This is a genomic window from Cytophagia bacterium CHB2 (assembly GCA_030263535.1).
Taxonomy (GTDB): domain Bacteria; phylum Zhuqueibacterota; class Zhuqueibacteria; order Zhuqueibacterales; family Zhuqueibacteraceae; genus Coneutiohabitans.
In genome coordinates this window covers 1-50055 of sequence record SZPB01000052.1, presented here as the reverse complement: position 1 = coordinate 50055, position 50055 = coordinate 1, and the positions used below count along the sequence as shown (strand labels likewise).

Annotated in this window: 43 protein-coding genes and 1 pseudogene; 13 read left to right on the top strand and 31 right to left on the bottom strand. The window is 52.6% G+C overall.

What is annotated here, in order from left to right:
* Window positions 1–148 precede the first annotated feature (148 nt).
* The gene (locus tag FBQ85_07585; GenBank protein MDL1875020.1) at window positions 149–1714 is read left to right on the top strand and encodes a methylmalonyl-CoA mutase; all 1566 of its coding nucleotides are present in this window, start codon (window positions 149–151) and stop codon (window positions 1712–1714) included.
* A gap of 31 nt (window positions 1715–1745) precedes the next feature.
* Entirely contained in the window at window positions 1746–1994 is a 249-nt protein-coding gene (locus FBQ85_07580; protein ID MDL1875019.1) for a hypothetical protein, read from the top strand.
* A 38-nt stretch (window positions 1995–2032) separates the two neighbouring features.
* Here the strand turns inward: FBQ85_07580 and FBQ85_07575 are convergent, their stop codons facing one another.
* Together FBQ85_07575 and FBQ85_07570 are read right to left on the bottom strand one after the other, a co-directional pair.
* On the bottom strand, window positions 2033–2446 hold the full coding sequence (locus FBQ85_07575; protein ID MDL1875018.1) for a hypothetical protein: 414 nt from the start codon (window positions 2444–2446) through the stop codon (window positions 2033–2035).
* Window positions 2443–2727 carry a hypothetical protein gene (locus tag FBQ85_07570; GenBank protein MDL1875017.1) on the bottom strand — a complete coding sequence of 95 codons (285 nt, stop codon included), beginning with the start codon at window positions 2725–2727 and terminating at the stop codon, window positions 2443–2445. Before FBQ85_07570 ends, FBQ85_07575 begins: the two co-directional genes overlap by 4 nt.
* Before the next feature lie 154 nt (window positions 2728–2881).
* Between FBQ85_07570 and FBQ85_07565 the strand changes: the two genes are divergently transcribed.
* Entirely contained in the window at window positions 2882–3094 is a 213-nt protein-coding gene (locus FBQ85_07565; GenBank protein MDL1875016.1) for a hypothetical protein, read from the top strand.
* 109 nt (window positions 3095–3203) lie between these two features.
* On the opposite strand, the gene FBQ85_07560 is transcribed toward FBQ85_07565, so the two are convergent.
* The 3 genes from FBQ85_07560 to FBQ85_07550 all read right to left on the bottom strand — a co-directional run bounded on the left by FBQ85_07560 (window position 3204) and on the right by FBQ85_07550 (window position 6195).
* Window positions 3204–4349, bottom strand: coding sequence for an aminotransferase class V-fold PLP-dependent enzyme (locus FBQ85_07560; GenBank protein MDL1875015.1), 1146 nt, complete (start codon window positions 4347–4349; stop codon window positions 3204–3206).
* 216 nt (window positions 4350–4565) lie between these two features.
* Entirely contained in the window at window positions 4566–5318 is a 753-nt protein-coding gene (locus FBQ85_07555; GenBank protein MDL1875014.1) for a class I SAM-dependent methyltransferase, read from the bottom strand.
* A gap of 166 nt (window positions 5319–5484) precedes the next feature.
* Window positions 5485–6195, bottom strand: coding sequence for an N-acetylmuramoyl-L-alanine amidase (locus tag FBQ85_07550; protein MDL1875013.1), 711 nt, complete (start codon window positions 6193–6195; stop codon window positions 5485–5487).
* 610 nt (window positions 6196–6805) lie between these two features.
* On the opposite strand from FBQ85_07550, the gene FBQ85_07545 reads away from it, so the two are divergent.
* A complete protein-coding gene (locus FBQ85_07545) occupies window positions 6806–7069 on the top strand; it encodes a hypothetical protein (protein ID MDL1875012.1) in 264 nt (87 codons plus the stop codon).
* 28 nt (window positions 7070–7097) lie between these two features.
* On the opposite strand, the gene FBQ85_07540 is transcribed toward FBQ85_07545, so the two are convergent.
* The 11 genes and pseudogenes from FBQ85_07540 to FBQ85_07490 all read right to left on the bottom strand — a co-directional run bounded on the left by FBQ85_07540 (window position 7098) and on the right by FBQ85_07490 (window position 17116).
* Window positions 7098–7343 (bottom strand): hypothetical protein, encoded by a 246-nt coding sequence (locus tag FBQ85_07540; GenBank protein MDL1875011.1) that lies wholly within the window; start codon window positions 7341–7343, stop codon window positions 7098–7100.
* 100 nt (window positions 7344–7443) lie between these two features.
* The gene (locus FBQ85_07535; GenBank protein ID MDL1875010.1) at window positions 7444–8535 is read right to left on the bottom strand and encodes an acyl-CoA desaturase; all 1092 of its coding nucleotides are present in this window, start codon (window positions 8533–8535) and stop codon (window positions 7444–7446) included.
* 519 nt (window positions 8536–9054) lie between these two features.
* Window positions 9055–9675: a hypothetical protein gene (locus FBQ85_07530; GenBank protein MDL1875009.1), complete on the bottom strand. Its 621-nt coding sequence runs from the start codon at window positions 9673–9675 to the stop codon at window positions 9055–9057.
* A 109-nt stretch (window positions 9676–9784) separates the two neighbouring features.
* Window positions 9785–11200: a UDP-N-acetylmuramate:L-alanyl-gamma-D-glutamyl-meso-diaminopimelate ligase gene (gene mpl, locus FBQ85_07525; GenBank protein ID MDL1875008.1), complete on the bottom strand. Its 1416-nt coding sequence runs from the start codon at window positions 11198–11200 to the stop codon at window positions 9785–9787.
* Between the two features lie 123 nt (window positions 11201–11323).
* Window positions 11324–12229 (bottom strand): DUF4115 domain-containing protein, encoded by a 906-nt coding sequence (locus FBQ85_07520; protein ID MDL1875007.1) that lies wholly within the window; start codon window positions 12227–12229, stop codon window positions 11324–11326.
* A gap of 21 nt (window positions 12230–12250) precedes the next feature.
* A complete protein-coding gene (locus tag FBQ85_07515; GenBank protein MDL1875006.1) occupies window positions 12251–12841 on the bottom strand; it encodes a septum formation inhibitor Maf in 591 nt (196 codons plus the stop codon).
* 63 nt (window positions 12842–12904) lie between these two features.
* Window positions 12905–13387, bottom strand: coding sequence for a D-tyrosyl-tRNA(Tyr) deacylase (locus FBQ85_07510; GenBank protein ID MDL1875005.1), 483 nt, complete (start codon window positions 13385–13387; stop codon window positions 12905–12907).
* 121 nt (window positions 13388–13508) lie between these two features.
* Window positions 13509–14042, bottom strand: coding sequence for a hypothetical protein (locus FBQ85_07505; GenBank protein MDL1875004.1), 534 nt, complete (start codon window positions 14040–14042; stop codon window positions 13509–13511).
* Between the two features lie 282 nt (window positions 14043–14324).
* A complete protein-coding gene (locus FBQ85_07500) occupies window positions 14325–14570 on the bottom strand; it encodes a DUF104 domain-containing protein (protein MDL1875003.1) in 246 nt (81 codons plus the stop codon).
* A 266-nt stretch (window positions 14571–14836) separates the two neighbouring features.
* Complete coding sequence (locus tag FBQ85_07495; protein MDL1875002.1) at window positions 14837–15715, bottom strand: hypothetical protein; 879 nt, start codon at window positions 15713–15715, stop codon at window positions 14837–14839.
* A 29-nt stretch (window positions 15716–15744) separates the two neighbouring features.
* Window positions 15745–17116 (bottom strand): annotated as a pseudogene (locus tag FBQ85_07490) (aldehyde dehydrogenase family protein).
* A 601-nt stretch (window positions 17117–17717) separates the two neighbouring features.
* On the opposite strand from FBQ85_07490, the gene FBQ85_07485 reads away from it, so the two are divergent.
* From FBQ85_07485 to FBQ85_07475, 3 genes are all read left to right on the top strand, one after another.
* The gene (locus FBQ85_07485; GenBank protein ID MDL1875001.1) at window positions 17718–19919 is read left to right on the top strand and encodes a DUF4331 domain-containing protein; all 2202 of its coding nucleotides are present in this window, start codon (window positions 17718–17720) and stop codon (window positions 19917–19919) included.
* A 110-nt stretch (window positions 19920–20029) separates the two neighbouring features.
* On the top strand, window positions 20030–21382 hold the full coding sequence (locus tag FBQ85_07480) for a tetratricopeptide repeat protein (GenBank protein ID MDL1875000.1): 1353 nt from the start codon (window positions 20030–20032) through the stop codon (window positions 21380–21382).
* A gap of 111 nt (window positions 21383–21493) precedes the next feature.
* Window positions 21494–21874, top strand: a complete 381-nt coding sequence (locus FBQ85_07475) for a DUF2255 family protein (GenBank protein MDL1874999.1) — start codon at window positions 21494–21496, stop codon at window positions 21872–21874.
* 24 nt (window positions 21875–21898) lie between these two features.
* On the opposite strand, the gene FBQ85_07470 is transcribed toward FBQ85_07475, so the two are convergent.
* The 7 genes from FBQ85_07470 to FBQ85_07440 form a co-directional block, all read right to left on the bottom strand.
* A complete protein-coding gene (locus tag FBQ85_07470) occupies window positions 21899–23815 on the bottom strand; it encodes a beta-lactamase family protein (protein MDL1874998.1) in 1917 nt (638 codons plus the stop codon).
* A gap of 38 nt (window positions 23816–23853) precedes the next feature.
* Complete coding sequence (gene dacB, locus FBQ85_07465; GenBank protein MDL1874997.1) at window positions 23854–25347, bottom strand: D-alanyl-D-alanine carboxypeptidase/D-alanyl-D-alanine-endopeptidase; 1494 nt, start codon at window positions 25345–25347, stop codon at window positions 23854–23856.
* Between the two features lie 261 nt (window positions 25348–25608).
* Window positions 25609–26310 carry a hypothetical protein gene (locus FBQ85_07460; protein MDL1874996.1) on the bottom strand — a complete coding sequence of 234 codons (702 nt, stop codon included), beginning with the start codon at window positions 26308–26310 and terminating at the stop codon, window positions 25609–25611.
* Window positions 26311–26431: 121 nt separating this feature from the next.
* Entirely contained in the window at window positions 26432–26635 is a 204-nt protein-coding gene (locus FBQ85_07455) for a hypothetical protein (GenBank protein ID MDL1874995.1), read from the bottom strand.
* Between the two features lie 39 nt (window positions 26636–26674).
* Window positions 26675–27421 (bottom strand): phosphate propanoyltransferase, encoded by a 747-nt coding sequence (gene pduL, locus FBQ85_07450; protein ID MDL1874994.1) that lies wholly within the window; start codon window positions 27419–27421, stop codon window positions 26675–26677.
* Between the two features lie 507 nt (window positions 27422–27928).
* Window positions 27929–29158, bottom strand: a complete 1230-nt coding sequence (locus tag FBQ85_07445; GenBank protein ID MDL1874993.1) for a DNA polymerase — start codon at window positions 29156–29158, stop codon at window positions 27929–27931.
* A gap of 117 nt (window positions 29159–29275) precedes the next feature.
* Entirely contained in the window at window positions 29276–30625 is a 1350-nt protein-coding gene (locus tag FBQ85_07440; GenBank protein MDL1874992.1) for an adenylate/guanylate cyclase domain-containing protein, read from the bottom strand.
* Window positions 30626–31011: 386 nt separating this feature from the next.
* Here FBQ85_07440 and modA point away from each other — a divergent pair, with 386 nt between their 5' ends.
* From modA to FBQ85_07425, 3 genes are all read left to right on the top strand, one after another.
* Window positions 31012–31776, top strand: a complete 765-nt coding sequence (gene modA / locus FBQ85_07435) for a molybdate ABC transporter substrate-binding protein (GenBank protein MDL1874991.1) — start codon at window positions 31012–31014, stop codon at window positions 31774–31776.
* Between the two features lie 87 nt (window positions 31777–31863).
* Window positions 31864–32481 (top strand): molybdate ABC transporter permease subunit, encoded by a 618-nt coding sequence (modB, locus tag FBQ85_07430; GenBank protein MDL1874990.1) that lies wholly within the window; start codon window positions 31864–31866, stop codon window positions 32479–32481.
* A 30-nt stretch (window positions 32482–32511) separates the two neighbouring features.
* Window positions 32512–33087 carry an SRPBCC domain-containing protein gene (locus FBQ85_07425; protein MDL1874989.1) on the top strand — a complete coding sequence of 192 codons (576 nt, stop codon included), beginning with the start codon at window positions 32512–32514 and terminating at the stop codon, window positions 33085–33087.
* A gap of 205 nt (window positions 33088–33292) precedes the next feature.
* Here the strand turns inward: FBQ85_07425 and FBQ85_07420 are convergent, their stop codons facing one another.
* Complete coding sequence (locus FBQ85_07420) at window positions 33293–33511, bottom strand: hypothetical protein (protein MDL1874988.1); 219 nt, start codon at window positions 33509–33511, stop codon at window positions 33293–33295.
* Window positions 33512–33586: 75 nt separating this feature from the next.
* The gene (locus FBQ85_07415; protein MDL1874987.1) at window positions 33587–33868 is read right to left on the bottom strand and encodes a hypothetical protein; all 282 of its coding nucleotides are present in this window, start codon (window positions 33866–33868) and stop codon (window positions 33587–33589) included.
* A gap of 141 nt (window positions 33869–34009) precedes the next feature.
* On the opposite strand from FBQ85_07415, the gene FBQ85_07410 reads away from it, so the two are divergent.
* The gene (locus FBQ85_07410; protein MDL1874986.1) at window positions 34010–35518 is read left to right on the top strand and encodes a sodium:solute symporter family protein; all 1509 of its coding nucleotides are present in this window, start codon (window positions 34010–34012) and stop codon (window positions 35516–35518) included.
* A gap of 175 nt (window positions 35519–35693) precedes the next feature.
* On the opposite strand, the gene FBQ85_07405 is transcribed toward FBQ85_07410, so the two are convergent.
* From FBQ85_07405 to FBQ85_07380, 6 genes are all read right to left on the bottom strand, one after another.
* A complete protein-coding gene (locus FBQ85_07405; GenBank protein MDL1874985.1) occupies window positions 35694–37154 on the bottom strand; it encodes a nitrate reductase in 1461 nt (486 codons plus the stop codon).
* Window positions 37155–37812: 658 nt separating this feature from the next.
* Entirely contained in the window at window positions 37813–41487 is a 3675-nt protein-coding gene (locus FBQ85_07400; protein MDL1874984.1) for a hypothetical protein, read from the bottom strand.
* A 248-nt stretch (window positions 41488–41735) separates the two neighbouring features.
* Entirely contained in the window at window positions 41736–42209 is a 474-nt protein-coding gene (locus tag FBQ85_07395) for a universal stress protein (GenBank protein ID MDL1874983.1), read from the bottom strand.
* 61 nt (window positions 42210–42270) lie between these two features.
* Entirely contained in the window at window positions 42271–44625 is a 2355-nt protein-coding gene (locus FBQ85_07390; protein ID MDL1874982.1) for a glucosamine-6-phosphate deaminase, read from the bottom strand.
* Between the two features lie 421 nt (window positions 44626–45046).
* A complete protein-coding gene (locus FBQ85_07385) occupies window positions 45047–46234 on the bottom strand; it encodes a hypothetical protein (GenBank protein ID MDL1874981.1) in 1188 nt (395 codons plus the stop codon).
* Window position 46235: 1 nt separating this feature from the next.
* On the bottom strand, window positions 46236–47036 hold the full coding sequence (locus FBQ85_07380; protein ID MDL1874980.1) for a hypothetical protein: 801 nt from the start codon (window positions 47034–47036) through the stop codon (window positions 46236–46238).
* A gap of 575 nt (window positions 47037–47611) precedes the next feature.
* Here FBQ85_07380 and FBQ85_07375 point away from each other — a divergent pair.
* Together FBQ85_07375 and FBQ85_07370 are read left to right on the top strand one after the other, a co-directional pair.
* Complete coding sequence (locus FBQ85_07375) at window positions 47612–48343, top strand: hypothetical protein (GenBank protein MDL1874979.1); 732 nt, start codon at window positions 47612–47614, stop codon at window positions 48341–48343.
* Window positions 48344–49276: 933 nt separating this feature from the next.
* The coding region (locus FBQ85_07370) for a hypothetical protein (GenBank protein ID MDL1874978.1) at window positions 49277–50055 on the top strand (779 nt) is incomplete at its 3' end.

Here is a 50055-nt window from a genome sequence, read left to right as displayed (position 1 = left end):
TGGGCGGCTGTTGAAGCCATGAAATTCGCGGTTGCAACAATGCCCCACAAGGGGGCAGGGCTACGAATCCTGTACACGCATTTAAAAAACGCTGTAAACGCGACATCATGCAACGTGTAAGGTGTAAAGTTTTCGTTCATCCGATCACATGAAAAAAAACATGAAAACCGACGCCGACCTCCCTCTCAAAAATTTATACACGGCTGATGATGTGCCTGTCGCGCCGGAAAATGCCGGCGAGTATCCCTTCACGCGCGGCCTCTTTGCGGAAATGTATCGCACAAAACTGTGGACCATGCGCCAATACAGCGGCTATGCCACTGCCGAAGACACCAATGCGCGCTTTCATTATCTGCTCTCACAAGGCCAAACCGGACTTTCGACCGCATTTGATTTGCCCACGCAAATGGGTTATGATTCCGATCACAAACTCGCTGACGGCGAAGTCGGCAAGGTGGGCGTGGCGATTTCGAGCCTCGAGGATATGGAACGGCTGTTTGCGGGCATTCGCCTGGAAGAAGTCACCACCTCGATGACGATCAATGCCACGGCCTCGATTCTGCTCGCGCTTTATATCGCCGTCGCGAAAAAACAGAATGCGGACTTGAAGGCGATCAGCGGAACGGTGCAGAACGACATTCTAAAAGAATACATTGCGCGTGCCACTTACATTTTTCCTCCTACGCCCTCGTTGCGTCTCGTCACCGACATGTTCGAGTTTTGTTCACAGCATACGCCCAAATGGAATCCGATTTCCATCAGCGGCTATCACATTCGCGAGGCCGGCTCGGACGCGGTGCAGGAAATGGCGTTTACCTTTGCCAATGCCATCGAGTACGTTCGGCATGCCGTCAATCGCGGCCTCGAGGTGAATGTCATCGGTCCGCGGCTTTCGTTTTTTTTAAACAGTCACAAAAATTTCTTCGAAGGGATTGCAAAATTTCGTGCGGCGCGGCGCTTGTGGGCGCGCATTATGAAAGAGAGATTCGGCGCAACCAATCCCAAGGCGATGATGCTGCGTTTTCACACGCAAACGGCGGGCGCTACCTTGACCGCGCAACAGCCGGATAATAACATCGTGCGGGTAACATTGCAGGCGTTGGCAGCAGTGCTGGGCGGCACGCAATCACTGCATACCAACTCGCGCGATGAAGCGCTGGCGTTGCCGACGGAAGAATCCGTGATGATCGCATTACGCACTCAGCAAATTATTGCCTATGAAAGCGGCGTGCCGGCGGTGACAGATCCTCTCGGCGGCAGCTATTTCGTCGAAAGCTTGACCAATGAAATCGAAAAGCGCGCCGAAGAGTATATTGAAAAGATCGAAAGCCTCGGCGGCGCGGTGAAGGCCATTGAAGCTGATTTTTTTCAAGAAGAGATTGCCCGGCGATCGTGGGAATATCAGCAGGCCATTGAACGCGGCGAGAAGATCATCGTGGGCGTGAACAAATTTCAAGTCGACGATGAAAAGAAAATCGATTTACTGCGCGTCGATCCCAAAATTCAGGAGCAGCAAATCCGCCGCTTGCGCGAGCTGCGCCGCCGCCGCGACAACGCCAAAGCCAGCGAATTACGGCAAAAATTAGAATCCGCGGCAAAGGGCAAAGAAAATCTCATGCCGCATATCATCGCCTGTGTCGAGGGTTATGTAACGCTTGGCGAGATTTCAGATTCGTTGCGGGAGGTGTTTGGGAAATATCCGGTGAAGGGGTGAAATTGTGAATGATTAAGAAGTTGGAAAGATATTGAACGCACTTCCTTACAAACTCAAGAAGCGCCAAAATATCGGTTTCAATGAAATCAAAGCTTGGCTGCAGCGTGAGCAAAAACTTGCAAAAAGGTGTGGGCTTCTTGCATTGAGCCTTGGCATTTTATCTTTGCTCGCTTTTATTGCATATGGGCTCGCGGACTTGGATTTCTTAGTTTTATTGGCCGTATCAGCATTTTTTTTATTTCACGAAGAGACAAAAATCCTTGGAGAGCATATCAGATGATCAAATAAAAAATTATGTTTTGAGTATGGCAACATTGGTTAATGTTGCAACGTCAACGCCTCAGCTTCTTGGATCAATACTAGCAAGTTCGGATGTTCAAAGCTCAGATGAGGCGCTGGAACACGATGATGCTTGATGTCGGGCGGAATATGCTTGTGGTGTGGGAAGGTCGCAGTTAGCGTAGGATCATCGGGATGCGGCCAGCAATCATACCAACAGAGTTTTTCATCCCCTTGATAAATCTCGTAACTGTAATCTTCGATGCACCGTTCAACAAAGTCTATTGTTTCAAAAATACGCAATTTCATCTCACGATTAAAATATAATGTCCCGACAACTTGCGCCGAACCCGCACTGGTACGCTTAACCACTAGGGTTGAGGTTTCAATACTAGAAAATCGGGCTTGCAACGAATAAACGAATTGTTCATACTCAGACAAAACGGGAATCATGCCGCGACGCCTTCTGCCTTAAAAAAGTCGTCTTCAATAGGCTGCACGAGCTTTAGAATCGCGGACGGCGACTTGAGCAGATCGAGATATTTCTCTCGCCGTTTGAGCCAAATCTTATAAAGCCCCAACCACTCATGCAGCTCGAAGGTTTCTTCGACCTTGCCGGCCAGCACTAATTTATAGAATTCGGCGGACTTGATGCTATACTTCCATTCGAACTTCTGCATTTGTTGTTCGAGCTCGTTCATTTCTCGAACAATTTCGTCCAGGGTCATTTCCATAACGTGCCTCTTATAGAAAAAATCGCTTTGCCTTCCAAAGCTATAAGTTTTTCTCAAACTGGCAACGAAAATCTTGTCTTCACAATTAACTGCAAATCGTCGGTGAAAATCATGTCCGAAAGCAACCGCATTCTCGATCAGCTCAAACGCGCGCGTGAAGGTGAGGCTTGGCAAAGGCCTGCGGCGAAGGAGACACTGGCGTGCGTCACCACTGCTAACCTGCGGCGAGGCCGGTGCTCAACGTTCCGAAGCGCAACCGAAAGACGTCGTTCCCGGCCAGCGCTACTCCTTGTTATTCATGCTGCACGACGCGATCCAGCATGACTTGTATCATGCCGGGCAAATCGTTTTGCTGAAAAATGCTTGAAATCGCGCTCGACCATTAACTCAAACAAAGGCTCTTTCAAAAAAAGAGGGCTCGGCAGGCGGCAAACTTTCAAACCCGCAGTAGCGAATTATTATCACTGAAAATTCAATCACCCCTGCCGCAATTTGCCAACACCCTGCGCTATCACTTTTACCGCGCGGTCGATCTCTTCCTCCGTTGTAAATTTTCCCACGGAAAGCCGCAACGTTCCCATGGCATAATCCCGCGGCACGTTCATGGCCTGCAACACATGCGACACCGCAATCTCTCCGCTGGAGTGGCAGGCAGCCCCGGCGGAGGCGGCGATCTCGTGGCTGATTTCAGCCAGCAGGGCATTCGCCTGCACGCCGCGAAAACTCACGCTGAGAGTGTTGGGCAAACCATCTTCCGCATGGCCGTTGAATCTAATCTCCTCGATTTGTTTACTCAGGCTTGTGCGTAAACGGCCGCGCAGCATTTTCATGTGTGTCATATTTTTTTCCAGATCTCTTGCGGCAATGTCGCAGGCCTTGCCAAGTCCCACGATGCCGGCGACATTTTCGGTGCCGGCGCGGCGTTGTTGTTCCTGCTTGGCGCCATGAATCAGGCGTTCCAGTTGCAGGCCGCGCCGCACGATGAGCGCGCCCACGCCCAACGGCGCATAAAGCGTATGCCCCGCCACTGAAAGCATATCCACCTCCATCTGTTTCATATTCACGGGTACTTTGCCGGCGGATTGCGCCGCATCGCAATGTACGGCAATGTTGTGGGCATGCGCCAGCGCAGTGATCTCACGAACCGGCTGCATCGTGCCCACTTCGTTGTTGGCGTGCATCACGCTAATCAGCGCGGTGCGCGCAGAAATTGCCTGCTGCAGCGCTTCCAGTTGCACCCGTCCCAATTCATCCACCGGCGCAAAAAAAACGCGATAGCCGCGCACGCGTTCCATGTATTTGCAGGCTTCGCTGGTGGCCGGATGCTCAATAGCCGGCGTGATAATTTCATTGCCGGCGTCAGGATGGGCATCGAGATAGCCTTTGATGGCAAAATTATTGGCTTCACTGCCGCCGCTGGTGAAGATGACTTCATCCGGCTCACAATTCAGTAACGCTGCAACTTGCGCGCGCGCGTTCATGATCGCCTGGCGCCCCTGCTGGCCGTACGCATGCGCGCTGCTGGCATTGCCAAAATGACTGGTGAGATACGGCAGCATGGCCTCGAGAACTTCCGGAGCAATGGGTGTTGAGGCGTTGTAATCAAGATAAATGGGAGACATGACGTTTTCCGTTTGTTTGAGTTGTGCGGCCAAAACTGATGAACGATTGAAGCCGTGAATTCCTATGAATACCATTCCGTCAATGGCCATGCCCGGTGCGTCACAAAAGCCTTTCAAGCAACGCGAGACGTGAAGCCACAAAGGCCCGCAATAGGAACTATCCGCTTGCGCTGTCAGAGCTGATTTTTGTGCATCGCAAGCGCAAAACGAATTTGCTCAAATGCGAGGCGCCCTGCCGATTCTCACATACAGCGGCCAGCATATTTTTTTAGTTTTTTGGCCCTCGCCCCACAATTGCGCAAGCTTGGGAGCAATTTGCGCGACGGGATCGGCGCGATGTTGTGCAAGATAAGCCTGAGTAGACGACCAGGTGCCGAGATAACCCAGCAAATCGCCCAACCGCCAGCGCGCTTCCATCTGAAACGTTGGAGCCTTTTGTTCGAGAAATGGAAACGGCAGATCGGCATAATGATTTCCAACCCAATACCGTTCCGGCGGCCAGCACGGCCCAATGATGTTCTCGTTGAAATCATGCAGCACGGCATCAATCTCGGGAGAGATGCGTAACAAATCATAACACCAGACGGCAAGCGCGCCTTCCGGCTTGAGCACGCGCTTCACCTCGGCGTAAAACAGATCGAGGTTAAACCAATGCAGCGCCTGCGCCGCCGTAATGAGATCAATCGTATGGGAAGCGATCGGCGCCTGCTCACCTGGCGCAACGACATACGTTATCTGTTTATGCGGCTTTGCCTGCATGATTTGTCTTGCACTTGCGTCCGTTGCAATGACGCGGTTAAAATGCCGGGGTAGCGTTAATGCCGCCTGGCCATTGCCTGTGGCGCAATCCCAGGCATAATCATGAACAGGAACTTGCGCTGCAAGATAGGCGAACAACTCCGCGGGATAATGCGGCCGGTATTTCGCGTAGCCGCCCGCTAGTTTGGAAAAATGATCTTTGAAAGCCATGTGGTGTGAAATTACAGCGCTGCTCGAGCTGTTTGTTTATGCGTTACCTCTCACGGTTTTTGCTTGTTCATTGATGCTTGTTGGAGTTTTATTGATGGACTGCAACAAACTTGACACCATAGCCTTGAATATACAGACTAACATGACTCAAGTTGATTCATGATTGTCAGGAGTTCGACCTTTCCGCTCGAATTTCATGCACACCTTTTAATTTGAGATCAGAGATTTTGGCGCGCACGGCGTTCATGAATCGTTCGCCCGGATCGGTTTTTTCGGTGCGATAGCCCGCATCGCGCTCGCGCCACAACGCGTGGCCTTCGAATTCTTTGTATTCATGATGCCCGATGAGATAGCGGATGGTGGCGTATTTCCGCGCCAAGTAACGCACCAAGCGGGCATTTGCCTCAACCTGCTGCTCGGTGAGATCGTCAACTCCGTTTTGTCCGCCCACATTTTCGACGCCGATCGACTCATAATTCAAACCGATGCAATGGCGCGCCATGTGATTTTCCGGCATCAATCGATAAATTTTGCCATCACGATCGACGAGGAATTGAATCGAAACATTAACCTCGCCGGCGCTCTGCAGTTCGGGCCGTGAGGCGGGCAGCTTCTCTGGATGAAATGCGGCAAACGATTGTTCGAACCCGGCTATCGCCGTCCAGTGCAATACGATGATGCGCGGCGTAATCACAATATCCGGGGTTGAAATGCCATAATGCGCGTGGATATAGTCGCGCGTAAGTTGCACGCGTTCAGCAGAAAACGAAATCGGCTTGTCGATGATTTGAATGCTCGAGCCGCATCCCAATATGAAATGGAGCAGCGCCAGAATGAGAAAATGCCGGGGCACGTGCAGCAATTGTTTTGCTTTCATGGCATTCCGTTATGCTTGTGGTGAATTCAACTCAGGTGGATTGACATGGGCGGCCAGCGAGACACCCGAAATATTGTAATCTAACCCGAACGAACCGGAACTCAAAAAAGTGCATGCAAAGTCACCGAGACGCGCAAAGGCCTGTGAGTACTCTGCGGCGATTTTGGGTGAATAATTTTACGTGAGAATTTCAAATGTCGGCGACGTCCAAAAATCTTATATCACCCTGATGAATATTGGATCAAATGTAACTTCTCTGAAAGATCTTTGCTTTGATGGTACTGCATTTGTCTTGATTGAGACGAAAAGCTCTCAAGTTTTTTGCATGTTTTGCAGCAACGTTTGAATGGGTCTGCGTCGAGTTGAAAAATTGTGGAGAAGAAGATGTTAAGAAAATTTACCGCTTTCAAGGAAAAATCCTGATGATCAGAATGGTTTGCGGGGGAATAGCTTAAGTTATTGATGCCTAATCGTGGCGTTTCAAATGGAGAAGCAGGCGGGTATTGTTATCGTATCGCGCAAAAAACTCGTTCCATTTTCACTTCAGATCCCATGCAACCTCGTTCTGGTTTGTTCGTAGAAATTTTCACCTAACGACGAGGAGAATGTCATGTTTGAATTATTCGCCCTCTTTGCGCTGGTTATTATTGCCGCTCTGGCTTTCAAAGGTTTGTTTTGGGTGCTCAAAGCCGGTTTATGGACATTGACTTTGCCGCTGCAATTGCTTGCCGGTGTGCTCGTGTTCGCCATCGCTATTCCGTTGGGATTAATTGCCGGCATATTGGGCCTGATTGTTCTGCCGGTGGCTTTGCTGTCTGCCGCATTACCGTTGCTTCTCCTGGGTGCGGGCATTTATCTGCTCATGCGGCAATGAGAAGTAGCGCGTGAAAGCGTCTTGACCTTCACATGGTTTGTTCTTCCGGTTTGCCCGCCAATCCACAATAACCCATTTGCACCGTTTCAAATTCCTTCATGAGGTTGACGGCGCGCCACATCATACAGTCGCTCGCCAGGCATAAGCAATCCGGATCGGGCTTGCCGCTGCCGATTTTGCGATTGATGGTGAGCGAGGTGTCCGTATGCCGCCGGAATCCCGACCGCGCCATCGGGCACCATTTCGTTTTGGCATCTTTTTCGGATAGAAGCATACGTTCGAGCCAACGCAAAAACAAAAATTTTCCCGTCACACGCCTGCACCTTGCCTCACGCAAGGTGCAGGCGCGACGGTTGCCAATAATTGGAGGAATATTACGCCAAAGCCGCTTTCGGCATTTCCTCGTACCGCCCGAGATCTCTCAATAAACGATAGTGCGCTGCAATGGCTCCGCGCACCGTGGGGTAGGACACATAACTAATGCCGAAGTCGGCGCATGCTTTTTCGACAATGCCGCTGATCTCCGGATAGTGGATGTGGCAAATGCGCGGGAAAAGATGGTGTTCGATCTGAAAATTCAGGCCGCCAAGATACCAGCACGCCAATTTGTTCTTGGGCGCGAAATTCGCCGTGGTTTCCACTTCGTGGATGGCCCATTCATTCTCGATCGTGGCCGAGGCGGGATCAGGCTCCGGGAAGGTGTTGCCCTCGACGACATGCGCGAGCTGAAACGTGAGCGCCAGCGTGAAGCCGAGCACCAGATGCACGAGCACGAAAAAGCCGATGACATGCAAAACCGGATGAAAGAACATCGGCAACACCAGCATATATCCGAAATAGAAGACTTTCGTCAAGAAGAACACAACCGTTTCAGATTTCGAAAGCTTGGGAAGCTCATATTCCCCGATGCGGCCGGAAAAGAATTTGCGAAAATCACCAATGGTGACCCACAGCAGCGTCATCAAGCCGTAGGCGGGAAAGGCATAAATCTGCTGAAAACGATGCCAGCGGCGGTGCGGCTGTGCTGGACTGAACCGCATGATGCCCTGCATTTGAATGTCATCGTCCAATTCGTTGATATTCGTGTAGGTGTGATGCAGGATATTGTGTTTGTACTTCCAGAAGAAATAACTGCCGCCAATCAAATTGAGCATGAATCCCATAATCCAGTTGACGACTCCGTTGCCTGAGTAGCTGCCATGATTGCCGTCGTGCTGAATATTGAATCCCACCAACGCAAAGCCCTGCGCCACCGCGACGGCAGTAATAACGGCCATTACCAATGACGAGGTCGCGAATACAAGCAAAATGTATGAGGTCGCGAGCCACAGCAGAATGATCACAGTTTTCAAATACATCCGCCAGTCTGCATGGGGCGAAATTTGTTTCTCTTCAAAATAACGGTTGACGCGTTGTCTCACTTCGTCATAAAATCCCAGACGTGAGGTGAAGCTGATTTTTTGCATGCGTTTTCTCCAGTTGTGGTGAAAATCGAAAATAAACCATTGACGGCTGACCGTGGCAATGCGCTAGTTGTTTGCCCGGGAGGCGCGATTGAACAAAAAATGGAAGCGGCAACCTAAAACATTTCCGGAAGAAAAACAAGGAGGAAAAAACAACAGGATAGGGAGCAGAATTCCTGGTGGAGATGTGATGGGCTGAAACCGTATCCCCGATTTTCCATAACCGTAACCTCTTGCCAAAGCGAAGCCGCCCAAAAATAAAAAATAAGCGCCTCTTTGACGGTTCTCTTTTCGGCTATAAACGCCCGGAATTTCGCTTTAGGGCGATTCGTTTTTCAAACATAGAACAAAATTCTGAAAGGTTCTTACTCACAAAACTGAAATCCCACCAAAAAGCTTTTTTCTTGGTGGGATTTCCACTTTTACAGGCAGAGTTTAAGGCCGCTCCAAGAACTACAGGTGTCAACTTGTTTAAAAATTGGTGCAGGCGATTTGCTTTTCAAGCAGGGAGACAATCATGCCTCAAAACAGCTTGATCTTCTTCACGATCTTTTTCAAACCCCTGCCAAATTTTTTAGGATGAATCTCGATGTGACGCTCCTCGCCCTCGCCCACCGAAGTCGTCTCGATATTGCCGAGATCCTTCAAGACATTGTGAACGATAAAACGCTCGTAGTTGCTCATCGGCGGCAGGGCCACGTCTTCACCGCTGTCCAGCGCTTCCTGCGCCTTGGTCTCCACGAATTTTTTCAGATTTGCCACCGGGAAAATCCATAAAACGTGATCTTCACCGTCGCGATAGGTTTTGGTTTCAAACAGTGCCTTGTTGCGTTCGAAATGGCGATGCACTTGCTTGCGCTCAAAGGGATTCAATTGCGCGATTTGCACCGGTGCATGCGAACTGCTCAGCTTTTCTTCCAGTTCGCTGATCAGTTGGGTGATTTTGGGATCGGGCGGTTCTTCGTCACGCTCATGGAAACGCCCGCCGCCGCCGAACCCTCTGCCGCCGCGACGGTCTCGCCCGCGCGGGCCGCCGCGTCCCCCTCCGCCGGGACGTGGCCGGCGCTCGCGGTCATGAGATGATCTTCTGCGTTCCGTTCGTTCGTGCTGTTCCGGCGATGCCGCCTCGTCATTCGTATGCATGTTTGCTGAATCTTGCTCATGTTGTTCACTCATGGTTCTCCTCGTACCAATAATGGTGAAATGTCCGGGCGACACGCCCAACAACTTCGGCCAAACGACTGCCCAAGCCTCAAGCGTTTCTTTTGCCGGCCTCGGACATGAGTATGCTCGCCAGCAAGCCGGGTGTTCCTCCGAAATCGCCGTTGCTCATGAACAAAACAACGTCGCCCGGCGCAAGCTGGCGCGCGATGAAATTAGCCATTTCATTCCCGGCCGGCACAATGTCGACCGGCTTGCCCATGGCGCGCACGCCTGCAACGACGGCCTCCAGGGACAAGCGCTCCGCTTCCGGCACCTTGTCAATGCGGTGCATCGGCGCGAATACGACGTGATCCGCGTTTTGAAATGCCTCGAGAAACTGCTGCTCAAAAACCTTGCGCTTCGTGGTCGCCGTGCGCGGCTCGAACACCGCCCACAACCGGCGCTGTGGGAAACGCTGGCGCAAACCGTGCAAGGTCGCTTTTACCTCCGTGGGGTGATGCGCAAAATCGTCGAAGACTTTCACTTCGCCATCGAATTTCAATTGCAGCCGGCGGCGCACGCCTTTAAATGCTTGTAACGCCTCCAGCCTTTGTTCGAACGGCACGCCTAAAATCTCCCCCGCCGCCAGCACCGCCAGCGCATTTTTGACATTGTGCTCGCCGGCCAGGGAGAGAAACGCTTGCGACAAGCGCTTGCCGTTGTGGATCACGGAAAATTCCACGCCGTTTTCCGCCGGGTGAATGTCTTTTGCCGACCACTCCGTCGGTTCTTGCGCGCCAAACGTAATAACCTTGCAAAAGGCGCGCGGTATCAGCGCGCGCACAATGGGATCGTCGGTACACGCAATCAAATGGCCGTTGCCGGGAATAATATTGATCAAGCGTTGAAACGCAAGTTGTATCTCATCAATGTTTTTGTAAATGTCGGCGTGATCGAATTCAATATTGTTGAGAATGACGAGATTGGGCAGGTAATGCAAAAATTTGGCGCGCTTGTCAAAAAATGCCGTGTCGTATTCATCCCCTTCCAGCACAAAATGCTTGCCACTGCCCAGTTGATAACCCTGGCCGAAATTTTCCGGAATGCCGCCGATAAAAAAGCTGGGCGCGAGTCCGGCGTGTTGCAGCGTCCACGCGAGCAGGCTGCTCGTCGTGGTTTTGCCGTGCGTTCCGGCAACCACACACGAATACTTGCCGCGAATGAAATACTCGCGCAGCATCTCGGAAAGCGAGGCGTAGCGGATCTGCTCGTTGAGCACATATTCGACTTCGGGATTGCCGCGCGACATGGCGTTGCCAACCACGACAAGATCAGGCGCGGGTTGCAGATTTTTTGCGTCAAACGGGGAAACAACCGGAATGCCTTTACTCTCTAAAAACGTGCTCATCGGCGGGTAAACATTTTCATCAGAGCCGGTGACATGATACCCGCGTTCTTTGAGCATGCCGGCCAGTGCGGCCATTCCTGTGCCGCAAATCGCAATCAAATGAATCCTTTGTGACATCGTCGTCCTTCGGTTGTGCGTAAGGCGGCATTCAAGCCGCAATCAGATCTTTTTAAAACTAATGTTCCAGATCAATTGACCATTCGCAATTAACCATTCAAAATTCCAAATTTGAAAGCGCAGTTAATGATTGTTCAGCCGCGTGCGCACCGGCGGAATCTCCGGCGTTTTTTGGCGCTGCGGCTGCCGCAAGCGTTTTTCCATGACGCCGGCCGGCGTAATGACAACATCCGCCACCTGCCCGACGAGGCCGATCTTCTCCAGTTCTTTCCCGTTAAGCAGCAGTGTCACGGCGCCCGCATTGCCCATGCTGAGACGAAAATTTTTCTTCGCGCGCCAGGTTTCCGCCATGCCCGCGCGATAAATGGAATCCGTCTTCAACGAATCATCGATGGTGATGGCAAGCCAAACGCGATCCTTGAATCGGGCTTCCAGCGTCACCTCCACCTGTTTGACGGCAACGGTGGAATCGGTTTTGGGTTGTTGCGCCGGATTAGCTGCCATTTGCGCAATCGAAATTTCTTGCACCGGCCCGCTTGCCACGGGCGGGGGCGCGCTTTCGTTCTGCGCTGGAACGCTTTCCATTTGCGGCTCTTCCTGGGGAGAACGCGCCACAAAATAAAACAACAACGCCATCACCAGCAATGTGCCAAGGCCCAGGACGATTTCCTTCAAATAAGGAAATCCCGGGCGAACACTTTTCAGATCATCCTGACTGAGAACCGGCGCGGGACTAACCGCGGTGGCTGCGGCTGTGGCTTGCTTGCGCATCTCCGCTGCCGGCGCAGCAAAGTCAATGGGCAGCTCCGGCGGCTGCAGTTGCATTGCCAATTCATTGCCATCCAGCCCGACTTCTTTCGCAAAGGTTTTGAGAAAACCCATGACGATTGGTTTAGGCAGAAAATCGAATTTGCCTTCCTCCATATTGCGCAAATAAGCCAGATTGATGCGCGTCCGGCCGGCAATATCTTCGAGCGCAACGCCTTTCACGGCGCGTGCCGCCTTTAATTTTTCACCAATTTCAAACATGCATCCACCTGAGATAAAACTTCACAAAAATTCCTGTAATTTCCTGTAGAAGTGCGTGAGCGGAAAGCCCACGACATTATAAAAACATCCCTCGATGCGTTCGACGAAAACCGCGCTGAAATCTTGAATGCCGTAAGCGCCGGCCTTGTCCATGGCATTGCCGCTGGCAACGTAGGCCGCGATTTCGTCGCGCTGAAGCTGCCGGAACGTGACCGCCGTTTTCTCCACGCCCTGCACGCTGCGGCCGCCGGGCTGATCGATCAATACAAATCCGGTGTAAACCTCATGGGTATGCCCGGCAAGCTGCGCCAGCATCTCGCAAGCTTCTGCCGCCGTCGCGGGTTTGCCTAAAATTTTATTGTTGAGCACGACGGTGGTGTCCGCGCCAATGATCAACGCCGATTTGTAATGCGCGGCAACGGCCCGCGCCTTGCGCCGCGCCAATTCCGTCACCATCTCCGCCGGCGGCAGATGATAAACGCCGTCTTCTTCGTCCACATGACTCGGATGAATTTCAAAGACCAATCCGATTTTTTGCAACAGCTCCGCGCGCCGCGGCGAGGACGACGCGAGAATGATCGGTTTGTTGGGCAAGGGCAACGGGAAACTCATTTTGTAAATATTCAAAAACAAATGATGCAGTTTTTTGAAACCGCTAATTCACGCGAATGTGCGCTAATTTTTATTCGCGTTTATTCGCGTCAATTCGCGGTTGCTAGATTTCGATTCCAACATGAACGTCACCGGGCCGTCGTTATAAATCTCCACCAGCATCATGGCGCCGAATACGCCTTCGGCGACTTTGATCGCGTGCTGCTTCAATTGATCGATAAAGACGCGATACAGCGGTTCTGCCGCTTCCGGGCGCGCGGCCTCGTCAAAGCCGGGCCGCCGGCCCTTGCGCGTGTCGCCATAAAGCGTGAATTGTGAGATCACCAACACGCTGCCGCCCGCTTCGAGCAGCGAGTGATTGAAGTGGCTGTTCTCATCTTCAAAAACTCTCAAGTTCACGCATTTATCGGCAAGATAAACGGCATCTTCGGCGGTGTCGTGCTTCGCAATGCCGAGCAGGATCACCAAACCCTGATCGATCGCGCCCACGAGTTCGCCGTTGACCTTCACTGAGCCTTTTTGCACGCGTTGGAGAAGTGCTCGCATTTTTTATAAGCAAATGAAAATTTTTTAGATAGTTCAATTTAACGGAGGATCGTTTATCCAAAAGTTGGTAGATTAAATTTGCTTTGCAAAGCGCCTACTTTTCAAACGAGTTGATTTTGAATCAAAAGACTATTTGTCTGATTCCGACAACTCCTAAGACAATAATAGCAAACGCAAATAAAAATAGACTTGCTATCAAAGCACGCTCTGCACATTTAGTATTTGTTCTGATCGGACCGATCGTCTCTCTATGCCAATCTCGAACTCTATTTTCAAATTCATTTGGTTCGCTAATTATTAGTGGAATAATTTCTTGTAATTGTGGCCAATTTTCCAAGAATCTGATGGACGTTGATCTTGCTTGCCGAGAGCACCAAAGACTTACAAGTGCCACAACAATTGACAGCAAAAATAAAACCCATGATGCACAGATGATATATTTCCATGTAACACATTCAGAAGGATTGGCCATAGAACCTGAAAATGCTACAGTGAACGCCACGATTACCGACGCGACTGAAATAGTGGTTTTGGCAATGTCGTCGTTGCTGTCCCAAGCTGATGTATGCAATGATTCTAATTTAGCTATTGCATCTCGAAGCGGTTCACGAAATTGTTCAGATATTTCTTGTAAATCTGGTTTCTTATCATCCATAGCTGTTATTTTGGCCTGTCAATGTCTTCTTAAAATTACGAACTTTGCGATCGAGTTTTACACTCTGATACCCAGATTTATGCAAGCTAAAAGCTGAAATCTTTCGAGCGCACAACTGCATTTTTACAATACTTTTGTTTAGCCAGTGTGTTTTCGATCTCCAACAAAACAGCCCGAGTTATGATCAACCGCGTGACATCGCGCTCCAGTTGTTCCGCTAGCTGCAACGCGCGCTCGTGATATTGATCATTGGGAGCAGAAAGCGCAATTGCATAGGCCGAATCAAGAAACACTTCTTTCATCATGTTTCTTCTCTGCGGCGTAAAGATAATCTTCGAATCTCGCAGACCAGTCCGGCGGGCCCTGGAGATTCAGTGACTGCGCGGTGCGAAGAAAAGAGCGCTTTTTCTTTACAAGCGGCTTCGCGATTTCGATGGTTATGCGCACGCGTGTATTCGGCTCGAGCGTGAGCGGCTCCTCCGGATGCAGAGCTGCGCCATCATAGGTTGCGTGCAGTACGGTAGTCATAGTAAAATTCCACGTCAGAGGACCCAATCCGAACAAGCCGGAATCAATGAAAAAAATTTCCAACGGATAAAAGCTGCCAGCGGATGATTGAAAAAATCAGTTGGCAGCTTTTATCCGTTGATGAAATCTTTGCTTCATTTGCACGAATTCAACATCTACTTGACGTCATTGCTATGCCTGCTCATGGCCGAACATGACTGTGAGCACGCGCTTTGGCCAACCGCACGATGTGTTCGATTTGCGAGTAGCGATCCAATTCCGTTTTTTCACCAACTCCCCGCATAGATCGCCAGCAACCCCACCAGCATATCTGCCTTGAGCAGGTCGCTGGTCAGTCGCATGCGCGCGGCATCAGGATTTTTCCAGAGTTGAAACATTGCGAAGCCGATCACCGGGTAGACGCCGAGCAGGATGAGCCACAGGTAAGGGGCATGATAGACGCCGAGGACGTGGGGAAGCAAGACAACACCGGCCAGGATAATGAACGCCATCGACGCGACGATCTGCGCCGCACGCATGCCCCACGCCAGAGGCAGGGTCTGCGCGCCAACTGCTCGATCTCCCGCTTGGTCTTCGATATCCTTGACAACTTCCCGGCCAAAGTGAAAGAGGAAGGAAAACACGGCAGGAAAAATTCCCGGCCGCCAATCGCCGAACGGGAGCTCCGTCTGTTGCAAAGCCTTTGCCCCCTCCGCGGCGGCAAGCGCGCCAAAGATGAACGACAACGCCGTCGCCAGACTCACCGCCAGGTTGCCGGTGAGCGGCTGGCGCTTGAGCCAGAGGCTATAAGCGATGAGCAGCACGCTGGTGGCGCATGCGATAACCGCCCCGTCAAGGCTGGCAAATATACTAAAAATTACACCGCTTGCAAATAAAAATATCGCATAGCGCCGCGCCGAGGCAATATCCATGCGCCCCGACGGCAGCATGCGCCCCGGTTTGTTGATGCGATCGATGGCAACATCATAAACATCGTTGATCACATTGGCGCCGGCGGTGATGAGCATGCCGGCGAAGAGGGCGCACACGACATTGGCGCTGAAAACGAACGGCCGCACCAGGCCCGCAGCCAGTAAAATCGAGATCCCGGCGATGAGAACATTGAGAGGACGGGTGATGAGAAAATAGGCGGAGAGATTTTTCATGCTCAAGCAGAGATTTCACCTTGAGGAGACTAAAGCTTATCCGCGTTGCCCGCTGGCTTCCGAAAATGATAACTCTTCAACTTCGTCACTTCTTCGAAACCATGCCGGGAAAGCGAGCAGCCCAGGCCGCTCTCTTTGTAACCGGTCCAGGGCAAAGCAGGATCGAGATAATCGCAGCGATTGAGATAAACGGTGCCGGCTTCGATATGCGGCGCGAGACGTGAGGCTGCTTCTTCATCCTGCGACCAGATGCTCGCGGTGAGGCCGAAGCGGCTGTTGTTCATCAAGCGCAGCGCTTCTTCGTCGCCGGAGACCGGCATGATGCCGATGATCGGGCCGAAGCTTTCCTCCTGCATCACTTTCATGTCGTTCGTCACATTAACCAGCACCGTCGCTTCAAAATAATTGCCCTTGCCATTGACAGTTGCCGGGTTTCCGCCCGACATAATTTTTGCACCGTGCGATACCGCTTCGGCGATTTGTTCCTGCAAAACGTTGATTTGCTTTTTTTGCGCCAGCGGGCCGAGATAGGTATCATCCGCTAACGGATCGCCGAGTTTATAGGAATTCATTTCTGCAAGAAAAGCTTCGAGAAACGCGTCATAAATGCGGCGATCAACATAAATGCGTTCGACTGCGCAACAACTTTGGCCGCAATTATAGAATGCGCCATCAGCGACATTGGGCGCGGTGAAGGCGAGATCCGCATCCGCGCGCACATAAGCTGGATCTTTGCCGCCCAGCTCCAATCCCGCACGTTTCAAACCGGCGGCGGCGTTGCGATAAACTTCATAACCGCCGGCCACGGAACCGGTAAAAAACACGGCGTCGACTTGCGGCGATTTGACCAAAAGGTCGCCGAGTGTGCGATCAGCGACCACGGCCTGCATAACGCCCTGCGGCAGGCCCGCGGCGCGATAGGCTTCTTCCATGCGCAACGCGCACAGCGGCGTAAGCGCCGAATGCTTCAACAGAACCGTGTTGCCGGCCAGCAGGGCTGCCGCAACAATGTTGATGGCGATGAGCAGCGGATAATTCCACGCCGCAATGTCAACCACGACGCCCAACGGTTCATGCGCGATCTTGCGGAAAAATCCCGGTTTTTCCGGCAAGATTTCATCGGCGAGCGCTTCCGCTGCAATGGCTGCAAGATGGCGGGCGCGTTCGGCCATGGTGTCGACTTCCGCACGCGCTTGCTTGAGCGGTTTGCCCATTTGCTGCGTAATTTCCCGCGCGATTTCTTCGCGGTGTTTTAGCATCTCCTCCACGAAGCGTTGTGTGATCGCGGCGCGCTCGGCCAGCGGCGTCCAGCGCCAGGTGATGGGCCTCGGGCATGGTGAGCGATGCAAAAATTTCATTGGTCGCGGGATTCTCGAGTTTGAGCAGAGAAGAAGCCGGCATGGAGAAAACCTTTGCAATTTGAACTTTTTGCGGTTAGCTTTTCAATCGCAAAAAAAAGGGGGCTGTTTCAGCCGTTCAAAGCGACTAGGTCAAGACAGGAGCGTGACTCTTGAACTCGTGCGAAGATACATCGTCTCATGAGTAAAGTCAAGCTACGCAGCACTTCGAATCGACATTAAAAGCAAAACCGTGTTGTGCGCGTATTTTTGTTCCCTTAAAGTGAAATCGTTGCCTTAATAGCAAAAAATCTTTCCACCGGATTGAGGCAACCCAGCGGATATTTTTTAATCTGTTGGGTTGTTGCAATCCGTTGGCGATTTCCTTTGTATTGCGGTTTATCCGCGTTGGGTTTCTCTAAATCTTTTCAGCATGTTCCGATTTTGTTATGCCTTTTGGCTTTACTCGATCAAACAGAAGAATCGCCAAATCACAACGGCACTAAATCCGTTTCGAGAAAAGATTCGTATTGCTACTGCGTGTTTAAAGATTAGCGCTATCTGCCACGCTAAATTAGACGGTTTTTGAGAGGTGAACAATCTGCTTGATGCGCATCATCAATTCATTCTTCATTTTTACCCATCAACTTTAAGGAGATGTGTGTATGCGGAAGTTCTTCATTGCGTTATTCACGTTGGCCGGAGCGCTGGCGTTGTTGTTGCACTACTACGCGCCTAGCATCGAAGCCTCCAGCCACCGCGAAGCGCCGCTCATCGCTCAGGATCCGCTTGCCGATAATACGGATTTGTGGGTTTTTCGCTCGCCGGATGATCCCAATACGGTAACCATCGTGGCCGGCTACATCGGCCTGGAGTTGCCGGAGGGCGGCCCGAACTGGACGACGTTTGCCGAAGGCGTGCGTTATGAGATTCACATCAAGAATAAAACCTCGGTCGGCGCATTGGGCACAGCGCAAGATGACATCACGTATCGCTTCACTTTTACGCAGACGAATGAAGATCCCACGACATTTTTTAACATTCGTCTCGGCAAGCAAAATTTGAAGACGACCTACACGATGGAAAAAAGCGTGAACGGCGGCGCGTTCACCACTGTGATCACCAACGGCATCGTACCGCCCAACAATATCGGCCCGCGCTCGATCAATGATGCCACGGTCGGCCTGGGACAAACGTATGATGCATTGGTGGCGGCGGCGATCAATACCACATCGCCCGACGGCGAAAAAGTGTTATGCGGGCCGCGCGATGATGTGTTCTTTGTCGATCTCGGCGGCGTCTTCGACCTGGGCCAAACGCGCAGTTCGTATGGCACCAGCGTCTCTGATCCGCTCAATGCGCGCGACGCCGTCGCCGGCTACAACGTGCATTGCATCATCATGAATATTCCAATCAACAAACTGCAAAAAGACGGCAAATCCGTGAGCGAAGCCGCCAATATTCTCGACGGCGATTTCGTGATCGGCGTGTGGGCCTCTGCCAGCCGCCAAAAAGTGACGACGCTGCAGCCCACCGGCCCGGGTTCGAAGCCTCTGGGCAGCGGCGAGTGGGTGCAGGTTTCCCGTCTCGGCATGCCGCTGACCAACGAAGCGGTTATTCCGTTGGGTCAAAAAGATTACTGGAATGCGGTGACGCCCTACAGCGTTGATGAACAAAATTTTGCGCAATATTTCTACAACCCGGAGCTGGCATTGTACATGGATGACAGCCAGTTCGGCGGCGCGGTGCCGGCATTGTCGGCTTTGCGTGTGCAAGCGCAATCCTATCCCGCCCTCGGCGTTATTCCCGGTTACAGCACACCCGGTTTTGATTTCCGCAATGGCAAAGACGGCGCGTTTGCCGCGGCCAGCATTCCGGGAATTGATTTCACCGGAACCGCGCTCGCCGTGCCCACCGGTCCGAAGAATGCCGCCGTGCCGTTGCAAACAGCTCTGGTTGCGCCCGGTGAACCGCGACGCGCGGATATTTTTCCGGTGTTCTATTTTGGCGTGCCGAATCTGATCCCTTATCACCTCGCCACCGGCAAAACCGGCGGCCCGCTCAGCGCCGGCAAGCCGTTCATCAACAACTTTCTGCCGATCACCAACGACAACGGCGTATACTATGGCGGCGATATGCTGCGCTTGAACATGGCCGTGCCCATAACCGATCGCAATTCCACGGAATATAACGTGAATGCGCGTTTCGGCTTGTTGCGCGCGGCCGCGCTGGGACTGACGGCAGCGCCGTATAACACCAATGCCAATCTCGAACCGATTCCGCACATGGACGGATTTCCGAACGGCCGGCGTTTGGAAGATGACGTCACCTCCATTGAATTGCAGGCAGTTGGCGGCTTAGTCCTGGCGGCAGTTGGTTTCCCCTTCGATGATGCCGTGCAAGGCAATTATTCTGATCTCGCTTCGGCCAAGCTGTTGGGCGAATTGCTGTACAATGCGGGTCCGACCAAGAATGACCTGGCAATTTCCACCGCCTTTCCGTATCTGCCCAATCCGCATCGCGGCTATGATTATGTGAAAAAACTCGTCAGCGATACGCCCAATTTGGTGCAGGGCCGCGGCATAGGCATCGGCGTGCCGAACGGTTTTATTCTCGAACAGAATTATCCCAACCCCTTCAATCCCGCCACGCAAATTCAGTATCATGTCGCGAAGACGAATAATGTGAGAGTGAAAATTTTCAACTCGCTCGGGCAGGAGGTTGCGACCCTGGTGGACAAAGCGCATCAACCCGGCACGTACACGGTGAGTTGGGATGCCAAGGGCTTTGCGAGTGGAACGTATTACTATCGCCTGGAAGTTGGCAATGAAGTGGTGTCAGCGAAGCGGGCCGTATTAGTGAAATAGTAGCCCGGAGTAGAAAGCCTATTTGTTACCTTACACTTTACACCTTTCACGTTTTGCCAAAGTGTAAAGTGTAAGGTTTAAAGTGAAAATTTAGTTTGATCGAGGCTAGCATGCGTCAGCGCAGTACTTCTCAAAAAGTTCTTATCGTGATAGCCGGTTTTATGGCGGTCTGGTTGGGCGCTTATTTTCTGTATCAAAAACCTCACGCCGAAAAAACGTTGCCGGGTTTGAGGGCGCGTCTCGGCGGAGGCGGCGCTTCGGCGGAATTTTTGAACGCCAAAAAAGCGGCGGAATATTATCAATATGAGATTCGGCGCAACCCCAAGGTGGCGGAGAATTACGTCCAGCTCGCGCACATCTTTTTGCAGGAAGCGCGCGTCACTGGCCGTCATCATGAGTATTTTCCTCAAGCGCAAGAGATGCTCGAGGATGCCTTGCGCTTGCGTCCGAATCATTTTGAAGCCCTGGCCACGAAAGCCGCGATGTTGTTGACGCTGCACCATTTCGAAGAAGCAAAACAACTCGCCGAACAGGCGCAAACGCGCGCGCCTCAAACGGCATTTGTGTACGGCGTGTTGTGTGATGCGTTGCTGGAGTTGGGCGACTACGAAGGCGCGGTCAAGGCGTGCGATGAAATGCTCAGCCTCAAACCGGATTTGCGCGCGTATGCGCGCGCGGCGTATCTGCGTGAGTTGCACGGCGATCGCGAAGGCGCCGTGCATGTCATGCGCATGGCATGCGACGCCGGCGTCTTCGGCCAGGAGAATCGCGCGTGGGCATTATATCAATTGGGCAAGCTGTATTTCAATCTAGGCCGGCCGGACACTGCGGCTTATATTTATCGCGGCATTCTGGAGGAACGCCCCAATTATGCCTATGCCCTGGCAGGGTTGGCGCAAATCAGCAGCGCGCGCGGAAACGCCGAAGAGGCCATCGACCTGTTCAAGCAAGCGTATCGCGTGCTGCCGGATCATGGTTTTCTCGAATCGCTGGCCGGACTTTATCGCAGCAACGGCCAAACCGAAAAAGCCGATGAGATGATCAAACTGGTGCTGGAAAACTTCGCGCAGCATGAAGAGCAGGGCTGGAACATCGATCTCGAGTATGCGCGCTTTTGCGGCGACCACGATCTCAATCTCGATGAAGCCTTGCGCCGCAGCAAGCGCGATCATGCTCGACGCCCGAACAACATTGATGCGCTCAGCGTGCATGGCTGGCTTTTGCACAAAAATGGCAAAACGGCTGAGGCGCTGCCGCTGATGGAGCAGGCGATGCGCCTGCGCACGCCTCGATCCGAAATCTATGCGCGCGCCGGTCTGATGGCGCAGGCTTTGGGACAAAATCAAAAAGCGATCAACTATCTCGAACAAGCGCTGGCGCTCAATGCGCATTTCTCCACGGCGGAGATTCGAGTGGCAGAACAAGCGCTGGCGGAGTTGCGGCGTGGGAACAAAGTCAGTTGAGTGCCGGCGACTCTAAAATCGAGGTGAAGCTTCAGTGAATAATTACACCTCAGTGCGATAATCCGTTTTCATAAACATAAAGTGGCTGATCAAGATGAAGGCGTGACACGCATGAAAACGAAACGCTGTTTTCCAGATGACGTTCTCGCGGCCATACACAAAGCTTTGGTGATCGGCATTCGCGCCGGCAGCAAGCCGCACCGTTTTATCGCGGTTTGGGCGGTGGTGGTCGAAAAGCGCGTTTTTGTGCGCTCGTGGAGCCACAAACCGAACAGTTGGCATCGAGTGTTCCTCGAAGAGCCGCGCGGTGTGATGCAAGTCGGCAATCAAGAGTTCGCCATAAGAACCGTGCAAACGAGAAGCGATCGCCTGAAAGATGCTGTCAATCGCGCCTATCTCGAGAAATACAAGACACCCGGTTCCATCAAGTATGCGCGGGATCTTTGCCGCGCCAAGTCGCGAGCGACAACCACGGAGTTGATCCTGCGCTAGGGTGTCGCCGAATAACTCAAGCCTTCAATATCTTTCCAAATCCAACAATTCGTATCCGGCCTTGCTGCGCTCCATTATTTTTTTATAGAGCGAGCAATAATCATGATTGCGATTGAGATAATAACCCTCCTCGCCGGCTAGCCACACGCCTGACCATAACGGCTCGTCACCATCTTGATAAACGTCGACCTCCGCGAGTCGCATGCCTTGCGCCGCCATTTCCTCCCATTTTTTATGAAACCCCTCGGAGTCGAAATTTTGCCCGAGCGCGTATTTGCCGCTGCCTTCACGGAACACCCCGGCCCAACGCTGCTGGCCGCCCACGGTATAGGTTTCCAAATCGAGGAGATGCAGGCCGTCATTCGACATCTCCTGCCATTTTTGATGAAAACCATCGAAATCAAAATCACGCCACAGGGCATACTTGCCGCCGCCTTCGATGAACACACCCGCCCACTGGCGTTTGCCTGCGTCCTCATAAGTTTCAAGATCGATTAGACGCAAGCTGTCGTTCGACATCTCCTGCCATTTTTGGTGAAACCTGTCGGAATCGAAATTGCGCCACAGCGCATAGCGCCCGCCTTGCTTGTTGAAAATGCCGTCCCAGCGCCGCACGCCGTTCTTCGCAGTAAACGTTTCAAGATCCACGAGCCGGTAACCGGCATTCGATAACTTTTGCCATTCTTCGTTGAAATCGTCATGATCATATCCCTTGCGAATGACTTGATCGCGATTGCCTTTGCGCCAGACGCCGGCGTACTGATAGTCAGATTTATCCTCAGCATTGCAGTTCCACGCATACTCGCCCGGTGAAAGCGCTACGCCCAGCGCCTGAAGAATTTTCTTGCCCAGAATTACCGGGCGCGCCCACTCCGAGTTACACATGACGGCAACACCTAATTTGCTTTTCGGAACTACGACATAGTACGTTGCGGTTTTCGTCTGGCTGCCGGAATGCGCGACGCGGCGATTGCTGCCGTTTTCTTCGATGCCGAATCCGTAGCTGTAATTGGAATCCGCCTGTTTTGTCCACATCAACTCATAAGTCGAGTCGTGCAACATTTGCCGGTTTGCCAGGCCTTTGACGAATCGGGTTACATCGGTGATGGTGGATTTGAAGCCGCCGCCAGGGAGTTTCCAGGTGACATCATCGTCGTCACGGCGCTGAATGTCGCCGTCGTCATCTTTATAATAACCGATCACCTCGGCTGAGCTTGCGCCAAATACGTAATCCGGCTTGAGCGTACTCATACCCAGCGGCTGCGCGATGTAATCATTCACCAACTGCACATAGCCCTTGTTGTATGCCTGCATGCCGGCGTTTTCCACCACCGCGCCCGCGAGGATGAAACCAAATGTGCTGTAGTGATATTTTGCGCCCGGCGTAAACATCAAGGGTGATTCCTTAAAAATATCCACGGCCTTTGCCGCATTCCAGGCTTGATTCTTGGGGTAATTTTTTTCCTTATCCTGCCATTCCGCATAGGCCGAATCCATTTGCGCATAATGGCCAACGCCGCTGCGATTTTGCAATAACTGCGCGACCTTGACGCTCTCATGCGGATAAGCGCCAATGTATGATTTCGCTGAAGCATTCAAATCGAGTTTGCCGTTTTCACGTAATTTCATGGCCACCACCGCTGTCAGCGATTTTGACATGGAAGCCCAACGAAACTCCGTGGAAAGCGTCACCGGTGTGCGCGCCTCCCAATCTTTATAGCCATAACCCTTGAGAAACGCGATTTTGCCGTTTTTGACAATGCCAACCGCTGTTCCGATCATCTCCTGTGCAATCATTTCATCAGTAATGATTTTTTCGATCTGCTGCGCAGTGGCATGGTCGAGCGGTTCTTCAACCGGGCCGCAGGAGTTGGAATTGCCGAGCAGCAAAACGAAGCATAGCAATAAAAGTATGGAAGTGAATTTATGAGATTGCGTCATAACGGCATTCCTCACGGAGAAGTCGGCTTGACAGATTTTTATTTTGAAGAGGCATTCGCGGCTCTTGCGCGCCGAAACCCGCTGATCTCCGCCCCGATTTGATCCTGCACGCGGCGTACGCCGCTGGCGGAACCCAGAAAATGCTGCATCATCATCGCAAACGCAATCTCCTCCCCCTCTGCAGTCGTGGTGTAGCCTGAGAGCGAACTGACCCCGCTCAGGCTCCCGGTCTTCGCACGCAGAATGCCCGCGGCCGCCGTACCTTTCATGCGATTCGCCAACGTGCCGTCTACGCCCGCAATCGGCAATGAGGTGAGAAACTCATTGCGTACGGAGAAATCATTCCACATTGCAATCAGCAGCTTCACGATATCATCGGGGGTGATGAGATTGTAGCGCGACACGCCCGAGCCGTCCGCTAAATTCAACGCGTTGGTGTCGACTTGCGCGCGCGCGAGAAACCGGCGAATCACCGACATGCCCTTTTCGCCCGTGCCCGGCCGGCCGGCGCGCTCGGCCGCCACCACTTTCAACAACAACTCAGCGCTCAAATTATCCGAAATCTTGTTGAGATTGATCAACAACGGCATGAGCGGCGCGCGATGCTCGGCCAGCGTCACAGCTTTTGCGGGACTCAGGCCGCGTTGCACGCTGCCGTTAAATTTGATGCCGTTTTGCAGCAACAATTCACGCAGGATTTGTCCGGTAAAAACTTCCGGCTGCACGACGGTGCGCTCAAACGTGCGCGGCTTCGCATCGAGCGCCAGCGCGCCATCAATTACAAAAACATTCGACCCGCGCCGTTCAACGGAAAGACTTGGCAGCCGCAACGAATCCATCTGCGCTTTGCTTGCCGCCGTCACACTGGTGTTGATGATATCCGTATGCGGCGTGTTCGGAACGATCTGTATCTGCGCGACTTCCCCGACTTTCGCAGCCGGAGAAACGGTAAAGGAAACAATATTATCATTCACCGCCAGCGCGGAAAAGCGCTCGTAATCATCGTCCCACATCCAGCCCGCGCCCCAGCGCACGTCATCAAAATAATAATCGTCGCACAGCAAATTACCGCGAATCTCGCGAATGCCTTTCTGCGCCAGCGTTTGCGCCAGGCCGAACAAATCATTCGTGTTCAAATCCGGATTGCCGCGGCCCACCAGATAAAGATTGCCATGAATGATGCCGTCGCGCAAAGCCGCGGAATCGCAAACCAGGCTGGTGTTGAGTGTGAAGTCTGGACCGAGCAGTTTCAACGCGGCAGCAGAGGTGAGCAGCTTTTGATTCGAGGCGGGATGAAACAGCAAATGCGCATTGCGTTCGTACAGTACCTCGCCGGTTTTCAGGGAGACGATCTTCACACCCGGCGTCGAACGCGCCAGCGCAGAGTCGGCGAGAATGGCGTCAATGCGCCGCCGCAAGGCCGCGACGGCTTTTGTGTCTTTTTCATTCAATCGAGTCCCGCCCGCGCAGCCCAACAGGCTGACCGCAGCCAGCGCGATAATCAAATACCGTTTGATAAACAAACTTATCATTTCACCTCACTCCAAGAATCTCAAGAATTGTCATCAACCACCGGTTCTGTCATCCAGAAGGAATCTGCCATGTCACCTCACTCTGAGAATCTCAAATACTGCCATCAACCACCGGCCCTGTCATCCAGGGATCCTGTGAAGTACTCGCGACAACGCAAGGAACTTGCGAAGTACTCGCGAGCGGGCAGTTGCTTCACCAGAATCTTTCAGAATGACAGTTGCGGTGTGGATGCCAGCGTCAACCTTGCGAAATGCGTTCGATTAAGACAACGCCAAAATCGTCAAGCACCCCAGCGCCGGCGGCGTCAACTCCGTGCGATGAGCCGCCATGAATTCAGCCACCGCAGAAACCCGCACCGCCAGCAATTCGGTAAATTCCTCGGCTTCGCTGGCGTGCTTCACCAATTGTTCGAGTTGCGCCATTGTGCAAGTGATGCGCGTCAAAAAAATGATGTCCGGTTTCAATGTGATGGGATGTTCGATGAGGCCGCTGCAGCATTCGACCTTTACGTCCTCGGGCTTCAGGCCCAACTCGGCCGTGACTTCATCGGCGATGGCAGCAAACAAATCCGGCTTGCCGGCGCGCACATGCAGATTGGGATGCGCATGCCCGCCAATGACGTCCAACATGCCAGGTGCTTCACCCAAATGCAAGCTGCGGCGGATGATGGGCGTATAGCCATCACTGGTGATGACAATCGCGCTGACGCCCAGGCCGCGCGTCGCTGCGGCTTCGCCCATTTCCTGGAGATGAGCATTGTTGTAAAGTTGATCGCGATAACAGGTTCGCGTTAAACTCATCTCCAAGAATTCCGGGCTTGCTGAAAATTTCTCCAGCCGAAAAAGCTCTCCATTGTAGAAATGATTGCCGGAAGTTTCTGCCAACTCCTGCCAAAACGCCTCAGCGCGTTCGGCGTGCGGCGGCGGCAAGACATGAAAATGATCTTGGAAATTGATTCTCACTTGACGGGGCAGCCAACGGCCCTGACAAAGCAGACAAAAAAGAGGTTCAGAATCTTTCATGAAGAAGGCGTGATGGCACTCGCAGATTTATGTTGTTTCGCAGCAGGTGCCTTCGACAGGCTCAGGCACCAGCCAGCAACCAGCCAGCAACCAGCCAGCAACCAACCAGCAACCAACCAGCAACCAACCAGCAACCAACCAGCAACCAACCAGCAACCAACCAGCAACCAACCAGCACCAACCAGCAACCAACCAGCAACCAACCAGCAACCAACCAGCAACCAACCAGCAACCAACCAGCAACCAACCAGCAACCAACCAGCAACCAACCAGCAAACCAGCAACCAGCCGCCAGCAACCGTCATCAAACAAACACCTTGTGTGCCTTTGCCAGCTCGGCCGCAGCGGGCGTCACCTTTGCGCCGGCAGGAACTTTCATTCTTCTTTTTTCCAGAATGGCGCGGCGCACGTCGTTTTCGGTGATCAATTTCGCGGCCGCCTCCACATTCTTCGAATGGCCGGTAATATAGACTTTGTCGCCATTCGTGAGTCCCGCCGCATTGGCCTCGTCAGTGTCCAGGTGAAAATCGAGTACAAAGGAAGGATCGACACGGATCAAAACATTATCAAAAATAACGCCACGATCTTCACTGCCGGCCGGCAGCATTTTGGGCAGCGGCGTAACGATGACGCGGTCACGATCTTTCACGCCGAATTTCTTCGCGTCTGCGGGACTCATGTGAATGTGGCGCTGCGGAATGATGATGCCTTCACTTAACACAACTTCGCCCTTCGGGCCAATCAGCCGCGCGCCTACCGAGCCTTTCAAATCTCCGGAATAACGCACCGGCGGATTGAGGCCGAGGGTGACGGCATCGGTGCGGGAGATTTCCAGTTGCGTTTGGCCGCGCGCCGGGCCAACCACGCGCACGCGCTCGAGCCTGCCTTTCGGGCCGACGACATCAACGGTTTCATTTGCAGCAAACTGACCTTTTTGCGAGATATCGCGCAGCTTTGTGAGCTGATAGCCGGCGCCGAAGAGTCTTTCAACGTCAGCTTGGGCGAGATGAAAGTGGCGATTGGAAACGCCAACGGGAATGGTGAGGGGCATGGTATGATTTTATCGGCTATTGCGAATATCGGCAATGATCTCATCTGCCGTACGGTCATCCTGCCAAACTCCTGCGAATTGATCACACAGTTTTTGGCCATTCGGGAGCTTGGGAAGGCGGCACAGCAAAAAGTCGCCGAAATCCAGTAACTCGTGTGCCTTGCTCTCTGGCAGAACACGAAGCAGTACGTTGTTGCGTTAATTTGTATGAGTATTTTGATTTGTCATTCCGTCGGAATCTTGTGAAGTATTCGGCGCTGTGCTTAATACTTCACAAGATTCGTCTGAATGACAACTCGAAATGATACTTTTTCAGATTGAGGTAACAGTACACAAGAGTGCTTAATCTCCTGCCCACGGCTTCAGCAGCTATTATTGATTTTGTTTCTTCAATAGCGTGCTTCTATTTTCAAACGACGGCAAAACCTAGCCGTCTTGAGTTTAAAATTTTCCTAATTTGACACAAGAAGTTGAAAAGCGCAAGGGGAAATCCTCATCACAGTATCCTCACTCAAACGTCCACAGCTCCGGAATGCTGCTGAACGCAATGCGCGTGGGTGCGGCGTGTTTGGAGGCGTGAATACCGCCGAAGTAGACGACGTCGTTGCCGTATTTGGCGTTAATGGCATCCATCGCCTGCGCAAGCTTGCTGCGCTTGGGATCTTCGAACAGCGAGAGATTGTGCAGCTCGTTCGGCACAAGATCGAGCAAGGTCACGCCCACCGCCACGGGATTTCCTTGCGGCCGTTGTTGCCATACCTGCGCCAAGGCTTCGAGCATCGTCAAGGTATCCTGGCATTCGACCATGCTGATTTGTTCCGACCACCCTTCTTCCCAACTGAAGCGGATATTCACCGCCAACACACCCGCCCAATAATTCATGTGCCGCAAACGCGCCGCGGCTTTGTGCACGAGTTTTTTCGCCACGGCATATGCGCCCTCGTCGTTGCGCAATTCCGGCGGCAACACATGCGAATGCCCGACCGTGCGGCGCTGCGTCGCGATCTCCGGCAAATCATCGCCGCGCAGCCAGTGCCAAAAGCGCTCGCCGATAATGCCGCCCCAAATTTTGCCCATCTCGATTTTAGAAAGCGCGCAAAGCTGCTTGACAGTATAAACGCCGTGTTTGAGCAAACGCTTGTTCATGCGTGCGCCGATACCCGGCAAATCCTGCAATTGCAAAGGATGAAGAATCCCGGGCAAATCTTCGGCGCGAATCACCACGAGGCCGTCGGGCTTCTGCAAATCCGTGGCGACTTTCGCCAAAAAGCGGTTGGGCGCAAGGCCGACGGAGCAGCGCAGCGTGCTGCCAACTTTCTCGCGCAGCGCTTGCTTGATTTTCCGGCCAAAGGCCAGTGCCTTCTCAAGCTCGCGCTCTCTTCCAATCAACCGGCAAGCCATCTCGTCAATCGACAACACCGCAGCCACCGGCAGGCAGGATTCCACCGCCTGTACGATTTTATGATGGTATTCGACATAAACGCGATGCCGCGCTTCGACCAACTGAATTTGTGGGCAAAGCTTTTTGGCGTCGCGCACGATGGTGCCGGTTTTAACGCCGAAGCCTTTGGCTTCATAACTCGCGGCGATGCAACACGTGCTGTCCGTCATCACCGGCACCACGCCCACCGGTTTGCCGCGCAGCTCGGGCCGCAGCTCTTGCTCGATGGAGGCAAAATACGCATTCAAATCGAGAAAGAGCCAGCGCAACGGAAGATTGTTCTCGGAAATTGGCATGACGCCACAAAATAATCATTACGATATAAATAAAAAAGCCTGCAATTCAAATTGCAGGCTTAGGCACAACTCACACAATGGGAAAGGAAACAGCAAGTGTATATGTAAAAACAGCTTCTATTTTTGTGCTAACATGGCGCGATTCATCATCAACGGCTCCAGCTTCATCTTCAATTGATTCGACAAGTCCGTCACCATCTGCAACACACTCTCGCCGGAAACTTTTTCCGCCAGCAGCAATTCGCCGGAGTGTGTTTCGAATACCTGCACGTCGAAGCGCAGGGTGTTGCCGTCGCGCACGATGCTGCCGCAGAGCATCAGATCGGAGGCGGTATGTTGCGCCACCGCGCGCGCGAATTGCAGATTCATGCCGGCAGGCTTGCCGCCCGCGGTTTGCATGGCGTCTTCAAGTTCAGCGCGGCCCAACACCTGCAAACCGTTCACACCCTGCATATCAGTAATGAGCATGTCCGTCAAGCCGGCGGCGAGCCAGGCATCGCGTTCATCTGCCGTGCGATTATCAAAATAAGTCACCAGCAGTGAGGTTTGAGCCGATGCTTCCGTGGAATTGGTTCTGCGTTGCAGCGTATCCGGCACGATTTGTTGAATCGAAGCGAGCGAGGCGGAGGATAAGCCGCGTTGCGAGGTGCCAGGCTGAAAGAACAGCGCCGGCAGCAAAATGCCGAGGGTTACTAACGGCAACGCGCGGCGTAAATTTGGGCGGGAAGTAATCGGCTTGAAAAAGTGGCGGAAATTTTTGGGCTGCCCGTTCAGCGCCGGCGGATGCGCAAGCGCGCCGTTCGTGGATTCCCCCACGAGATAGGGCTCAAAGACCTGGGTTTCGCTCACCTGCAATTTTTCATGGCGGCTGGGCGCAATTTCGATGGCGGCATGCCCGAGCGGCTTTATCAAAACTTTGAAGACTTCAACCTTCTGGCAGATGTTTTTCAATTCTTGCGGGCCGAAGTTGACCGCAACGATGGTGAGCTTGGTTTTGACCATTTCATAAACTTCGCGGGTGATGCAAATGCCGCTGGGTTCGGCCAAGGTTTGCAGGCGCGCCGCGATGTTGACCTCGTCGCCGAACAAATCGCCGTCCACGATGCGGACTTCGCCGAGGTTGATGCCCATGCGCACGTGAATCTGATCCGACTCGGGCTTGTCGAAGTTGTAGCGCGTGAAGCGTTCCTGTGCTTCGATGGCGCATTGCACGGCTTCCACCGCGCTGTCGAAATCCATTAAATAACCGTCGCCGGTGCTCTTCACGATGCGGCCGCGATGCTTGCGCACGAGAAAACGCATGATGCGATTGTGGTCGCGCAGGAGTTTGAGCGTGAAGCGTTCGTTTTCGCCCATACGCCGGCTGAAACCCTTGATGTCGGTGAACATGATCGCCGATAGCTTGCAGGAATTGTTTTTGAATCCCGACATCTCGGAAACGGGTTGAGAGTTGTTATTCGAGTCCATGAATTCTCTCTCTATGACTTGGCAGAATTAGTTGCGATGGATTGGCTCACAGCGCTCGGGCGGGTGGAGGGACACCGGCTTTCAAACTTGGGCGCGGTCGCGCAATCCCTACTCACGTACCGCCCGGTCAATTTGCAAGGCCTGTGCCAGGGCAATGTGCCAATATAATCAAAAGCTTAGAACACCGATTATTTGTTCAAATTTGTCTGATTTTGAGACGCCCGAACTGCTTGATACAGCTTCCAAAATTTTGATTTGACTTTTGCCAATAAGCATGACAAATTGAGCAGACGCAAAACCGCACGTAATTTTCTCTCGAAATTTCTCTCGCGCTTTGCGCGAGGCCGGCGAGATGGAAAAACACTAGATTGAAAGGCCGTTGCGGGATGAAAATAATTGTCTTCTGTTTGTTCATCGGTTGCGTGGTTTCGAGCGTTTATGCGCAAAAAACCGGAACCATTGCTGTGGCCGCTGCCTCGGATTTGGTTTATTGCCTGGAAGAATTGAACGCCGAATTTCAAAAAACTCACCCGCACGCCGTTCTGAAAGTCTCCTTTGGATCTTCCGGAAATTTCTTTGCCCAAATTCAACACGGCGCGCCCTTCGACGTTTTTTTGTCCGCCGACATGAAATATCCGCGCGAATTGATCAAGGCCGGGCTGGCGGATTCGAGTAGCTTGACGATGTACGCCGTTGGGCGCATCGTTTTGTGGACGATTAAAACCGATATTGACGTGGCGGCGGGGTTGCAAATCGCGCGTGAGGCACAGATCAAAAAACTGGCGCTTGCCAATCCCGAGCACGCGCCATATGGCCGAGCCGCCAAAGCCGCGCTGGAACATTATAACCTGTGGGAAACTGTCCAGAAAAAAATCGTGCAGGGAGAGAATATCGCGCAAACCGCGCAATTCGTGCAAACCGGCAACGCTGACGCCGGCATTGTGGCGTTGGCGCTGGTGCTGTCGCCCAAATTGTCACGCCTTGGCAGTTTTTTTGAAATCCCCGAAACCAGCCACCCTCGTCTGGAGCAAGGCGCGGTGTTGACGAATATTGGGAAGGAAAATCCCCTCGCTAAAACTTATCTCGACTTTCTGCGCTCCGCACCGGCGCGCGCCATCTTCAATCGCTACGGCTTTCGCCTGCCGGAGTAAGGGGAGGCTTGCTTGCAGATTTTAAGCGGCTTATCGCCGGAATTGTGGCAAGCCTTGTGGCTGACGTTGCGCCTGGCATTTGTTGTCATGATTTTGCTGCTGCTGGTGGGCACGCCGCTGGCCTATGGCTTGAGCCGCAGCAAACGGCGCAGCGCAATGATCCTGGAAACGCTGGTCAGCCTGCCGATCGTGTTGCCGCCGACCGTCATCGGTTTTTATTTGTTGATCTTGTTTTCACCGCAACGGCCGTTCGGCGAGTTTTGGGTGAAGCTGACCGGGCAAACGTTGACGTTCAGTTTCGAGGGCTTGGTCATCGGCTCTGTGATTTACAGCTTGCCCTATGCCGTACAGCCGATTTTAAGCGCCTTCAAAGCCGTGCCGCCGGAATTGCTGGAGGTTTCACTCACACAAGGCGCAACACGCTGGCAGGCGTTCCGGCATGTCATGCTGCCGCTCGCACAGCGCGGCATTGGCGTCGGCGCGATTTTAGGATTCGCGCACACGCTCGGCGAGTTCGGCGTGGTGGTGATGCTCGGCGGCAACATTCCCGGCAAAACCAAAGTCGCCTCCATCGCGCTTTATGATGAAGTGCAAAAACTCAACTATGATACGGCGCACACCTATGCTCTGCTTTTGCTGGTGATAGCGTTTGTGATGTTGCTGGCAATAACGATGATTCAAAGAAAAATCGAGCATAACGCCTGAAAAAGCCGCGCCAACCTCAAAATCTTGCAGATGAGATTATTCCGTTTGCTGGATCAGCATTTGATTTCTGAAGTGCTTTACACCCTACACCAAATCAAGGAGGTTCTTATGCGTCGTTTCACCCTCATGATTTTTGCCCTGCTGAGTTTGTGCGCCGCCGGCTTTGCGCAAACCACAAACAAGAAGTTGACCGGGCAAAGTTTTGCCGGCGAAATCACCGTTAATGCCGCGCCGCAAGCGGTGTGGGCGGTGTTGACGGATTTGCCCAAGCTCAGCAGTGTGATGAATTTCGGCTATCAAGGCCCGGCAAAAGCGCTGGCCAAACCCGGCGACAGCGTGCAGTTGAAAGTCTGGGGCGATACCGGCACGTTCATCTTGATCTATGTCAAGCCGAACAGCGAGCTGCGCTTCGTGTGGGAGCCGGATAATGCCACCTACATTTGCCAGCAGCGCTGGCGCGTAACTCCCGCAGGCAGCGGCGCCAAAGTTTCCATCGAAGAGCGCTACACCGAGTCCGGCCCGCAAACCGACGCTGATATTGCCGCGCAAGTAAAGGCCTATAACGAAGCCCTGGCGCGCTTGAAAGCGAAGTGTGAGGGGAAATAAAATTTTGAGGGTACAGCGATAAGCATTTATTGGGTTTCGCGGCCAATCGTTTTTACAGCATTTTTTCAATTGCGCGCACAGGCATTGTAGCCTTTCTTTCGGGGTACTGCTGCAAACGTGAATTCATTGGCTTCAACAATTGTTCACGGACGGCAAAGGCTACGAACCTGTTTATCCAATTGAAAAGTGCTAAAATATTTTATGGTTATTGAGCTTCAAGGCCTTCCAGGTTGGAGAGAAACGCGCGGGGAGTAAGGATTTCAATACCTTGATATTCTTTCAAATCGAGGAGATGGTGATCGCCGTAAACAAGATAGCCACTATTCGTGTCAACCGCAGCAGCCAAAACATGGTTGTCCTTGGGATCATCGTGAACGACATTGAGGAGGATTTTTCCTAAGGCAATCTCGGCAAAATTACGCAAAACCCCAAGATGATTTTGTATGTCAGATTCGCGGATGGGATATTTATCAATAATATTTTGTGTCGAGCAGCGCTTTCACATGTTGCCATCCTGACTGCGGGTTTCTCGAATAGCCTGCTCGACATCTGACTCAACCTCCTCGTCGGTGTAGTGCATGTCATGCGAGGAAAGTTTGTCAAAATATTTGAAGGCCTTTTCCCGTTCCGCGAACCACAGATCATAGAAATCAATTGGAATCATAGCCATGACTCTTTTGCCGCCATGAACAACGACTAATTGATCGCGATGATCCTGAATCTCACGCACTGCTGATTCAAGATTCAGAGCTACTTTTTCTAAAGCTATTTCTCGCACCATTTTTGACCTTGCCGGCAAAGTAGATTAACGTTGTTTCTGTTTTGACTTGGCAGCAGACAGTCCCAATGTTTTTTTCTGGCCACGCAGGCAACTTAGCTCACTTTCTAATAAGAGTCAAGTTTTGGCTATCTCGTCTTTGCCATGCCCACACACATTCTAAACTGGATCGGCTTCGCGCTTTATTGCATCATCGTTGTCGTCGTCGGGGTTATTAGTTTTCGCAAAGCCGCGCAACGCGGCAAGCGCGATAGCGCCCAAGAATTCTGGACCGCCGGGCAACGGCTCTCGGGCTGGGCTTCGGGGTTGTCCATTTCCGCAAGCATGATGTCGATCAGTTGGTCATGCGTGTACGGCGTACAGCTTTTTTACTGGTATGGCCTGGGCGCGCTGTGGCTGCTGGCGATCCCCTGGCTGCTGGCGATGCTGGGCTTTTTCATCCTCATACCGCGCCTGCGCCGCATGCAGGCTTTTTCACAGCCGGAAATGGTGGGACGGCGTTTCGGCGTGCGCGCGCGGCAATTGCTCGCGGCGCCGCTGGCATTCGTCTATCTCATCTGGTGCGGCGCCGAAATTCATGCCGCAGCAAACATCACGGCGCCGTTGCTGCAAACCTCGCCGTATCTCATGATGTTCTTCATGGCGCTGGTGGTGGCGGCCTATTCCGCGCTTGGCGGTTTCGAAGCCGATGTCGTCACCGATCAAATTCAATTCGCGCTGGTGGCTTTTTTTATTGCGATGATTGCCTCGCTCGGCTTGCACGCGGTTTTGCAACAAACGAGTTTTGCCTCATTTCTCGCTCACCTTCCCACGCCTCCCAAAACCTTGACTCCGGCAACGTCTTTGTGGACGGCGGGCCCGTTTTTGATTATGATGACATTCATCGCGTATTTACCGGGCTGGCTCGTGACCACCGATGTTTGGATTCGTCTGCAGGCAGCAGCTTCGGTCGCGGAGGCGCGCAAAGGCGTGGCGATTGCGGCGATGAATTCATTCGTGTTTGTCACGCTCGGGCCGCTCCTCATCGGCATGACGGCATTGTATCTTTACCCGCCGGTGGGCAATGAAATTCCTGCCCGTTTGGCGGACGGCGCTGCGATTTTCGCCGTGATGATGCAGGATTTCGCGCCGGCTGTTTTGAGCGTGATCTTGGTGGTGGGCTTGTCTGCCGCGTCAATGTCCACAATCGACACCACCGGCAATGTGATGGCGCTCTCCCTTTCATATGATATTCTGGAACAATCGCCGGGCGCCGCGCGCTTATCCGAAAACTTCCGCAAAAAATTGCCGCGCTATATCTCCGTGCTTGCCATCGCGTTGGCATTCGTGTATGCGCTGTTCATCGAATCGTTGTGGGATATCTTTTATCTTTCCTCCGGCATCCTGACGACCACGATTTTTATTCCAATGGTCTCGCTTTTTCTTCCGCGGGTACAGCCGCGCCAGGTGCATGCGGCGATTCTCACCGGTTTTCTCGGCACGTTGCTATTCTATTTTCTCGAAACGCGCGGACCGCTGCGCGCCCTGCAACCCGCCTGGCTGGCGCGCACGGAATTGGGCTATATTCTCTGGGGCCTGCTGGCAGCGGCGATCGCTTTTGTGTTGCCCCAACTCATTCCCCCAAAAGCAAGAACGAAACGCCATCGTGTTTAATTTCTCAAAGAGAGAACAAACTCCTAAAAGTGTTTCGCCCACAAAAAGGAAATCCCACTGAAAAGGCCTTTGCTTTTTTGACAGAAGCATACCGAGCGAACAGAAAAAATCTCCGTTTTCTCCATTCGCTCTTGTTCTCGCCTTTTATCGAACTCGTGCCGTCCCAAGGGCTGTGCTATGCGCTTTTTGCGTTTTTTCGCATCAGCACGTAATACAGCGCCATCGCCAAAAACAATCCCACGAACCACGAATACGTGTAGAGCTGATCGAAAAACGCCGGGAAAACCTGCGCTTTCGTTGCGGCATTGATGAAACCGGGGACGTTGGGCAGAATTGCCAGGCCGAGCGCGAGCACGGCCTTCCAGTTGACGCCGTTTTGATAGGAGTACTCGCCCCTGCGGCTGTAGAGATCTTCCACCTTTAAGCGACCGCGACGAATGATGAAATAATCACAAATCATAATGCCGCCAATGGGGCCCAGCAGCGCGCTATATCCGATCAGCCAAACAAAAATATAATTGCCCAAATTGCTCAACAAATGCCACGGCATGATGAAGATTCCGATCACCGCGGTGATCAAGCCGCCGGTTTTGAAGGAAATCAACGTTGGTCGCAGATTGGAAAAATCATTGGCAGGCGAGACCACATTGGCTGCGATGTTGGTCGTCAAGGTTGCAATCGTAATCGAAAATAAAGAAAGTATTACAGTGATGGGCGCATCGAATTTCGACAACAATTGCACGGGATCCCAAATCGCCTGGCCGTAAATGATGACGGTCGCGCACGTGACCGCAATACCGATAAAAGAATAAAGCCCCATGGTCGTGGGCAAGCCGATGGCCTGCCCGAGCATTTGATCGCGTTGACTGCGGCTGAAGCGGGTAAAATCGGGGATGTTGAGCGAGAGCGTGGCCCAAAAGCCGATCATGCCGGTTAGCGAGGGAAAGAAGATTTTCCAAAACGAAACATTCTCCGCGCCGGCAGCAGATTTGACTTTGGCGATGGTTTCTGCGGAAAGAATATTGCTCAGGCCGCCGGCGTTACTCATTGCCCAATACAGCAGGCCCAAACCAATCGCCAGCAAAAACGGCGCGGACAATGTCTCCAGCCAGCGAATGGATTCCGTGCCGGCGAGAATGATGGCAACATTGATCGCCCAGAAAATCATGAAACACCCGAATTGCGGCAATGAGATGCCGAGCCAGGAAATGATCGTGTCATCAACGCCGGGGCGCAAGCCGAATAACACGCCCAGCAGCGCATAAATCGCGCTGCCGCCAATCCACGTTTGAATACCGAACCAACCGCACGCTACGATGGCGCGCATCAATGCCGCAATGTTGGAGCCGATGGTGCCGAACGAAGCGCGCAGCAGCACCGGAAACGGAATGCCGTATTTCGTGCCGGCATGCGCGTTGAGCATCATGGGCACGAGCACGATGAGATTCCCCAGGATAATCGTAAACAACGCCTGCCCCCAGCTCATGCCGCTATCGATTAAGCCCGCAGCAACCATATACGTTGGGATGCACACGGCCATGCCCACCCATAATGCCGCGATGTTCCACATCGACCAGGTTCGTTGCGCCAGCGTTGTCGGCGCCAGATCTTCGTTGTAAAGATCGGAGCCCACCATATCCGCACGGGTCGCAGAGATTTGTTGCAGATCGAGATCGTTTTTCACAAAGCCTCCCTCGGGGAATTTTTAGAATTAACCGCTAAATTAATTTCCGCAAGACACCGCTAGAGCCAGGCAAGATGACACCACGAACGAATTTGAAGGCGTTCACGACTCGCTGAAGATGACAAATTCCAAAAATTGATCTAATGATTCAACTGCTGACGGTGAAGATTCGAATTTGCTGCCGCACGAAGATTTTCATCATGTTGTCCCAGATAATCTTGTCTTCTCAAAATCACCGAACAATTACAAATTGACAATGGCTGCGAATAAACAGAAAATCGTGCAACAAGTCAAAGAAAAATTACTGAGGCAACGGGGGGGCGAATGTGAAGAGTTTTGAAAATAAGTGTAGTAGAAAAGCCAGCAGAATTTAGACCTATTTCACAACGAGTACACAATTCCCGCGACTTTGCTATGCAACATCAGCAAGCCGGCCCTACGCATGACTGGCTTGGATTTTTTGAAATTTCATGTCATAAGGCCCCGGCATATAACATTCATTATTTCGTGAAGCCAGCCACTGGTTTACCATACGTGCCTAGACTTTTTTGCAGCCGGAGCATAGAAATTGATTCGTTTACAGAAAAAGAGGTCCGGTGTAAAATTTTCTCTATTGCATTTTTGTCGCCAGTTCCCCGGAATAGTGACGCCTCTCGGCAATTGCTTGTATCACATTTTGCCATTGGGCCTCCTTCTGACAACAATCCAAAAACGAGTTAAATGGGTTCAATGATCCCGGCTGCGAGGTAAAAGGCTGGTTTTCCCGGGTCTGCTCATCGCTTGAAATTTTTTGATAGATGGCATTGGCGAGCGCAAGCAGAAACAGGATATTATAATTCATATCATCCTCCTGCTGCAACGCCACCTGATATCTCATGGCTACGTTATCCAACATCTGAACCTGCCTGGCCAAATCCCCTTGCATCGCAATCAGTGCTTCCGCTTTCATGGGCTGCAAGTTTTCACCGATGTCCGGAATATTCAAGCCTTGCGATAAGACGTTTTCCAGGAGATTAGACTGCAGTATTTGGTGCGTCAACGCGACTTCATGGGCGATATAGTGGCAAGCATAAGCCAGATCCTGGCGGATTTCATTGTAGTGCGCATGCTTTGGGGCCAGGCTGTCGGCGATGATAAGCTCTTTCATGGCCGAGAGCGGGTCACCACTCCCAATCAGCACCTCGCCGAGCGTGCTGCGGTAAATTGCCTGATCCTTGGCCAGTTTTCTTCCGGCCAGAATTACAGCGCGGCGGGCATAGTCTGCGGCTTGCGCTCCGATTCCCGCATGAACCGAATCAGGAGGCATCAACATCGCATCCGAAGCAAGGTCCCCTCCGTGATTGTTCTGAGATTTCCTGGAATTGACAAACCAGTCCCAGTAGGTATAGGCATAATTGTTCATCGCCTCTAAATTGGTGCGATCGAGATCAATGGCCGCTTGATACTCTTGCAGAGCCAGAATATAATACAGCTTGGCCGCCCGGTGATCAGCTTCAAAATCGGAGGCCGCCTGCCGTGCTTCTTGGCCATATTCTTGTGCCAGGTAATAATGCGCATTGGTGTTGTTATTCAGTTTTTCCATCGCGGCCGTTTCGCCCAGCGCAAAAGCCGTGCTGGCGGCGTAACACTGAATGACCGGGTCGTTCGACAGCATGGACAACGCGCGATTGAAGTAGCCCAGGGCGGCGCGGCTATACGGGCTTTTCATGATCGAGCGCTCGGAGATTTTCCCCTGCTCCAGAGCTGAATCGAGGACAAGCGTATTGTCGGAGCAATGCCAGCATTCTGTCTCTTTGCTTTCATACGTGCGATGGCTGCTGTTCAAGGCAATACCGATCACGCTTAGAACCGAAGCCGTAGCCTCCTTGATGGGCACGGGGCGCCGCTCAAAATCAACCGCCAGTTTTTCATAGAGCCGCTCGGCCCGCTTGCAATAAAAATAGGCGAGCGTGTAGAGGGCCTGCGTGGAATCCGGAGGCCAGAGGCGATGCCCCGAGACCAGCGCGTGCAAACCCAGGCCATAGCAGGCCGAGGCGCGATCGGATAAAGTGGCGGGCGTGCTGGGCATCAGGATGATTTGCTGCCACAACTGGCGCGGCTCAATGCTGCGGCGATCCGGCTGGGAAGAGTTGTCGGCAACACCGGCGGCTGAGGAAGGATAATAAGAGTCAACATTGAACAGCGTATACGCCAAAGCGTTTTTTCCGGCAATGAAATCGGGATCGAGGCTCACGCAGGCACGAAAAGCATCGACCGCGGCGACCGGCTGGCCGTCGACTCTCAATGCCAGGCCAAGCCGATAGTGCGCCAGCGTAAACTTGGGATCGTGCTGCACCGCATTTTTGAGCTCCTGAATCGCAGCGGAAAGCGAATCATAGCATCCCAATTCGAATTTTTTCATGTTCTCCAAGCCGCGCTGAAAGGCTTGAAAGGCCTCCCATGATTTCGTCATTCCTATGGAACTCAGGGATGGGTCGTTACTTAAAATTTTAAAAGCAAGCTCGTTGGCCAGGCAGGCGATCGTGTCCACGTCGGAGCTTTCAGCGGCGCCTGCCGGGGTTGCGCCTGGAAAATCCACTTTCCAATTTTCGCCATGCGTAGAGTTGGCCAACAGCGTGTAACCGTCCGGCTCTTTGTACAACCTTCCTTCAACGATGCGCACGCCCAGCAAGGACCGCATGGGGCTTTGAATCGGCGCAACCAATAAGCCGACCGGAATCGTAATCGGGCCAAGAGACAAATCCGTTTCGGCCAGCGCCACTTCTAAATTATTCACGTTACTGCCGCCGGGAATGAACTTGAGTTTTTCGCCGCCGGCATTCTTCCCGTTGGACAAATCCAAAGGAATGATGACATCGGTTTGCAACTCCTGGCTTTGCAGGCTGAGAGTGCCGCATACGCGCTCGGAGATGGTGAGGCCGAACGTGTCCTGCTCTTTCAGCCGCGGCTCACTGAAAGGCTGAATCAGTGTGCGGCCGGCATTGGGGATTTCATTCAGCGCGATCAAGAGGGCAAGGCACGCGAGCGCCTTCAAGATCACCCCGGTGGCGCTGCCGCTGAAGAAGCTTTTGATCCAATTCCCCAGCGCCGAGACAACGAAAACAATCGCTTTCCAGATTGCCGGCAGCCCCGTTCGTATCACCAAATCATCGGACAGTGGTCTGCCTTTGCGCAGGTAAGAATAGAAACAATACAAGACACCGTCCGTAACGAGCTCGATCAGAAAAATCCAGGCAATGAAGAATGAAATGAGCGCAAGCCCGGCGGGAACGTTCGCAACATCGTAAAAAATGCCGCTCAGACTGGCCGCAATCACGGCGATGGTGAGCAGCAGCAAAATTTGTCGGGGCGCGGGCTTGATGCGCTCAATCCACTCCTGCGAGTGATTTTTGATGAGGTGAAACAGCCGGTAAGCTAGCCCCATGAAAACGGCGCAAACCGGCAGAAGCAGCCAGGGCGAGAGCGAAAGCAATGCTTTGGCGAGGCCGGGGCCAAAACCCGGGGTATCGCCCGCCGGGGCGTTGAGAAATTGTTTAGCGCCGTAAAAGCCGATCATGCCCCAGACCGCAAACAAAACCAATTTCAGCCAGACCCATCGCCGGGGCAAAGTGACGCCCCAAAACTCCAGCACGTGCAAGCCGGCAAGGCCGGCGCTGATGACGAGCGAAAACAGGAAAATGGCTTCCCACAAATTCCGCATCCCAACCGTATCCAACAGCGGCGGTTGCAGCAGCGCCCACACGCTCAAGATCACGGCCGCCAGCGAAGCCAGCCAGGCGCGCATCAGCCGGTGGCGCAGATGCAGCAGCGTCAAGCCGCTCTCCAGCAAGCCGATCGTCATCCAAATCAGCAAAAGCGGGTGCAATAGCGTGTAGGAATACACGTGCAGTGGCTCAAGGTCATCCCGATTGAGAACCTGCAAGCTGTTGGCCGCAAGCGCGCCCGTGAGAATTGCCAGACTCAACAACCAGGGCAAGCGCAAAGGCCGTTTCGCGGCGCCGCGTGCGACAGCCCAACCCAAGCCGATCATCAGCGGAAAGCCGACGAGTAAAGCCAACAACCCCACGCGCGCGGGCAAGCCCTGCACCATCAATAGACTAAATTCCGGACTGAACACCAGAACACCGGAGAAATATAGTGTATGCCCGATCAGGCCGAGGAGTGCAATTCCAATCGTCAGAAGGCCAAACAATCGGAGGTGTGAGGAAAGTCCGATTTGGATTAAAATCGAAATGCCCTGTACGAATAAAACAATGATTGCTGATATTGAAAGAATAGCTTCCATGGCCCCTCCCTAATTATTGGAATTGGCGCCTTATTGAAGTGATTATGACGGAAAGCACCGTCAGCATGCCTATCAGTATAGCACTTTAGAATCTGTACAACATGAAGACACACTGTGAGGAAAAAATCTCACAAATCTGTGCATGCGAATGAGGAGGAACGGGAGGGATAATAAGAAGCCCGCCGCTAATACTACTGCCTAAACCCCAGCGCTTAATAAAAGATTCTTAATAGCTTGTATCAGCTTAATCACGGCATCTTGAACTCATGCTGGGCTTCGCGCACCACCAGCACCGAACACGGCGCTTTCTGCACCACACGCTCGGTGGTGCTGCCCAGCAGCATTTCCGCGAGCCGGCTTTGGCCGTGACTGGAGATGACGATCAAATCAGCCTTCAATTCTTTTGCCGTGCGGATAATCTCGACAAATGGCTTGCCGTCGCGCACGATGAATTGCGGCCGCAGTTTTTTCAGCGCCGCCGGGCGCATGTGTTTCACCAGTTTGGCTTGCGCTGCCGCGATCTGCTTTTGGCTTTCTGCCCTTATACTTTCCACGTTCACCCGCGCCATAACCAACTCTTCATCCGACAGCAACAAATCCGGCAGAACCGTCAACACCACGAGCTTCGCATGATTCGCTTCCGCCAGTTTCGCCGCATAATCAACCGCGCGCTTGGCGCTGTCGGAAAAATCTGTACACACAAGGATTTTCTTCAACTTCATATCTAGCCGTCCTTTCGCCACCGATAAAAATTCGTCAACCACCACAACTTGTGCAACTCCCTCAGCGATTCTCCGCCATCTGTTTCAGCTCGCGGCTGCGCTGATAGAATTCCTGCAAGTTCATCTCCTTCAAAAAAACCAAACCGCGCGTCGCGCGAATCATCGCGCTTTCATGCTCGTGAAACCACTTGCGTCCCAGGCAAATCTTGATGCGCTGATATTGCTCGGCTTGAATCTTTTGCGCCAATTCCGAAAACGGGCCGTCGTGTTCATAGCTGGGGAAGGAGGCGTCCTTTTGTGAGATGAAGGTGTTCATGAACGCATTTTGCATGATGGAAAACATGTTGAGCGACACCGGCACGTAAATATTCGCCTCGCTCGGATGAAAACGGAACCACACATTGCGATAACCCCAGACCGTGATATCCCCGCGCCCGGCTTGCTTTTCATAGCGCCGCAAGGCTTCCGTAATCGCTTGCAGGACTTTGTAATGCGTATCCGGGCCGCTGGCTTCGGGATCGAGCGCCACCGTCACGATGTCGGGCCGCACGTCTTCGAGCGCGTTCAACACCGGCACAACATCACGCTCGACCGTCGGCTCCTGCGTGAAAATATCGCCGGTATAAAATCCCAGGCGGAGGTGCAGCACATTCGAGCGATCCCAGCCGAAATACCCCCACAAACATTCCGCCTCCCACTCGCGGCACATGCCCTTGAGGCGTTGAATTTTCTCTTCGTCTTTTTTGCCGGGATATTGTTTGTCGAAATAATCCTCAAGAACATTCAAACGCTTTTGCACTTGCGGGAATTCGTGCTCGCCATAGAGTTCAATGAGATTGCGCAGAAAACGGCGCGCCGTGCCTTCATCTTTCACGCGATTGCGTTTGGCCGCCACCCCGTCGAGATATTGCCAGACATCGCGATTGCGGCCCAAATCATTTGCCGGCGCGAAATAGCCCTCTTGCTGCAACGCCGCAAACTCAGGGCTGTAGAGAAATCCGCGCAAGCGGCTGATTTGCTGCTTCATATACTGATTCGTCACCGCGGTGAAGCCGCTGGTCAGGCACGCAAAAAAATGCGTATTGCTCGCATCGCGCACGTGCCGCACGATATAGGGCAAATAGCCGAGCATCAAATCATCGTGATGCGGCTCTGTGTGAAAAAAACGCGTCCGGTTCAATGTTTTTGCGCCTTTTTCAATTTTAGCCACCAGGCTGTTATGCACCATATTCGTGAGGTATTGTGGCTCCTGCCGACGTTTCGCCAAAATCGCATGCGCCGTGCGGTCGCTCAGAAAATCATCCTCCGTAAGTTCCACCACGCGCTTATTCAGCCGCACGGCGAGATCGACGATGACGCGTTCGACTTCCTGATCGTCAACTGCCTCCGCATTCAACAGCAAAACATGCTGGCGTTCGTGAAGCTGTTTGGCTGCACCCATGGTGATATAGAATCGGGCATTGGGCAGGATTTGCAAAGCGCTGGCGGGATACAAAATATCCTTGTTGCTCTGCACGGCGCTGGCGACGATGTCGGCCTTGGCCTCGCCCGCGGCGATGATGAGGGCGGCGCAGTCCGGATTGTAGGTGATGGTTCCCAATCCGATGGTGATAACCAGACGCTTGCGCGAAACTTCAATACCGCCGAGATCGGTCGCGGCGGCGGCTTGCGTTTCGTAATTCGTCGGCGTCAGGCGCGTTGTGCTGTAATGATCCGAGCCGCGCACATTGAAACCGATGTGGCCGTCCGGGCCGATGCCGCCGAGAAAAAAACCGATGCCGCCCAACCGGCGAATCGTATCTTCATATTCCTGGCACCATTGATCGATTTTCTGCAGCACGCGTTGTTGCTGGCGTTCCGCCGCATTTTTGCCCTGTTTATAGCGGAGCTCGAGATTCACCTCGTCGTCCGGCCAAATGGTGCTCAAGGTTTCATGCGGGGCCAGCCCGATCTTTGAGCAATCGATCAGCAAGGCTTTTTGCGGATCGAGTCCAAAGCCTTGCAAATAAAATTTATTGACATAGTAAAAAAAGCTGTTGTGTTGCGCGGGATTGATGGGGTAGAATTCGTCGATTTGCACGAAGTGCAGGCTTTTCATCTCGGGCATGCGCGCCGGATCGACGCCGTTTTTTTCAAGCTCACTTTGCACCTCGCGCTGCATCCAATTCGCCAACAAATAGGTCACCCATTTGATGAAGTGTTCCGGCGTTTTGCCGGTGGGCAATGAAATCACGCCGCCGGGATTGTGTTGCACCCATTCGATGAAACGCATGGCCGCCAGCTTGCCGAGCGCGGGGAAATTGGCGACAACGATGGTTTTGATTTTTTCCGTGGGCGAATAGAGCGCTTGAAAGGGCGAGGCTTGCAGAGCCACACGCTCGACGGCAGTCAAATCAGCGGGCGGGCGTTTAGACATGGCCAATCCTGAAATGAAATAATTCTATTATCGTTGCGGTAAGTTGAAGCGTGAATGAACAAATACGCCGGACTTAATCTAAGCATGACTCGCTTAGAATGCAAGAGGACAAAACGAGGAATATAGAAATGAGGTTTCTGAGGAGATGTAACCAATCAAAAATTGTGACGGTATGGCAGGGTGATTGCAAAGGGATATAAAGCAGAAGCCCGCGCGGGCGGGTTTAAAGCAAAGCAAAGTTGTAATCCCACAAAAAAGCTTTTTACTGTTGTGGGAATTCAAATTTGTGGGCCAATAACTTTCAGAATTTTATTCTGACTTTGAATGCTTTATGGCTTACCGTATTGCGAAAATCCGATGATTCTTCGGGAACGTGTTATGCTATGATCAAAGCTTTGCCATAAGTCCGTTACTGCGCGGATCACGAGCTCGACTTGGGATGCTCGGTTTTTTCGTCGTCCATCTTGCCTTTGTGCAAAAATTTTTGCGTGATGATGGCCTTGATCGCATCGCTATTTTTAACCGACGGCTGCAATTGCAAAACGATTTTGAAGATCCGCATAGCTTGATCATCCTGGCGGCCCAGCAGCAAATAGGCATTCGCAAGCTCGACGTAGAGCTTGGTTTTGCCGGGGCGCCGGGCCAGAATCGTTTCATAGAGCACGGCTGCGCGCGCGGGTTCGCCGCGAAACATGCAGTAGCGAGCGCGGAAAGTGGGCGAAAAAACCACGCTTAAAACCGGCAATAAAATCAACGCGGCAATTGCGCTGATCGCTGCCAGGGCGCCACTGCCTTCGAATAATCGCGACGGAACCTTCACCGTGGGCATCGGCTGAGCTTCTTCTTTCTCAGGGGGCGCTTGTTGAAATGAATTTTGCGATTCTGCCGGTTGTTCTTCAACGATGGGCGAATCAGCCGGCTCGGTCCACTTCCACTCAGTCTCCGCTTCAGGAGCCGGTTCATCGTATGAAGAGGTTGCTGGTTCGAAAGCCGGCGCGCTTGCCCCCACCTTCACCTCTGCTGCTTGTTGTGATTCTCCTGGTGGCTCGGGCGCTTCCTCAAACACTTCATCGGATGCAACCACTTGCGGCGTGTCCACGACGGTACTATCGACAATTTCTTCCTCAATCGGAGGCTCTGCCGGCTCCGCCTGAGCAACCGGTGGCGGTTTAAGGGTGTCAGCAGCAAGCAATTCTTGCTGTTCTTGGGGATCCGGCTCTGCCGGCGGTGGAGGCGTGAGACCTTCCTCCCGGCGGAATGCTTTCACCAGTCTCTCACCGAAAAATTTCCTGCCGCCGTCTTCGGCAAGATATGGTTTCTGCCAAAAGTTTTCGGTTGTGATCCAAACGCGATAGACATTGCCGCCGCGCCGGGCTTCTGATCCGCCGTGCAGATCCGCATCGCCTGCCGGCTTGATTGTCATCACCACGGTCGCAGTGGAATCGTCCTCCCGGCCTAACACCAAACGCGTGTTCGTTTCCTCCAAAATTCTCACTTCTGGAGGCAGCGACTTTTTGATGATCGCCCATTGCGCTTCAGCCGCAGGCGACATTCCAAGCAGCGCGCACGCCAACACGCCGAACGCAACCCGTAAGCCGAGAGCTGTCATATTATCTCCTGTTGTGCCGGAAGAAGTATTGATACTGCAAACCCAAGGTCAGGTCATTGCCGCCGTTCATGATGGCATAATTGTGCTTGAGCAAAACCTGAAAACCGCCCAGCTCATACGTCAACCCCAGGCTGACGCCGCTGTTTTTCAAATTCGCAAATGCCTTGTCGGCATCACTGCCGGGATTCAGCGCTTCTTCCACGCCATTTAGGGCTTGGTATCCGGCCAGATAGAAACCCAATCCGCTCCACCAAAAACTGGCGCCTGCCGTAGCTTGCACGCGGCCGAATTTGTTCAGGCTCACTCCCGCTTGCAACGAGGGGAAAATGGGGCTCTCTCCCAGAAACATCGCGCCATCGGCATCGAACATGATCAGATTCATGCGCAGGTCAGTCTCCGCCGCGTGCAAAGCGTGCGCAGGATTGGTATCGCCCCAAATTTCCACGCGCCCTTGTGTTTCCAAACGAACCCGATCAGAAAAAATATGATTGTAACCGGCGGTTAGCATCGTGCCATCTTCGACTTTGCCGAATTTGTTGCCGGGCTTTTGGCTGTGTTTTTTCTTGGTGGCATATTGATAGGACATGCCGACAAAAGTCTGACCCAATCCCACTTCCACTTCCAGATTCTGCCGGTAGAAATCCACCGGCAGTGTGCCGACGTTTTCAAGTTTGGCTTCGGTAATGGCGGTGCCGGAATACCGCATTTTGATGTCGGAAATATGCTGGCCGCGCAAAGCCGGAGTAAACGCGACAATGACGCAAAGCAAAAAGGCTTTAAGAAACTTATGATGCGCATTCATGCGAAACACGCTCCTCCATGCTTTCTTTAAACGTTTTTCAGTTTTGCCCGTGGGCTTGAATTTGAATTGGCGTGAATCCGTGGGTAGCCTTTGTTAGCAAAAATGGCCCAACCCGGCATGAAAACAATGCCGAGCTTGAAAGGTTATAGCAACACGTCTGCAAGCTTGCGGAAACACAGGCTCTTGTTTTCTAACGGCGCGCCACCGAACGGCAAAAAGCTTAGGCTTGACTTTTCAAGAACAGGTGGCTATGTTGATCGCCAATGCAATCCCATCAATCGGCGGGATACAGGCGGGGAGCCGTTGTAAGGATGATCTTCGACAGCGGCAATTTCCTTTCCCGACGGCTTTCCTCGCTCTTCTTGCATGTTGAGACTCCTGCCTTCCGGCAAGCATTCCCATCAGAATCACGGTGACGTCCGATGCACATTGCCAGGATTCCTTTCACGCGCGTGAAGTGTGCGCTAGTACTCACGCTCGCCGCCGTCCAAATCGCAACAGTCGCAAGCTCTCAAACAAATGCTGACGCCCCAGCCACGATCAAAGCAAATTCGGACTCTTGTTCCTTCCGAACTATGCGGGATTGGCATTCATTTGCTTTCAATCAGACCAAAGGCGAGGGGCTTTGCCGAAGCCAGCCGGGAGATTTCGTTTGCGACCTTCTTCCGCTGCTTGCCGATACCAACACAGTCGCGCAATTCCTTTTGACAGAATTGCTGTTGAACGCAGCAGCCAGGCAGCGCCTCATGCCGGAGAGAAGGTATGCGCAGGACTTTTCAGCGCAGGCATTTCAATTGTGGCCAAGCCTGTCGCATGTGCCGGCGAACAACCCGGCATCAAAAAACAAAAACTCACCGCTGTTAAAATGGGGAGGATTGGGGGCGTTTTGGTGGGCGGCTTTCTTCGATCATTATCAAGATGCCATTCAGGATGCAGGCAATCGCGATACGTATTTGTTTGGCGCAAATTCGCGGCATTGGCATTTCGTGAAAAATTTGGCGCATCTTGGTTATCTGGCCGCCGGATTCAGCGCCGGCGTTGAGCTGGGGCAGGAACGGGTATCTCTGAAACATTTTGCTTTGCGCGCTACCGGCGCCGTTCTGATTTATTGGTTTATACAAAATCTCATTTATGACAAGGCGTTGCACAATGTTTGGTTCGATTATGACAGAAAACATACAACCGACAGCATTGTCATTTTCGATCTCACGGGAAAAGACCATCGCATTGAATTGTCCCGGTGGTCTCGGCCGGCGTTGGATATCGTGCGGGTGGCATTAGGCGCCTATTTGGTTGCGAAGTATTGAGGCGATGGACTTCATGGCATAAGGTGAAGAAAAATTTCGGCACATCAACTTGCTTCGGGTCTCACACACGACGATGCTCAGACGATAGAGAGTTTTAGTTTTATCGCGAACTGGCCTATCGCCATATGCCGGCTTCTACAAGCTCAGCCGACAATGAATTAGCCGGCCACAAGCCCGGGATGAGGGCAGCTCGCTTTTAACATTTTTGTAACAAAAAACATTTGTTATTCAATAGAAATTTTTATATGCTGTGCGTCAACAATCGCTGCTTTGCAGAATTCATAGCTGCGATTGAAAATTGCCCGCAGTCTTCATTTCACACATAACTTCTTTGGGCCGGCAGAACAATGTTTTATTTTCGGACATCCTTTAGCGCGAATAAGTTTCTCATTCGTCTCAGGCGAGGCAAATTGCTTCCCGCCTGGCCAATTTTGAGTCAGTTATGCACTTGAATGGCGGGCTTAACCAATCCCAGTCCGACAACTTCCACCCCTCTTTTATCCGCCAAAAACTTCTCTCCACGAAGTCAGAAATTCTTTTTTATTTTTTCAACCTAATTCCTAAAAATTATTTCACTTGTACCGTCTCATTTGTACCTTCGAGAGCCGGACGCAATACGCATCAAACTGCCAGGTCTCGCACACAATTGAGCAATGCCCGGAAAGACGGCACAAGCTTTGCTTTTGGTTGCGAGCGAACGGTTGCCAAAATCAACCCTCACGCATATCGGTTGAATTCTAGAAAATTCGCAAGAATTTAGCTAAATGAACCCCGAACAAAAAAACCGCTCACAGAAATAGAGCTCCCACAGAAATTAAGCTTTTTGAGTTCAATTCAGTGAGATCTCCAATTCAGTGGGCGAAAACTTCAAACGACTAAATTCTTACGAAAATTCAAATTTATGGCTGTCAGAACTTAAATCGGGAGCCAGCTATGCCGAACAAATTCACACGGCTGATACGCGCTGTAATCCTCATGCTGTTTTTGCCGCTGTTTTTCTCCTCGCCGCTGCTTCCTTCCTTTGATTCTGCTTTCGCCATTGTTCAAGCCATGAATTATATTTCCACCGGCACGGCTTCTACGACAGTCAAACCGCGCATCGACAAAGACGGCGACGGCCTCTCGGATGACGAGGAAAAAACATTCGGCACCAATCCCAAATCGCCCGACAGCGACAAAGATGGTTTGATCGACAGCGACGAGATCAATATTTATCACACGAATCCTACAGACGCTGATTCTGACAACGATGGCTTGTCGGATTTCGATGAGCTTAAAAAATACCATACCGATCCCAATCATCGCGATAGCGATCGCGACGGCCTGGACGATCGCGTGGAATTGCGCGAAACGCATACCAATCCTCTGCGGCCGGACACCGACGGCGACGGCTTGTCCGACGGCGACGAAGTCGCGCGCTACCGCACCAATCCCATGCGCCGCGACAGCGACGGCGACGGCCTGAGCGACGGCGCTGAAGTTCGCGGTTTGTTCTCGAATGCGCTGGCTGCGGATAGCGATCGCGACGGCGTGGCCGATGAAGCGGACAATTGTCCGGGCGAGGCGGAAACCCAGAACGGCTACGAAGATGCCGACGGTTGCCCGGATACGAAGCCTGAATTCTGGGCAGAAATCGGAGAATCGTATTTGTTGAGCGAGATCACATTTGCAGAAGGGCAGACCAAACCGGCTTCATCCGGAATTGAACAAAT

What these genes read in the sequence shown, in the direction of transcription:
- FBQ85_07575 (MDL1875018.1), bottom strand. Translation starts at nt 2,446, where the DNA reads ATGATTCCCGTTTTGTCTGAGTATGAACAATTCGTTTATTCGTTGCAA.
- FBQ85_07495 (MDL1875002.1), bottom strand. Translation starts at nt 15,715, where the DNA reads ATGAAAAATCTCTCCGCCTATTTTCTCATCACCCGTCCTCTCAATGTT.
- FBQ85_07500 (MDL1875003.1), bottom strand. Translation starts at nt 14,570, where the DNA reads ATGACTACCGTACTGCACGCAACCTATGATGGCGCAGCTCTGCATCCG.
- FBQ85_07400 (MDL1874984.1), bottom strand. Translation starts at nt 41,487, where the DNA reads ATGGAAGCTATTCTTTCAATATCAGCAATCATTGTTTTATTCGTACAG.
- FBQ85_07515 (MDL1875006.1), bottom strand. Translation starts at nt 12,841, where the DNA reads ATGAGTTTCCCGTTGCCCTTGCCCAACAAACCGATCATTCTCGCGTCG.
- FBQ85_07475 (MDL1874999.1), top strand. Translation starts at nt 21,494, where the DNA reads ATGAAAACGAAACGCTGTTTTCCAGATGACGTTCTCGCGGCCATACAC.
- FBQ85_07395 (MDL1874983.1), bottom strand. Translation starts at nt 42,209, where the DNA reads ATGAAGTTGAAGAAAATCCTTGTGTGTACAGATTTTTCCGACAGCGCC.
- FBQ85_07535 (MDL1875010.1), bottom strand. Translation starts at nt 8,535, where the DNA reads ATGCAAAAAATCAGCTTCACCTCACGTCTGGGATTTTATGACGAAGTG.
- dacB (MDL1874997.1), bottom strand. Translation starts at nt 25,347, where the DNA reads ATGATAAGTTTGTTTATCAAACGGTATTTGATTATCGCGCTGGCTGCG.
- FBQ85_07380 (MDL1874980.1), bottom strand. Translation starts at nt 47,036, where the DNA reads ATGAATGCGCATCATAAGTTTCTTAAAGCCTTTTTGCTTTGCGTCATT.
- FBQ85_07480 (MDL1875000.1), top strand. Translation starts at nt 20,030, where the DNA reads ATGCGTCAGCGCAGTACTTCTCAAAAAGTTCTTATCGTGATAGCCGGT.
- modA (MDL1874991.1), top strand. Translation starts at nt 31,012, where the DNA reads ATGAAAATAATTGTCTTCTGTTTGTTCATCGGTTGCGTGGTTTCGAGC.
- pduL (MDL1874994.1), bottom strand. Translation starts at nt 27,421, where the DNA reads ATGCCCCTCACCATTCCCGTTGGCGTTTCCAATCGCCACTTTCATCTC.
- mpl (MDL1875008.1), bottom strand. Translation starts at nt 11,200, where the DNA reads ATGTCACAAAGGATTCATTTGATTGCGATTTGCGGCACAGGAATGGCC.
- FBQ85_07410 (MDL1874986.1), top strand. Translation starts at nt 34,010, where the DNA reads ATGCCCACACACATTCTAAACTGGATCGGCTTCGCGCTTTATTGCATC.
- FBQ85_07415 (MDL1874987.1), bottom strand. Translation starts at nt 33,868, where the DNA reads ATGGTGCGAGAAATAGCTTTAGAAAAAGTAGCTCTGAATCTTGAATCA.
- FBQ85_07545 (MDL1875012.1), top strand. Translation starts at nt 6,806, where the DNA reads ATGTTTGAATTATTCGCCCTCTTTGCGCTGGTTATTATTGCCGCTCTG.
- FBQ85_07470 (MDL1874998.1), bottom strand. Translation starts at nt 23,815, where the DNA reads ATGACGCAATCTCATAAATTCACTTCCATACTTTTATTGCTATGCTTC.
- FBQ85_07390 (MDL1874982.1), bottom strand. Translation starts at nt 44,625, where the DNA reads ATGTCTAAACGCCCGCCCGCTGATTTGACTGCCGTCGAGCGTGTGGCT.
- FBQ85_07550 (MDL1875013.1), bottom strand. Translation starts at nt 6,195, where the DNA reads ATGAAAGCAAAACAATTGCTGCACGTGCCCCGGCATTTTCTCATTCTG.
- modB (MDL1874990.1), top strand. Translation starts at nt 31,864, where the DNA reads ATGATTTTGCTGCTGCTGGTGGGCACGCCGCTGGCCTATGGCTTGAGC.
- FBQ85_07540 (MDL1875011.1), bottom strand. Translation starts at nt 7,343, where the DNA reads ATGCTTCTATCCGAAAAAGATGCCAAAACGAAATGGTGCCCGATGGCG.
- FBQ85_07425 (MDL1874989.1), top strand. Translation starts at nt 32,512, where the DNA reads ATGAGATTATTCCGTTTGCTGGATCAGCATTTGATTTCTGAAGTGCTT.
- FBQ85_07555 (MDL1875014.1), bottom strand. Translation starts at nt 5,318, where the DNA reads ATGGCTTTCAAAGATCATTTTTCCAAACTAGCGGGCGGCTACGCGAAA.
- FBQ85_07585 (MDL1875020.1), top strand. Translation starts at nt 149, where the DNA reads ATGAAAAAAAACATGAAAACCGACGCCGACCTCCCTCTCAAAAATTTA.
- FBQ85_07440 (MDL1874992.1), bottom strand. Translation starts at nt 30,625, where the DNA reads ATGGACTCGAATAACAACTCTCAACCCGTTTCCGAGATGTCGGGATTC.
- FBQ85_07560 (MDL1875015.1), bottom strand. Translation starts at nt 4,349, where the DNA reads ATGTCTCCCATTTATCTTGATTACAACGCCTCAACACCCATTGCTCCG.
- FBQ85_07570 (MDL1875017.1), bottom strand. Translation starts at nt 2,727, where the DNA reads ATGGAAATGACCCTGGACGAAATTGTTCGAGAAATGAACGAGCTCGAA.
- FBQ85_07485 (MDL1875001.1), top strand. Translation starts at nt 17,718, where the DNA reads ATGCGGAAGTTCTTCATTGCGTTATTCACGTTGGCCGGAGCGCTGGCG.
- FBQ85_07445 (MDL1874993.1), bottom strand. Translation starts at nt 29,158, where the DNA reads ATGCCAATTTCCGAGAACAATCTTCCGTTGCGCTGGCTCTTTCTCGAT.
- FBQ85_07405 (MDL1874985.1), bottom strand. Translation starts at nt 37,154, where the DNA reads ATGGTGGGCTCCGATCTTTACAACGAAGATCTGGCGCCGACAACGCTG.
- FBQ85_07505 (MDL1875004.1), bottom strand. Translation starts at nt 14,042, where the DNA reads ATGGATGATAAGAAACCAGATTTACAAGAAATATCTGAACAATTTCGT.
- FBQ85_07385 (MDL1874981.1), bottom strand. Translation starts at nt 46,234, where the DNA reads ATGACAGCTCTCGGCTTACGGGTTGCGTTCGGCGTGTTGGCGTGCGCG.
- FBQ85_07375 (MDL1874979.1), top strand. Translation starts at nt 47,612, where the DNA reads ATGCGGGATTGGCATTCATTTGCTTTCAATCAGACCAAAGGCGAGGGG.
- FBQ85_07520 (MDL1875007.1), bottom strand. Translation starts at nt 12,229, where the DNA reads ATGTTTGAAATTGGTGAAAAATTAAAGGCGGCACGCGCCGTGAAAGGC.
- FBQ85_07510 (MDL1875005.1), bottom strand. Translation starts at nt 13,387, where the DNA reads ATGCGAGCACTTCTCCAACGCGTGCAAAAAGGCTCAGTGAAGGTCAAC.
- FBQ85_07530 (MDL1875009.1), bottom strand. Translation starts at nt 9,675, where the DNA reads ATGCATACGAATGACGAGGCGGCATCGCCGGAACAGCACGAACGAACG.